This is a genomic window from Paenibacillus albicereus (assembly GCF_012676905.1).
In the GTDB taxonomy this organism is placed as follows: Bacteria; Bacillota; Bacilli; order Paenibacillales; family Paenibacillaceae; genus Paenibacillus_O; species Paenibacillus_O albicereus.
Window position 1 is genome coordinate 1,136,315 of the sequence record NZ_CP051428.1, and the last position, 57,015, is coordinate 1,193,329.

Here is a 57,015-nt window from a genome sequence, read left to right on the forward strand (position 1 = left end):
CATCCGGGATCCATTCGTACTTGACCGGCTGCTTGCGCCCCTGGCCGTCGACGAAGTAGAACGCATGGATGGAATGGTACGGCACGGAGGCGAAGCTCGCCGGCGGCTTCAGCTCGGAGAGGATCGTCAGCGCCTCGGCGGCGTGGGGGAACCGGCCGAGCAGGCCGCTGAGCCTGTCCTTGACGGAGACGCCTTCGCGGGCCATGTCCCGGGCGGCGAGCATCATTTCCAGGAACGACTCCGGCGTGCGGGCGACGAATACGGAGGCCGTCACCGCCACGATGACCGGCTTCACGCCGGCGGCATCGGGGCGTTGGAGCTGCACGGCCATTCCTTTGGCGGGGGACAGCAGGTCCTTCGTCGCCGGGTCGGAGGCGCTGCCTGAAAAGCGCACGAGAGCTTCGCTCGGCTCCCGCTGCAGATGCGCAGCGCCGGTCAGCCGGGCGGCTTCGCCGCTAGGCGTGAACACGCCGCGGGCGCAGATGCCGCGGGCATGCGCGCGGCGCTGGCCGGGGTGGGTGCCGGCCAGCTCCTCGATGGCGTCGACCGAGCGGGCGGGCAGCTCGGCGGGGGAGGGCATCGGTTCTTTCGGTGCGGTCATGGCGATTCTCCTTTGCGGACGGGATGGTCGGATCTCCTCCTTCTACCCGCTGCGCCGCATTGTCCAATCGCCTCGCCTTGTTTTACAGGCCGACGGCGCGGAACGCGTTGGTCAACCCGTAGCGGAGCTAAAGGCCGACGGCGCGGAATGCGTTCGTCACCGACGTCACATAGGAAGAGCTCGTGCCGTACAGGTCCTTCGCCGCTTGGATGGTGGCGTTCTTGGCGGAAGCGAACGTCGACGTCGACGTCAGGTAGTAGGCGACCGTGTTGTAGAAGATGTTCACGGCCGCGTCGCGGCCGATGCCGGCGACGGTCACGCCGTTGTGGGTGCCGCCTTGGGCGATCAGGTAGAACGCTTTGTTCGTGATGCCGCTGTTCGTATGGACGCCGCCGTTGTCGGCCGTGCCGGTGTAGCGGTTGGCGTAATGGTCCGGCTGGCCGTAGAGCGTCGGGTTGGACATCGAGCGCAGCGCGTCGCCGGCGACTCCCGGCGTGTAGATATCGTCGCCGATCAGCCAGTTTTTCCCCTGGATCGTATTGCCGAGCACGTCCGCATAGGATTCGTTGAGCGCGCCGGATTCATTCAGGTAGCGCAGGTTCGACGTATATTCGATGACGCCGTGCGACAGCTCGTGGCCGATGACGTCGAGATCGCCGGAGAGCGAAGTGAACGTCCTTCCGTCTCCATCGCCGAAGACGATCTGCGAGCCGTTCCAGAACGCATTGTTGTAGTTCGTGCTGTAGTGGACCGTGGAACGGATCGCCATGCCGTTGCCGTCGAGGCTGTTGCGTCCGAACTTGGTTTTGAAGAAGTCGTACACCTGGCCGGCATAGGCATGCGCATCGACCGCGGCGCGGTCTGACCAGACGTTGTCGCTGTCGGTCAGAATCGTGCCCGGCAGGGAGGTGCGGTTCGAGGCGGTGTACGTCGTGATGCCGTTGCCGCGTGTCGTATCCTTCAGCTGATAGGTGCTTCCCGACAGTGTCGTCTGGAACGTCTTCGTATCGCCGAGCACGCCGGTGCCCGTGCCGGTCGCATGCTGCAGCAGATCGTACTGCAGCACGATCTGGCCGTCGACGGCGTCGATCAGATAGCGGGTACGGAGCGCTTCGGGCTCCAGCACGTTGACTTCCGTCTCATAGACGAGATTGCTCGCGCCATTTTCGGCATAGACGAACAGCTGCGCGGAAGGCGCCTTTTCCGATGCTCCGAGACTGCCGATCCGCGAGGCGGCTTCTGCGGAAGCGACGGCGATTGCGTCGCTTGGGCTGAGCACTGGCTGGAGCGCCTTGGCGGCGAACTGCTCCTGCTTCTTGGACGGGAGGACGGCGCCGAGGAACGAGGTGACCTTGCCGGATTTGCTGTCGACGTGGATCGTCTGGTCGCCGCCGTAGACCGGGATTCCGTTCACGACTTGCTGGAGGCGGAAGTGCTCGACGCCGGAGGCGGCGTCGACCGTCTTGTCCTTGATTTGGAAGGCGGTCTTGAGCTCGGCAGTCGTCAGACCGAGCTTCGTCTGCTGGCTGCGGAGGAACGCCCATACTTTCTCCTCGGAGGTGCCGCCTGCGGCAGAGGCATTGGCATCGCCGCCGATGAATTGAGGCGTGAGCGAATCCTCGGGAATGACGCTCATCGTCGGAGCGGCGTTAACCAAAGAAACGGATGAAAGCAGCAAAATGCTCCCCAGCAGGGCTGAAACGGTTCTTTTCATAAAATAAATTCACTCCAATTCGGTTATAATGGTTGCTTGATTAAATAAATGGTTAAACGCATAAAAATGTAATTTATTATTTTCCTCCCTTCATTTATTCGGCAATAAATCTTGATAATAGCGATGTTGTGGCCGTGGGAATAAATCTATCATGGAGGAAAGAGTTCGTAAATACAGAAAATTCTAAAAAGTAACAATTGATTCTTTAGCCGTGAAATGCCGCTCCGACATAGAGGCATCTCATCTTTAAGTCCCGAGGAGGATGCGGAGAAATAGGCCGAAAGGTAGAATGAGGAAGAAATTGCTTTTTTCGGTTGAAGCGTTAAATCTATGGCTTTGGATGCTTGCCACGAGGCTGGAGGGCTCGAATACCGTCGATTCGTAGGGGAAAATCAATCAAAAAAGTTGATAATTTCTGTGGGAATAGAGGGAATTAATGCAGAAGAAGAGGGTTGCCGATGAAGGAGTGCGACCCGGAGGAAGGCAGCTTCGGCTCATCCGAGCTGCTGGCGGCGTGGTTCCGCAAGCCTGCCGGCTCGAGCTGACTCCTCCGGAACGATGCTCCTATCGCCGTCAAAAGCAAGGTCAAGCTCCAGCTTCTCCCGCTTCGGCCCACAGGTCCCCGTACCGAATCACGACGCCGTGCGGGTCCGTCTCCAGATCGGTAGCGAACGAGGAGCTGCGGTAGCGGTAGCTGCTGACCCCGATCCGCTCGTAGCTCTGCTCCAAAGGCTGCACCTCCAGCAAAGGAAGGCGAATCCATGCGGCGCGCACGGTCGCAGCTTGTCCCGGCTCCAGCCGCAGCCGGCGGATCGGCAGCGTGTTCGTCGCCGGCGTCAGCTCGAAGTCGACGTCGACGATGCCCGCGAGCTCCGGGAGCTCCCGTCCGCCGCTCCGCCAGCGCTGCTCCTTGTCTACCGACAGCTTCAGGCGGCGCGGCTCCCCTCCTGATTCCAGGAGCACCTCGACCTCGCGCGTATGCCAGCTCTCATCGCAGCGGACCGAGTACGTCGCGCTCAGCGCTCTGCCGTCGATGATGCCGGCGACCGTACCGTCCAGCCTGAATCCGCTGTCGGTCCGCGACAGCCGGAAGTGCTCCAGGCAAGGGAGGTCCCGCCTCCTCCAGACTCGCTCTTCCACCAGATCCAGATTGCTGTTGTTCCTCATCGTTTTCGTTGCCTCCTCCAGAGAATTGAAAAAGCGCCGGAAGCGAATGCTTCCGGCGCGGATAGGGAAAAATCTTACTTCTGCTCGCTGAGCATCTGGCGCAGAACGGTCTGCAGGATGCCGCCGTTGCGGTAGTAGTCGACCTCCACGAGGGAGTCCAGACGTACCGTAACCTGGAACTGGAAGCTGCTTCCGTCCTCGCGCGTCGCGGTGACGGTCACTTTGTCGCCTGGCTTCACGTCGTTCGTCAGACCCTCGATGTCGAACGTCTCGCGGCCGGTGATGCCGAGCGTCTTCCAGCCTTGGCCTTCCTGGAAGCAGAGCGGCAGGACGCCCATGCCGACGAGGTTCGCGCGGTGGATCCGCTCGAAGCTCTCGGTGATGACGGCTTTCACGCCGAGCAGGAACGTGCCCTTGGCGGCCCAGTCGCGGGAGCTGCCGGTGCCGTATTCCTTGCCGCCGATGACGATCAGATTCGTCTTGTCGGCTTGGTACTTCATCGAGCCTTCGTAGACGGACGTCACTTCATCGGTAGGCAGGTAGGTCGTGAAGCTGCCCTCGGTGCCCGGAGCGACCTGGTTGCGGATGCGGATGTTCGCGAACGTGCCGCGCACCATGACCTCGTGATGGCCGCGACGGGAGCCGTAGGAGTTGAAGTCCTTCTTCTCCACGCCGTGCTCGAGCAGGTACTTGCCGCCCGGATAGTCGGCGCGGATGCTGCCGGCCGGGGAGATGTGGTCCGTCGTCACGGAGTCGCCCATCAGCAGCAGCGTCTTGGCATGCTTGATGTCCGCGACGTCGCGGATGCCGTCGGCCAGGTTCTCGAAGAACGGCGGGTTGGCGATGTAGGTGGAGTCCTCATCCCATGCGTACAGCTCGCCTTCCGGCACCGGAATCTGGTTCCAGCGCTCGTTGTGCGTGTAGACGTTGTCGTACTTGTCGCGGAACATCTGCGGCGTGATCGCGGCGCTGGCGGCATTGGCGATTTCCTCGGAGGAAGGCCAGATGTCGCGCAGGTAGACCGGCTCGCCTTGCTGATCGTGGCCGATCGGCTCGTTCGCGAAGTCGATGTTGACCGTGCCGGCCAGGGCATAGGCGACGACGAGCGGCGGGGACGCCAGGTAGTTCGCCTTGATCTGGGCATGGATGCGGCCTTCGAAGTTCCGGTTGCCGGACAGGACGGCCGCGACGGTCATGTCGTTGTCGGCGATCGCCTGGCTGATCTCGTCAGGCAGCGGGCCGGAGTTGCCGATGCACGTCGCGCAGCCGTAGCCGGCCACGTAGAAGCCGAGCTTCTCCAGGTAAGGCAGCAGGCCGGACTTCGTCAGGTAGTCGGTGACGACGAGCGATCCCGGCGTCAGGGAGCTCTTGACGTATTCCGGCTTCACGAGTCCTTTTTCCACCGCTTTTTTAGCGACGAGGCCAGCGCCCAGCATGACGCTCGGGTTGGACGTGTTCGTGCAGCTCGTGATGGCGGCGAGAACGACCGCGCCCGTGCCCATCTGACTGACTTTGCCGTTGTTGTGCTTCACTTCGACGACTTCTTCGATCTTGACGTCGGAGAGGCCGTAGCCGCCCTTGTCGACCGGAGTGCGGACCGTGTTGCTCCATGCTTCCTTCATGGCGGTCAGCTCGATGCGGTCCTGCGGACGCTTCGGACCGGCCAGGGAAGGCACGATCGTGGACAGGTCGAGCTCGATGACGTCCGTGAACGACGGATCCGGCGTATCGTCGGTGCGGAACATGCCTTGCGCCTTGTAGTACGCTTCGACGAGCTCGATCTGCTCCTCGGTGCGGCCCGTCTGGCGGAGGAAGTTCAGCGTGATCGCGTCGACCGGGAAGAAGCCGACCGTAGCGCCGTATTCCGGAGCCATGTTGGCGACCGTCGCGCGGTCCGGCAGGCTGATGTTGGACAGGCCAGGGCCGAAGAACTCGACGAACTTGCCGACGACGCCGCGCTTGCGGAGAATTTCGGTGACGGTCAGCGCCAGGTCGGTCGCGGTCGCGCCTTCGGCGAGCATGCCCGTCAGCTTGAAGCCGATGACTTCAGGAGCGACGAAGTACAGCGGCTGGCCGAGCATGCCGGCTTCCGCCTCGATGCCGCCGACGCCCCAGCCGACGACGCCCAGGCCGTTGATCATCGTCGTGTGGGAGTCGGTGCCGACGAGGGAATCCGGGAAGACGACCGTCTCGCCGTCGATGACCTTGGTCGCGGCTACGGAAGCGAGGTACTCCAGGTTGACCTGGTGGACGATGCCCGTATCCGGCGGCACGGCGCGGAAGTTGTCGAACGCGGTCTGCGCCCAGCGGAAGAACTTGTAGCGCTCGGCGTTGCGCTCGAACTCGATGCGCTGGTTGATCTCAAGCGCGTCCGGCGAGCCGAACGCGTCGACCATGACGGAGTGGTCGATGACGAGGTCGACCGGCACGAGCGGGTTGATCTTCTTCGGATCTCCGCCGTTTTTCTTGACGGTCTCGCGCATGGCGGCCAGGTCGACGACGACCGGCACGCCGGTGAGATCCTGCAGCACGATGCGCGCAGGAATGAATGGAATCTCCTTGTCCTCGCGCTTCTCGGCCCAGTTCATGAGCTGCTTGACGTGGTCGGCGGTAATGCCGCGGCCGTCGAACTGGCGGATGGCGCCCTCGAGCAGGACTTTCATGGAGACAGGCAGCTTGGAGATGGATCCGTGTCCCTTTTCTTCCAGGCCTTCCAGGCGGTAGTACGTGTACGACTTGCCGCCGACTTCCAGCGTGGAACGGACAGAATACTGGTTCTGCAATGGCATCAGGCTTATGCTCCCCTCAGGCGGATTTGCAATTGTTGAAACGAAAGTGTGGGCTGCGGGAGCGTCGGGTGGCGACTCCGGGCAGGTGCGTGAAACGCGGCCGGCCGGGCATGACGAAGCGCCGGCGCATGAACCTGCCGGCAATACAGGCATCGGTCAGGCATGGTTTCACACAGTAAAACTTCATTTCAAAAACCGCTTTACCTTATTATAAACGGAACAAAGCGGATTCGTAAAGGGATGAAAGCTGAATCCAGACGGCTTTTCCATACGTATGAGAGCGTCATGGCCCGCTTAGTATTTGCAGTTGCAGGGCCGGATGATTATGATGTGGGGAACAGCAATACTTGGCATAACGGGAGGGAGCTTTTTGGACCAAATCCAGCAGGAGCGCCAGGAAGAAGCGCGCTTCAATCGATTCCGCACCTTTTTCATCAACAACAAGTTCGTCCTCTTTCTGCTCGTCCTGCTTCTGGTCAGCGTCAACGTCTATATCCTGGCGCATATCACGTTCGTCTTCGCGCCGCTGATCGTCCTCATGAAGACGGTCCTGCTGCCGCTGCTGCTGGCCGGCGTCGCCTATTATCTGCTCAATCCGCTCGTCGACTGGATGGAGAAGAGAGGCATGAAGCGGGGATGGATCATCGCGGCGCTCTATGTCGTCATCCTCGGCCTGCTGACGCTGCTGATAACGATCGTCGTGCCGGTCGTGCGGGAACAGGTCCAAGGGCTGATCGAAAACGTGCCCGCCTATACGAAATACGTGCAGGATACGTTCGCGAAATACCTCGGCAACGATACGTTGACGGAGCTCCAGAATGAGTTCAACTTCGACCCGCAGCAGATCGCGCGGGAGCTGTCCCAACGCGCCGGCGCGATCGTGCAGACGACGCTGACCAACATCGGCGGCTTCCTCGGCACCGTGACGGAGTTCGTGCTCGCGCTCGTGACGCTGCCGTTCATCCTGTTCTACATGCTCAAGGACGGCCGCAAGCTGCCGGAGTTCATTCTCAAGCTGCTGCCGACGGGACTGCGCCCCGAGACGAAGCGCGTGCTGAGCGAGTCCAACGATCAGATCAGCTCGTACATCCGCGGCCAGATCATCGTCAGCATCTGCATCGGCTGCCTGCTGTACATCGGCTATCTCATCATCGGACTCGAATACTCGCTCATCCTGGCGATCGTCGCCGCGTGCACGGCCGTCGTGCCGTACATCGGCCCGGCGATCGCCATTACGCCCGCGCTGGTCGTGGCGGCGTTCACCTCGCCGATCATGCTGCTCAAGATGATCGCCGTCTGGACGATCGTGCAGCTGATCGAGGGCAAGTTCATCTCGCCGCAAGTGATGGGCAAGACGCTGAAGATCCATCCGATCACGATCATCTTCGTCATCCTGACCTCGGGCAAGCTGTTCGGCATCCTCGGCATCATCCTCGCCGTACCCGGCTACGCCGTGCTCAAGGTATTCGTCACGCATCTGTTCAAATGGTTCATGGTCAACTCCAAGCTGTACGGCCCCGAGCCGGAATACAAGATTCTCGGCGTCAAGCGGGACTCGGACCTGCTCCCATGATGCCATGAAAAAAAGACGCTCAGCCGACTGGCGCTGAACGTCTTTTCATTTTCTCAGAGGCCGGAGACAGCGAGCCTGCTACTGCGCGGTAGGGCTGTGCATGCGGCTCAGGTGGCTGCGCAGCAGGTACGCTTTCCAGCGGGAGATCGGCACGCGCTTGGCTTCGGGTCCTTTGCTGCCGAAGTAGATCGTGTTGTCTGCGATGTCGCTGATGAGGGCGGTGTTGACGTAGCAGGCGGAGTTGACCGGGTAGAAGGGGCCGCTCCGCAGGCGTTCGATCTGGTCGGCAGACAGTTTCTTTTTTATGTTGTAGTTGCTGCCGTGGAAGCTGACGAGGCCCGAGCTGCCGAGCCTGTAGTACAGAATGTCCGTTTCGACATCAAAGTCCTCATACACGTTTCGGTCCTTTAATGGCACGTTCTCCATTCCGTTTCCCCCTTGCAAATCAAGAATGTTGATAACGCTTTCATATCATAGCATAGCATGGCGCTTTTGGGAAGCATGGTCGGGCTGCTTTCGCGGCCGCCGTAGCGCTCCCTCCTCCGGCTCTGGTATAATGGACTAATCCTTAATGAGATAAAAGAAAGCCGGTGAAGAATGAGCAGAGAGCTTTCCACGATCGAGACGTTCAATGAGGCCGCCGATCACATTCTCGATCTGCTGTCACGGCTTCTTTCGCTGAATACGTTGTTCATCGCCGTCAACGACGGACGGACGAACCATATCCTCCGGGCGTTCAACCGCACGGAGCCTCTCGTCGCGGCCGGCACGCAGCTGCCGCTCCCCGAAGCTTATTGCAGCCTTGTCCCCAACCGCCGCGGCGGAGCCGTCGTCATCCCTAGCACGCGCAGACATGCCTCCGCCTCCGCCATGGCGGTCACGGACGCGCTGGGCGACCGCTCGTTCGTCGGCGTGCCGATCCTGCTCGCCGACGGCACGCTGTACGGCACGCTCTGCGCGATGGACGACCCGGGCTATCCGGTCAGCGACTGGGAGCTGCGCACGCTGCATTCCATGTCCGTCTTCTTGTCCTATACGATCAACCTGGAGCGGGAGCATGAGCGCGAGCGGATTCGCAGCGAGAAGCTGCAGCAGCGCCGCAAGCAGGCCGAGCAGCGGCTGAAGCGGCTGCGGGAGCGGCATCGCAGCGCTCAGGCCAGGCTGACGCAGAGCTCCGACCTGCTGGCCATGCTCAGCCACGAGATTCGCAATTCGCTCAACGGCACGATCGGCATGACCGATCTCATGCAGCAGAGCGGCACGACCGAGGAGCAGGACTTCTATCTCCGCTTCATGGAGGACAGCAACCGCAACTTGCTGCAGCTGCTGGACAATATTCTGGACTACAGCAAGCTCAGCGACGGCGAGGTCAGCCTGGAAGTGTTTCCGATCGATCTGCTCTCGATCGTCGAGGACAGCGTCTTTCTGTTCGCCTCGCAGGCGCTGGCCAAGGGACTCGAGCTGCTGATCGAGGCCGAGGAGGAGCTGCCTCTCCTGTACGGAGATGCGGGCAAGATCCGCCAGGTGCTCCTCAACCTGCTCAGCAACGCGATCAAGTTCACGGAATCGGGCAGCATTACGGTGCATATCCGGTCGGAGCGCCTGGAGGAGCGGCCGGGCCATCTGCGCGTGTTCCTGTCCGTCGCCGATACCGGCAGCGGCATGACCGAGGAGGAGCTGGAGCAGCTGTTCCACAAATACAGCCGTCCGCATGAGGGCAAGCGCAGGCAGGAGGTCGGCGCGGGACTCGGCCTGTACATCTCCAGGCAGCTTGCGCAGCGGATGGACGGCAGCCTGACCGCGGACAGCATGCCGGGGAGAGGGAGCGTCTTCACGTTCGAGCTGGTGCTTCGGGCGGAGCCGACGCCGCTCGTCCAGCTCAACCATGCTCCCGTCGCCGGCAAGAGGGCGCTGCTGCTCGACGGCAGCGAGGATCTGCGGAAAAGCATCGGCAAGCAGCTGAGCAAATGGGGCGTGTTCGTCACCGGCTCCGCCGAGCCTCAGGACGCGCTCCGGCTGCTGGCCGAAGGCGAGCGCTTCGACGTGCTGCTGGCCGAAGAGAGCTTCTCATCGTCGCCGGCCATGAAGGAGCTGACGGCGCGGGCTTCGGCCAGCGGCCTGCCGCTCGTGCTGATGGCGCCGATCGGCGGAGCGAAGACGGCAGGAGCGGCAGCATCGGGGCTGGAGCCGAGGACGATGCTCATCAAGCCGGTCCGGCGTTTCTATTTGATTCATGCGCTCATTTCCGCCTTGGAGGAAGGCGCAGCCTCGCGCATGTCCTGAACCAAAAAGGCTTTCCCGCATCCGGCGTCTTCACGCCCGGATCGGGAAAGCCTTTTTTTAGTGAAAGCGCGGCAGCGGACGCCTCAGCCGGCGTTCCAGAGCCGGCGCACGTTGTCCATGCCGACCCGCGAGCCGAAGCGGCAGTCCTCCAGCCCCTCGAACTCGATGGAAATATAGCCGTCGTAGCCGGATGCCCGGATGAGGCGGATGACCTCGGGCATGTCGATGTCGCCTTGGCCGACAATGGCGCCGCGCAGGTAGTTGCCGGAGGCGGTCGGGAACCAGCCCTCCCCCGGAGGACGATGGGACGGGCGAAGGTAGAAGTCCTTCACGTGCACGACCGACGCGATCGGCAGGTTCTTCTTGACGGCCGAGACGGAGTCCTCGTCCGCGCACATGAAGTTGCCGACGTCGAGCGTCGTGCGGAAGTTCGGCCGGTCCACCGCCGAGACGAGCGCCTGCACGCGGTCGCTCGCCTGGATGAAGTAGCCGTGGTTCTCGACGCTTGTGGTGATGCCGGCGGAGAAGGCGTAGTCGGCGATCTCGCGGCAGGCATCCGCCAGGCGCGGCAGGGAGCGGCTGAAATTCTGGATCGAGCGGTCGTCGTCGCTCGCCACGTCATGCCGCATGAAGCGCGCGCCGAGCGCATGGGCGATGTCGACCTCGCGCTTCACGCGGTCGATCTCGGCACGCAGCGCGTCTCCATGAAGTCCCTGGAAGTTGGCTCCGATCGCATAGTTGGAGATGTCCAGGCCACGGAACGCCGCGCGGTCTACGATCTGTCGGACGAGCTCCGGATGCCCGGACAGCATGTAGCCGATCGGCACGATCTCGACATGCTCGCCGCCGTGCTCCGCGACGAAGTCGATGACGTCGAGCACGTTCATCTCGCCTTTTTGCAGCGCGCCGTACAGGCTGTAGGTGCTGAGTCCGATCTTCATGGGAACGTCACCTCGGCTCCCTTGGCGGCAGACTCGTAGATCGCGCTCAGAATCTTCATGACCTCGACGCCGTCCTCGATCGGGCTGATCGGAGCCTTGCCGGTCTTGACGCTCTCGACGAAATGGTCGATCTCGCTCCGGAACGCGAGGTCCATCTGCATCCCCTTGCTGTCGGTCTGCGGATAGGCGTTGAGGATCGCGTCGTGCTTTTCGGTCACCATCACGACCTCGGGATCGATCTCGAAGCCGCCCTTCGTGCCGTACAGCTTGACGATGCCCTCGTCCTTGGAGGCATGCAGCGAGAAGCTGACGTCGACGAGCAGCGAAGCGCCGTTGTCGAAGCGGATGAGCGCGTTCGCCATGTCCTCGACATCGTTGAGCTCGGCGTTGTAGTCGGCGGCCTTGTAGCGGGACAGGTACTTGACGCTGTCGCGGTTGCCGAGCTTGCTGTAGGTGTTGGCGCTGACGGAGCGCACCTTGGGCCGGCCCATCATGTACCAGCACAGGTCGATGACATGCACGCCGATGTCGATGACGGGACCGCCGCCGGAGCGGGAGCTGTCGGAGAACCAGCCGCCCGGATTGCCCATGCGGCGGATATACGAGGCCTTGGCGAAGTACAGCTCGCCGAACTCGCCTCCCTCGACGAACGAACGGAGCAGGAGCGCGTTCGGATCGTAGCGCCGCACGAAGCCGACCATCAGCGTCTTGCCCGACTTGCGGACGGCTTCCTGCACCGCATAGGCTTCCTCCACCTTGCGGGAAAGCGGCTTCTCGACGAGCACATGCTTGCCGGCCTCCAGCGCCGCGATGCTGATCTCCGCATGCGTGTTGTTCCAGGTGCAGATGCTGACCGCGTCGATGGAGGGATCGGCGAGCAGCTCCTTGTAGTCGGTGTAGACCTTCTCCGCGCCGAATTTGTCCGCAGCGGCCTGCGCGCGCTCGCGGTTCAGATCGCAGACGGCGGCCAGCTCGCAATCCGCGTTGGCCTTGTAGGATTTCAGGTGGAATTCGGAGATCGACCCCGCTCCGATGACGCCGATTCGAATGCTCATGCTTGCTTCACTCCTCGTTGGCTTGGTAACCTTGATCTACGAGAAAGTATAGCGGCGCGCGCGGGCGTTCGGCATGGGCGATCATGCGGACTATTAGGACAATTGTGCGGCGGCGCGAGAGCAACAGGAAGGAGCCGGTCTTAGAAATGGAACGTCCGCTGTCCCTGCTGGAGCCGATGAGCATGCCGGATCCCCGTTTTCCGGTCAAGCATGGCAAGATGAAGGCGGCCGGCAAGGGAGCCACCCTGTTCCCGGCCCATTGGCACAACCATATCGAGGTGCTCCGTTTCCGCTCCGGGCAGGCGAGGGTAGAGGTCAACCACGTGCCGTTCGACGCCGGTCCCGGCGACGTGATGGTGTTCAACAGCAACGACATCCATATGGGGCTGCTGAGCTCGGACGAGGTGGAGTACGACATCCTCATCGCCGATCTGGCGTTGCTCCAGAGCCAGTCTCCCGACGCGGCCGAGACGAAGTACATCACTCCGATGGCGCAGAACCGCATCCTATTCCGCAACCGGATCAGCGGGGACGAGGCGCTGGCCTCGATCCTGGACCGGCTGGCGGAGGAGTTCCGCGAGCGCCAGGCCGGCTTCGAGCTGTCGGTCAAGTCGCAGCTGTACGCGATGCTGACGCTGCTGCTGCGCGGCTACGTGGAGCTGCGGCTGAGCGAGCAGGAGTCGTCGGCCCGGCTCCGCAACCTCGCGCGGTTCGAGCCGATCTTCGACTATATCGAAGCGCATTATACGGAGGACATCACGGTGGAGGAGCTGGCTGCCCGAGCTTCCCTCAGCCGCTATCATTTCAGCCGGCTGTTCCGCCAGCTGACAGGCCGGACGGTGACGGACTACGTCAACCGGATCCGCATCAACAAGTCCGAGTACCTGCTGCGCAGCAGCGAAAAGACCATTGCGGAAATCGCGATGGCCGCCGGCTACAACGACTTGAGCTACTTCAGCCGCATCTTTCGGCGCTATCGGGGCTATGCCCCGTCGGAGGCGCGAAGCCGCGTCGCGGCGGAAGCGCCCGAGGATGCGGACCCGCTGGCCCGCTAGAGCGGGAGAGGATGCGGACGAGGTGCCGAAAAATTTATTTGATATACACGCCGCCGAACGGCAGCAGCTCGCGCAGCGTGCGGCGGATGAAGCCGCCTTTTTCCAGCAGCTCCGGCAGCGAGCGGTCGAACGAGCCGGTCTGGATGAGCGCCGAGCCGGTTCCCCGCAGCTCCCACTGCACGTTCATATGCTGCGAGGCGAGCGGGTTGCCGTAGACGGAGAGCCGGATGCTCGCGGACTCGGGAAAGGCGACGAGCGCGGAGGCGTCGATGAACAGCGGCTGCTCCTCGTCGAGGTCGATCCGGGCGAGGCCGCCTGCGGTCAGGATGCCGATGGTGCCGGGACCGCTGAAGCGCATTCGGGTCAGCTCTTTGGTGATCCAGGCGGTCTTGAGCTTCTGGATGCGGGGCTTGAGCGCCATGCCGTCGCTGTAGAACAGGACATGGCGAAAGTCGAACAGCAGGTCGCTGCCGGCAGGGACGTCTACGGCTTCCAGGCCGAACCCGGGCGGGAGGCCGAGCAGCAGCTCGCTTGGACCGCGCAGCAGGGAGCGGACCCACTTGCGCTTGCGGTAGATACCGCCTGCGTCCATGATGCGGTCCTCGCGGCCGCGAGCCGCGCCCCGGTAGGCGAGGATCGCTTTGGGATGCAGCGCATGGAGCGCTTCGCCGTCGTCGAGCTCGATCCGCACGTAGCCGTGGGGAGGCGGAACGGACGTCCTCACGAAGCGGTCCCGCCGCCGCTGCGGCTCTGCGCGCGATAGGCCCGGTAGCGCCAGATGCGGATCGCCGCGATGTAGCCGAGAAACGCCGAGGAGAGGGCGAGCACGGACCAGGCGATGCCTCTCTTGACGGCGGCGCTGCGCTCCTCGGCTTGCCGGAGCTTCGCCTCGAGCGCATCATTCTGCTGCTGCAGCCGGCCGTTCTGCTCTTGGTAGGCCTCGTTCTGCTCCATCAGCTCCTGCTGCCGCTGCTCGAGCTCGGCTTGCTTCTGCGAGTAGTCCTCCCGCAGCTTCCGCTGCTGCTCCTCCAGGCGCGCGACCGACTCCGTATATTGCCTCTGCAGCTCCTCGACCTTGGCCGGCGTGTCGTAGATGTCCTTGAGGCTGCTCCAGATGCCGGCATGGGCTTGCGGCAGCGGCGCCGCCGCCAGGACGATGACGGCCGCCGCCGCCGTCAGCGCCGCGCGTCGGCCCGTCCGTTTTTTGTCGACAACGATCTTCATCGTTCGCCTCTCCTCCTATTCCCCGGGAAATAACCTTCTCTGCAAGTATATCAATTGTGTACCCTTTCTGTAAGAGATTGCCGCAGCAAGTCGAATGGCGCCGCGGCAGGCGGGATCGCAAAATAAGGGCGAGCTTGGCCGCGGATGCGGGGGGAAGCCCGATCCCCGCCCGCTGAGATCGGCGGCTAGAGGAATTGTAGGGACGGGTAGATTATGGTATGGTCACAAAAAATAGACCCCGGCGCGGGGGAAAAGAGGCGACTCGTTTGGCAAACAATAGCGGCATTTTCTACATCGGGGCTTATGGCGAAGCGGCGGAACCGACGATTTACGGCTGCCGCCTGGACGAAGACAGCGGGCGGCTCGACGTATTCCAAAAGCTGGCCGGCATCGAGCAGGCTTCCTTTTTGGCGGTCCATCCGGGCGGGGGCGTCCTATACGCCTGCAGCGAGACGGGCGAGACGCGCGGCAAGCCGGGCGGCTCGGTGCATGAGCTTGCGGTCGACGCCGCCACCGGCGAGCTCGAAGCGCTCGGCCATCAGCTGACGCACGGCGAGCATCCTTGCTACGTCAGCATATCCCTGGAGGGAGCCTCGCTCTATGCGGCCAACTACAGCGGCGGCAACGCCGCGGTATTCCCGCTGACTTCAGCGGGACGGCTGGCAGAGCCGGCTTCGGCCGTGATCCAGGACGAAGGCGAGCTCGGACCGATGTCGAGCCGCCAGGACAAGGCGCATGCCCACAGCATCGGACCGATTCCGGGCACGCCCTTCGTTTATGTCGCCGATCTGGGCACGGACACGGTCTACATCCATCGCCGGTCGGTGGACGGACGCTCGCTGCTGCGGACATCGGCCTTCCGCGTCGAGCCGGGCTCCGGACCGCGCCACGTGGCGGCGCATGAAGACTCGCCCTACGTGTACATCATCGGCGAGCTCGACTCCTGCGTGACCGTGGCGCAGCTCGGCGAGGACGGCGGCCTGGAGCAGGTGCAGCGGGTGTCGGCGCTGCCGGACGGCTTCGACGGCGAGAGCTGGGCCGCGGACATCCACTTGTCGGCGGACGGCTGCTTCCTGTACGTGTCCAACCGCGGTCATGACAGCATCGCCGTGTTCGAGACGGATGAGCAGGACGGCACGCTGCGGCTCATCCAGCACGCTTCGACTGGAGGCAGCTACCCGCGCAACTTCGCGCTTTCGCCGGACGGAGGCTGGCTGCTTGCCGCCAATCAGAACAGCGGGAGCGTGAACGTGCTGCGCCGCGATCCGCAGACAGGCCGGCTCGAAGGGACGGATTCGGTCCTGAACGTGCCCGCTCCGGTCTGCATCCGCTTCTTGTAGCCCTTCCCTTTTTTCCAGTCCGAACCGAAAGGAAGTCCTGTCCATGTCCGCCTCGCAAACGGCCCGGATCGGCGCTGCCCGCACCGGAACCGTCTATGCGATCCTCATCGCCATCAGCGCGGTCCATATGCTCAACGACTCGATGCAGTCGGTCATTCCCGCGCTGTTCCCGATCTTTCAGGATACGCTTCAGATCAGCTATACCCAGATCGGCTGGCTGACCTTCACGCTGCAGATGACCTCCTCGGTCATGCAGCCCGTCGTCGGCCTGTTCTCCGATCGGAGGCCGTCCCCGTGGCTGCTTGTCGGCGGCATGGTCATGAGCATGATCGGCATCGCCGGGCTGGCCTACGCGCCGAGCTTCGGCTGGCTCGTGTTCTTCATCATGTTCGTCGGGCTCGGCTCGGCGGTGTTCCACCCGGAGGGCTCGCGAGTCGTGTACTTCGCGGCCGGCGGCCGCCGAGGCTTCTCCCAGTCGATCTACCAGGTCGGCGGCAACTTCGGCCAGTCGCTCGCGCCGCTCATGACGATCCTGATCTTCATCCCGCTCGGCCAGCAGGGAGCGATCTGGGGCACGCTGCTCGCCGTGGCCGGCATCATCGTCCTGCTCAAGGTCGTGCCGTGGTACAGCCGCCAGCTGGCGGAGCATGGCAAGCCGGTCAAGAGGGCGGCCGTGCCGCGCGGAGAGCTGACGGCCGACGCGCGCAAGCGCAAAAATCTCGTCGCGCTGGCGCTGGCGCTGCTCATCATGCTCGTCTTCGCGCGCTCGTGGTACGGGGCGGCGATCGGCACGTTCTACCAGTTCTACCTCATCCACGACTACGGCCTCACCAAGCAGGCGGCGCAGGTGCCGGTGTTCCTGTTCATGATCTTCGGCGTCGTCGGCACCTTCTTCGGGGGAATCGTCTCGGACAAGATCGGGGCGAAGCGCATGATGCTGCTGTCGCTGCTCGGCGCGGCTCCGTTCGCGCTGCTGCTGCCGCATCTGCCGCTGGCCGCGATGTATCCGGCGGCCGCTCTGCTCGGTCTCGTGCTGCAGTCCGGCTTCTCCGTCAGCGTCGTCTACGCGCAGGAGCTGCTGCCCGGCCGCGTCGGCATGGCCTCGGGCTTGATTACGGGCCTTGCTTTCGGCATGGGCGCGCTCGGCGCGGTCGTGCTCGGCCGGCTGGGCGACCTGTACGGCTTGCAGAGCATGATGTTCTGGACCAGCGTGCTGCCGCTCGCCGGCGTGCTCGCGCTGTTCATGCCCGGCGGCGGCAAGCCGCAGAAGGCGGGCTGAGCCGGGCGCTTTCGCGGCCCGCGGTATAGGGGCTGCGCCTTCCGACCGAAAGCCGTTCCTGCTGCAGGCTATGTTCGGCGCAACGGCAGTGCGGAGCTTATTTCGGAGCATGGCGCCGTTGTCATGGCGTGCCTGCTAGCGGCAGTCCGAATGGGCTGCCTGCAAGAGCAGCCATTATAGGGATGCTGGCGGCGGCGAGCGCGGCATGCCTTCCGCAGGGGCAAGTGCTGCTGATGCGGGTCATTTGCAATCCAGGGCAGAATTCTGCCTTGGATTCGCTGACTCTGGCCGAAAAATGGATATTCAAGGCACAAATGTGCCTTGGAGCCGCCGGTTCGATCCGAGAATTTGCAATCCAGGGCAGAATTCTGCCTTGGATTCGCTGACTCGGGCCGAAAAATGGAAATCCAAGGCACAAATGTGCCTTGGAGCCGCCGGTTCGATCCGAGAATTGGTATCCAGGGCAGAATTCTGCCCTGGATTCGCTGACTCGGGCCGAGAATTGAGGTCCTGGGCACAAATCTGCCATCCGACATGGATCCGCTCTCTTAAGCCCCCTAATTGGAATGGAGGGTACCCTAGGGAATCAGGTACACTTAATCCAAGAGGTGATGAGGACGATGAGACAACGGAATCAGGTCTTTGAAGAAGTCCGCAACAAGGTGGCTCAGGAGGCGCTGGCTGGGATCCGGACCGGCGTGCTTGCACGGAAGTATGATGTTTCTCCAAAGACCATCCGCAATTGGGTGCGGGAGTACCAGGAAAAGATGGGCGACGATGCCCTCCCGACGATCGACCAGCGGATCGACGACGCCAAGCGGCTGGCGGAGCTAGAAGCCAAATACGATCAGGCGCTGAAGGCATTAGGCGAGAAAGAGCTGGAAAACAAAATTCTGCAGGAACTTGTAAAAAAGACCCGCCCTGCCTCGATGAACGGCTTGCCGTCGCCGAATCATTCATCGAGCAGGGACACGCGGTAGCTCCTGTTCTTCGCACCTCCGGTGTCTCCAGCTCGACGTACTATAGCCGTCGGAGCCGGATCGATTCGGACCGGCCAGCTCCAGTCTCTGTCGGGCGTCCCTGCTCCTCCTTCACCCTCACCCGATCCGGAAAGCCAATCTGCAACGAGCAGGTCAAAGAATGGCTGCTCGAGCTTGTTTCCGGCGAAGAGCACGGCTACGGCTATTCCATGCTGACGGACTGCCTGCGCAGCCAATACAACCTTGTCATCAACAAGAAAAAGGCGTACCGGTTCTGCCAAGAGCTCGGCGTGCTTCATTCCCAACGAAAAAAGCAAGTGCAGCATCCCCGGCGGTTGGCGCGAAACCATACCATTACCGGATCCAACCAGCTGTGGCAGCTGGATATTAAATATGGCTACGTGGCTGGCTACGGCCAATTTTTCTTCCTTGCGGATATGATTGATGTGTTTGACCGTACGATTGTGGGCTACCATCTGGGCTCCAGCTGCAGCGCCAAGTCGGTGTGCAGCATGGTGAAGCGTGCGCTAGAACAGCGAATTGCCCCAGGCGCAGCCATGCCGATTATTCGTACGGACAATGGACCTCAATTCGTGAGCCGCGCCTTTGGAGAGCTTGCGCAGCAGGCAGGATTTGTCCACGAACGCATCCCGCCCAAGACGCCGAACATGAATGCGTACATAGAGTCCTTTCATGCCACGCTGGAGCATTGGGTGCTGCGCAAGGAACAGTTCGAGACATTCGATGAAGCCTTCCATGCGGTGGAGGAGTTTATGGATTTTTACAACAACCGCAAGATGCATGGGAGCCTGGCACGACGCTCCCCCGCAGACTTCATGGCGTGGGTCTCCGAGCAAAAACCGGATCTTACCCGATTCCAGCGTGCTGTCTGACCGAGCATGAAGGCCAAAAAAGAAGGTATACAGAGAGACACCCTGATGAAGGGGTCTAGTCTCCACAATTAGGGGGCTGAACCGCGCTCCTTCGGTTCGGGAAGCAAAAGGGTCTGTCCCCGGTCATCCGTGATGACCTTTGGGACAGACCCTTTTTGCTTTCGGCCCGAAAGCAAAAGGCCAGTCGGAACAACCGGCTGGCCTGAACAGCCAGGGCGGAGCTGCGCGCTTGGCCCTGTCCCTAGCGTCGAGCTTTTCCTTTACGAGACGCTCTTGCCGCGGCGGTCCCACGCCAGCATCAGGCAGGCGAGCAGCAGGCCGAGCAGCGAGAACGCCGCTGCCGCCCACGGAAGCACGCTGTAATCGTAGGCGCCCGAGGAGAGCTCGAAGCGGACGACGATCCAGCCGCCGAAAAAGGCGCCGAACGCGTTGCCGAAGTTGAGCACGGCGTGGTTGGACGTGGAAGCGAGCGCCGGCGCGTCCTTGGCAAGCGTCATGATGCGCACCTGCAGCGCCGGCATCGGGGCGAACGAAGCCGCGCCCCACAGGAAGACGACGGCGAGCGCCAGCGGCGGCGTCGTGTCGACGAGGCCGAGCAGGGCGAGCAGCAGCGCTTGCGCCAGGAACGAGCCGATGACGGTGGGGATGAGAGCGCGGTCCGCGAGCTTGCCGCCGAGCATGTTGCCGAGCGTCACGCCGCAGCCGAACAGCACGAGCACCCACGGGACGACGCCTTCGGACAAGCCCGTCACGTCGGTCAGCAGCGGCTTGATGTAGCTGAACAGCGCGAACAGGCTGCAGCAGCCCATCGCGCCGGTGAGCAGCGCGAGCCCGAGCTTCGGCTGCATCAGGGCACGGATCTGGCGGGCTGGGCTCGTGTCCTCTTCTTGTTTTACCGAAGGAATAAGTACGATCAGGCCGATCAAGGTGACGACGCCCATGACGGCGACGGCCACGAACGACATCCGCCAGCCGAGCTCCTGGCCGATGAACGTCCCGAACGGCACCCCGAGGATGTTGGCGATCGTCAGACCCGCCATCATGACCGATACAGCACCGGCCTTGCGCTGGGAGGAGACGAGGCTGGAGGCGTACACCGCTCCGATGCCGAAGAACGTGCCATGCGCCAGCGAGGTGAAGATTCGGGACGCGAGCAGGATGCCGTAGGTCGGGGCGAGCGCTGCGGCGGCGTTGCCGGCGATGAAGAGCACCATGAGCAGCGAGAGCAGCAGCTTTTTGGGAAAGCGGGCGGTTGCGAGCGCGAGCACGGGAGCGCCGATGCCGACGCCGAGAGCGTAGCCGGTGATGAGGTTGCCCGCCTTCGGCACGCTGACGCCGAGATCGGCCGCCACCTCGGGCAGCAGGCCCATGATGACGAATTCCGTCATGCCGATGGCGAAGGCTCCGGCGGTCAGGGAGTAAAGGGAGAGCGGAAAGCGATCCTTGCCGCCGCGAGGCAGCGACGCATCGGCTGGCTGAACAGGTTGCATTGGGAGAGGTCCTTCTTTCTGTACTTGAGTGTAGGAGAGGCATGCAGCTTGCTTTTTGATATCAGCTTCCGACAGTATAGCAGATTCCTTTCGGTTGAAAAGGGAGGAGCAGCATCCGGGGGAAAAGCAAGCGCTTGCCTCAAAGGCAGCGGCGTGCAGGGGAGTCGTCTATCGGCGCTCTGCCGAATGTCGGATGAAACGGGCAAGCGTAGGCGGGGCCAGAGGTTTATATTCGATGATAGTAACTGGTAAGCCAGGCGCGGCCTGAAACGTGGATCTGAGGAGTAAGCTGAGGCGGGGTCGGAGCTTTCGAACTGAATGGAACGGACTTAACATGTGCAGGGGACTTGAGTCTTCAAGGAAAGACCGATTAGGCAAGCATAGAGGGGTCTATTCACGCTCCGACGAAGCCTTTGGCTGGACGAGCTGCCGGAGCGTCTTTTCTAGGGAACGGACAAGGGGAGAGGGGAAGGCAGTTTGGGCAGGTAGGTCGGAGCGAGGCGGGAGGGAAATGCTAGGGTAGAAAAGGGAGGATGGATATGAAAAAGAAACCCAATTATTCAGTCGCACGCTGAAGGCAAATGGGGAGGGAGCGCACGAGTGAAGGACGAACGACGAATCAAATCGTTACAAGGCTAGAATGGCGGAGCCTGAAATTCTAACGATGCGTGGCGAGCTTAAACGGGACAAAGAAGGGGGAAAACGAGGAAATAGAGGCGATTGGCGGTTTTAAGCGTCTGACACGTCGTTAGCTTGCCCGAACGGTGGAAAAAGGTGCTTTAAGCGTTAGAGGAGTCGTTAGCATCGGCGTTGACGTCGGGCGACTCCATGAAGCGTCGAGCCGCCTGCGGCTCCAGCCCCGCACGGCCAGCGCCGCCTGCGGCTCCAGCCCCGCACGCCGAGCGTCGCCCTGCGCCGGGCGCTGAGACGGGTCCGCTGCACCGCTCTCCGCCAAAAAGCCGGGCCCGTCTAATCGAGGAGCGCCGGCTTTTCCGGATTGCGCAGAAAGTCGAACATGAGGGCGAGCTGGACGGGCGTATTGCGTCCGAGCGACAGCGGAGGAAGCTCGCTCTCGCCGAAGAAGGCGGCCTCGCTCGTCTCGACTCCGCCGCCCGCGTCGCCGCCCGTAATCTCGCACAGGATGAACAGCTTGTAGATGTGGCGCGCATCCGGAGGATGGCCCTGCTTGAGCCGGTCCAGCACGGCGAGCAGGCGGACCGCCCGCGTGTCGAAGCCGCTCTCCTCGCGGATTTCCTTGACGACGTTCTCCTTCGGGGAAAGGCCGATCTCGGCCCAGCCGCCTGGCAGGCACCAGAGGCCGTCGGATTTCTCGCGCACGAGCAGCAGCTTCCCCTCGCGGAAAACGACGCCCCTCACGTCGACCTTCGGCGTCGCGTGTCCCTCTTCGGACGCGAAGCTGAGGACGATGTCCGACTCTCCCGCGCCCGTATGCTCGCTCATGATCCTCACGCTCAGCGCCCTCAGCTGCTCGAAGCGCTCCACGTCATAGACGTCCTTGCCATAAGCAAGGCCGGTCTGCGCGATCGCCTGCATCTCCCTTGCCCACGCCAGCCATTTCGGCTCCACTCGCGGTCGCCTCCTTTTGTAGGTCCGGCGCAGCGCCGGACCTTTCTCTTGGCTTTATTCCCGTCGAGGCGAACAATTCCTGCCCTTATCAGAAAATCGGCGCACGAAACGACAATTGTCCATATGCGAGAGCGTTTTGCTCATGGACGCGGCTGCTTGGAAAGGCCGATAATGAGGAGAATGATCGGAGGTCCTTCTCTTCGACAGGAAGAAGGAGTGCCGAAAACCGCTGCGAAAGGAAGATGTCCGATGAAAGCCGCGATCCATTACGACGCCGCCCGCCGCCTGTTCCATCTGCAAGGAGGCGCGGTCAGCTACGTCATCGAACTCATAGAAGGAAGCTATCCCGCCCATGTCTACTGGGGCCCGAGGCTCGCAGGAGCCTCGCCGCAGCTCGCGACGGCGTTCCGGGGACGTCCTTCGTTCTCCCCGACGCTGCTCCGGGAGCGGCCGGAGCTGTCGCTGGACACGCTGCCGCAGGAATATCCGGCCCATGGCGCGGGCGACTTCCGCGCGCCGGCCTACGAGGCGCGGCTCGCCGACGGCACTTCCGTCACGGAAGCCGTCTACGAGAGCCACCGCATCCTGGCCGGCAAGCCCGAGCTCGCGGGCCTGCCGGCGGTATACGCCGAATCGGACGACGAGGCGCTCACGCTCGAGCTGACGCTGCGCGATGCGTACAGCGGGCTCGCCGTCATCCTTTCCTATACCGTGTTCGAAGAGCATGCCGCGATCGCCCGCTCGGTCCGCTTCGCGAACGGCGGCAGCGAGCCGCTGGAGCTGGAGGCGGCGCTGAGCGCAAGCGTCGACTTCAAGACGTCGGACTACGACTTCCTGCATCTGGACGGACGCTGGCCGATGGAGCGGGGCATCAGCCGCGCGCCGCTGCAGCCGGGCATCCAGTCGGTCGGCAGCCGCCGCGGGTCGAGCAGCCACAACCACAATCCGTTCATCGCGCTGCTCGGACGCCGGGCCGACGAGGAGCAAGGCGACGCCTACGGCTTCAGCCTCGTCTACAGCGGCAGCTTCCTGGCCCGCGTCGAGACGGAGCAGTACGGCATGGCGCGCGCGCAGCTCGGCATCCATCCGGACGGCTTCTCGTGGCATCTGGAGCCGGGAGCGGAATTCCAGACGCCGGAATGCGTGCTCGTCTACTCGGCCGACGGACTCGGCGGCATGTCGAGGACGTATCATCGGCTCTACCGGTCGCGCCTGTGCCGGGGACCGTTCCGGGACAAGGAGCGTCCGGTGCTCGTCAACAACTGGGAAGCGACGTACTTCGATTTCACCGCCGACAAGATCGCCGCGATCGCCCGCGAGGGCGGCAAGCTCGGCATCGAGCTTTTCGTGCTCGACGACGGCTGGTTCGGCCGGCGCGACCGCGACGACAGCTCCCTCGGCGACTGGAAGGTCGATCCGAACAAGCTGCCGGAGGGGATGAACGACCTGGCGGAGCGCGTGCGCGCGGAAGGGCTGCAGTTCGGCCTTTGGTTCGAGCCGGAGATGGTGTCGCCGGACAGCGACCTGTACCGCCAGCATCCGGACTGGTGCCTGCATGTGCCGGGACGCCGCCGCAGCGAGGGGCGTCAGCAGCTGATCCTCGACTTCTCCCGCGAGGAGGTCGCCGATGCGATCGCCGAGCAGATCGAAAGCGTGCTGTCCAGTGCGCCGATCACCTACGTCAAATGGGACATGAACCGCAACATGACGGAAATCGGCTCCGCCGCGCTGCCGCCGGAGCGTCAGCGCGAGACGGCGCATCGCTACATGCTCGGCCTCTACCGGGTGCTGGATCGCATCACGTCGAAGTTCCCGCATGTGCTGTTCGAAAGCTGCTCCGGCGGCGGCGGACGCTTCGACCCCGGCATGCTCTACTACATGCCGCAGACGTGGACGAGCGACAATACCGATGCCGTCAGCCGGCTGCGCATCCAGTACGGCACGAGCCTCGTCTATCCGATCAGCTCGATGGGCGCCCATGTCTCCGCTGCGCCGAACCATCAGGTCGGCCGCATGACGAGCCTCAAGATGCGCGGTGACGTCGCGATGAGCGGCAATTTCGGCTATGAGCTGGACCTGACCCGGTTCAGCGAGGAAGAAGCGGCGCTGGCTGCGGCGCAGGTCGCCTTTTACAAGGAAATTCGGAGCCTCGTCCAGTTCGGCGACCTGTACCGGCTGCTGAGCCCGTTCGAAGGAGAGGACGCCGCCTGGATGATCGTCTCGCCGGACCGCCGCGAAGCGATCGCGTTCCATTTCCGCGTGCTGGCTCAGCCGAATCCGCCGATCGGGTGGCTGAAGCTGCGCGGCCTCGACCCGGCCCTCGACTACGAGGTGGCCGAGATCGACCTGGCCGGCCCCGGCGCGGCCGAGCCGTTCCGCGCAGGCGGCGACGTGCTGCTGCATGCCGGCCTCGCGCTGCCAGACCTTCCGGGCGACTTCCAAAGCCGCGTCTGGCGGCTGCGCGCCTAGCCTGCTTCATTTCTTTTCACCCGTTTCATTTCTCCTCGCCCGTTTCATCTCTCCGCGCTGCGGGTAATGACCCGCATACAGGCGCGGGGAAGCGATGTTCCCCGAACCGGCAGTCATGCCGGGCTGGCAGCTCCATCGGCTGCCGGCCCGGCGGCTGTCGGTTTGTTTTTGGATGCGGCAGGAATCAGCCGTGCGGTGTGGAAGTATAATCCAGAATAGGTATCGATTTGTCGATTGTTATCGAGCTCAATGTCGATTGTCGTTGGCGCGGGGAGAAAAAGGTCGAATCGACCGTTGGGGAGGGAAACGATATGGTCATCCAAGTGGGAAGAGGCGGCATGGCTCACGTGCCGGATGCGGAAGCCGCAGCCGTGCCGGGTCTCGTGGCGGAACGGATGATGCGGGAGGCGCTGCCGTACGAGCTGTCGAGGCCGGCGACGAGGAAGCTGGCCGGCTTGGGCGCGCTGCTGCTCGGCGACCGGGAGGCGCAGAGCCATCCGCTGGCCTCGATGCAGGAGGCGCTCGGCCGCCTGCTCGGCGAAGACTTCGACGTGCAGGCGAGCGACAGCTACGGCTTGCTGGAGGAGGAGATGCCGGCGGACCAGTCGCTCATCGTCGCCTGCAGCGACCGCTGGGAGCGGCCGCTGTCCGATCGGCAGGCTGCCGGCCTGGCTCGTTTCGTCGAGCGCGGAGGCGGACTGGTGCTGCTCCATTGCGGCATCTCGCTCGCCTGCCATCCGCTGCTGGAGCATCTGGCGGGGGCGCGCTGCGAGGAGCATCCCGAAGGCTGCCGGCTCAGCTTCGAGCCGGTCGTCGGCAAGGCCGGCGTGCATCCGGCGGTCCAGGACCTCCAGCCGTTCGAGCTGACCGACGAGCCTTACCGGTATGCGTTCCGGCCGTCGATGGACCGCGAGGTCATCCTCGAATACGTGCTCGGCGGAGAGCGCCGTCCGGCAGCCTGGGCGCATCGGGCCGGCCGCGGCCGCGTCGTTGCCCTCATGCCGGGCCACGGCGGCTCCTCGCTCCGGCACCCGCAGCTGCAGCGGCTGATCCGCCGCAGCTCCCTATGGGCGGCCGGCCGCATTTAAGACGGCTGGATACGGCGTTTCCCCTCATGCAATAAAGCTCCACGGCTTGTTTAGCCGTCGGAGCTTTATTTTTTTTCCGCGCACGGATTTCTCTATCACGATAAGAACGTTCGGCGTCGATAGCTATACTACGGCAACCGACTATCCTACAGGAAAAAAGAGAGGGCATACTATGGCGTCAACATCTTCCAGCATCAATCCGCAGCACAAGTCTACTTTCGGCAGGCTGCTCCAGCGGCGGCCGAAGGGCGCGATGGAGCAAGCGAGCGCAGCCGCCGGTACCGCTTACACCGAGCTGCGCAAGCGGAACCAGACGGTGCTCGTCATCGTCAGCTTCAATATCCTCCTCATGTCCGCCATGATGATCGGCTTCGGCGCGTCGCTGTCGTTCGCCCTCAAGATGTCGCTTCCGACGCTCGTCGTCATGACGCTGCTCTGGACAGCCCACGCGACGCGCGTGCTGGAAAAAGCCATTCCGATCGCGGTGCTGATGCTTGTCGGCTATTTGGCGGCGACAGGCATCCAGGACAATCCGTCCGATCCGCTCAACGCGCTCACGGCCTTTTACTTGATGGCGATCGGCATCATGTACAACAGCCGGCTGTCCCTCGCCTACGGCACGCTGAGCGGCTTGTTCATCGTCCTCTATAAATATCTCGCCTTCCCCGAATCCGATCCGGACGGGCAGTACCATTTGATCTATTTCATCTTTTACTTCGTCCTGGCGGCCATTACGATGATCTGCCAGTCGGAGATCGGACGCGGAATTTTCCGCCGCGCTCTGGGGCTGCAGGAAGCGGCCCAGGAGCAGCTGCTCAAGGAGCAGGAGCGGGAGCGGATGACGCTGGCCACGGTCAAGACGCTGTCCGACAGCATGGGCCGCATCCGCGAGAACGGCCGCGAGAACGACGCCTCCTTCCAGGAGATGAACACGGCGTTCCAGGAGCTGACGTCCGGGGTGACGACCCAGGCCGAGACGATGGGCGAAATCTCTTCCCGGGTGAGCGAGTCGATGCAGCAGATGGAGCGCATGATGGGCACGCTCGGCTCGATGGTCGGCCAGATCGAGGAGGCGGGGGGCGCTTCCGCCGAGGGCGCGCGCGTCGTCGGCGAGCTTAGCCGCACGATCGAGGCGTTCCGGACCAGCATGGAGGAGCTGCAGGATCGGTTCGACGGGCTGAACGATACGATCCGGGGCATCCTGCCGTTCACGGCGTCCATTCAGGATATCGCCCGCCAGACGAACCTGCTATCGCTCAACGCGAGCATTGAGGCGGCGCGGGCCGGCGAGCATGGAGCGGGCTTCGGCGTCGTGGCCTCCGAGATCCGCAAGCTGGCGATGACGGCCGGCGATACCGCCGACCGGATGACCGGCAGCCTCGAGCAGGCCGCTCTCCGTACGGAGCAGTCCCGCCAGGCGATGCGGGAGAACGCGCTGCGCATGGAGGAGAGCCTCGGCCATGTCGAAGCGACCAGCTCCGCGTTCGGCGGCATCCGCCAGTCCGTCCAGTCGCTGCAGTCGGATGCGGCGCGGATCGGGGAAGAGATGGACGCGGTCAGCGCTTCGAGCGGCGATGTGGAGGAGCGGGTGAGCGACTTCGCCGCCGTCGTGCAGCAGTCGTCGGCGACGCTGGAGGAGCTGCTTGCGACGGTCGAGACGCTCGTGCGCCAGAACACCTTGCTGCAGTCGAGAATCGAAGAATCCGAGGCGGCGCTTCGCCAGCTGTCGGCCGCCGGCTGACCGTACGGGAAGGCAATGCCGATTCAACGAGAAAAAGGCCGTCCGCGATCGCGGACGGCCTTTTTTTGGTCGCAACGGCGCCGGCGGCAGCGCCTGCTGCGCTCAATACCCGTCGGTCCGATGCCCGGAACGGTCGGCCAGCTGCTGGCCTTCGCGCATCGACTCGTTGCCGAGGTGGCTCGCATCGACCGCTTCGGCGGACGCGAGCGCCTCGGCCACGCGCCTGCCGTAGTCGGCGTCGGCCTGCTTGAAGTGGCCGATCATCTTGTCGCGGACGACCGGCCGGCATACCTTGAGCGCGTCCACGAGGTTTTGGATGAGCTCATCCTGCTCCCACGGCTCGAACTTGCGGTACGTATCTCCCGCCTGGCTGAAGTCGTTGGGCCGATCGAGCTTCTCGCGGACGAGCCTCGCCTCGTACGCCGGCTCGTGCTCCGCGCCGGACGGGCGGGCCTCCGTCAGGCCGCCGAGGCTGGACGGCTCATAGTTGACATGCGGGTTCTGCCCCGGCGCGAGGTCGACCTTGTATTCCATCTGGCCGTCGCGCTGATTCGTGGCGACCGGAGCTTTCGGCGAGTTCACGGGCAGCTGCAAGTAGTTCGTGCCGACCCGGTAGCGCTGCGTGTCGGAGTAGGAGAAGGTGCGGCCCTGCAGCAGCTTGTCGTCGGAGAAGTCCAGCCCGTCGACGAGCACGCCCGTGCCGAACGCCGCCTGCTCGACCTCCGCGAAGTAGTTGTCCGGATTGCGGTTCAGCGTCATTTTGCCGACAGGCAGGAACGGGAACTTCTCCTTCACCCACAGCTTCGTCGGGTCGAGCGGATCGAAGTCGAGCTCGGGATGCTCGCCGTCCTCGAGAATCTGCACGCTCAGCTCCCACTCCGGATAGTCTCCGCGGTCGATCGCCTCGTACAGATCCTGGGTCGCGTGGCTCGTATTTTTCGCCTGGATCGCCTCGGCCTCGTCCTGCGTCAGGTTCTTGATGCCCTGCTTCAGAGGCTCCCAGTGGTACTTCACGAGATAGCCGGTGCCGTCCTTGTTGACCCACTTGTACGTGTTCACGCCCGAGCCCTGCATCTGCCGGTAGTTGGCCGGGATGCCCCACGGGGAGAACAGGAACGTGACCATATGCGTCGCTTCAGGCGAGTTCGAGAGGAAGTCGAACATGCGCTCCGGATCGTTCAGGTTCGTCACCGGATCGGGCCTGAACGAATGCACCATGTCGGGGAACTTGAGCGGATCGCGGATGAAGAAGATTTTCAGGTTGTTGCCGACGAGGTCCCAGTTGCCGTCCTCGGTGTAGAACTTGACGGCGAAGCCGCGCGGGTCGCGCAGCGTCTCCGGCGAGTGGCCGCCGTGCACGACGGTGGAGAAGCGGACGAATACCGGCGTCTGCTTGCCCTTCTCCTGGAACAGCTTGGCCCGCGTATACTTGGACACCGGCTCGCCGCCGACAGTGCCGTACGCTTCGAACACGCCGTAGGCGCCGGCTCCGCGCGCATGCACGACGCGCTCCGGCACGCGCTCGCGGTCAAAGTGAGAGGTTTTTTCGATGAAATGATAGTTCTCCAGCGTCGACGGCCCGCGGCTTCCGACCGTGCGGATGTTTTGGTTGTCCGTGATCGGGTGGCCCTGCCGGTTCGTCAGCGTCCGATCGGCCCCGCCTGCTTGCTTGTTCTCGTCCAAAATGTCTGCACCCTTTCTTCTCGAGGTTGCTTCCGGTTTATTTTGGCAAAGAAAGGTTAATTTATGCGGGCAGGATCCAAAATGGAGGGCTGGCTCGATTTGGTGTGGACAGGCCATCCGTTTTTCGATAAATTTGTATTCTGTATTTTGTATTTTAATCAACGCAACGGTCGGAGGATATCGAGATGGACAAAACACCAAAGGAAACGGCTTTGGGACAAAGCAAAAAAGCCGAGCGCTTCACCTCTTCAGGCTTCATCCTGGCGGCGATCGGCAGCTCGGTCGGACTAGGAAACATGTGGAAATTTCCGTACATTACAGGCTTGTACGGCGGAGCGGCGTTCTTCCTGCTGTTCGTCGTCTGCCTCATTATCGTCGGCCTGCCGGTGCTGCTTGCCGAGATGACGATCGGCCGGGGCGGGCGCGGCAACGCCGCAAGCTCCTTCTACAACCTCACCGGCAACAAGCAGTGGAAATGGTTCGGCTTCATGTCCGTCGTGACGGCGTTCCTCATCATCTCCTACTACGGCGTCGTCGCGGGCTGGACGCTCCAGTACACGATCGACTCCGTCGTCGGCTCCCTGGGCCAAGGCACGAACTTCGACCAGCACTTCGTCGACTTCGCGGCCGGCGGCTGGCCGGTGTTCTGGCAGCTCGTCGTCATGATCGTCTGCGGCGTCATCGTCGGCAAAGGCATCTCGGGCGGGATCGAGAAGTTCAACAAAATCCTCATTCCCGGCTTCCTGGCCATCCTGCTCGTGCTGATGGTCCGCGCGCTGACGCTGCCGGGAGCGGCCGCGGGCGTCGACTTCTTCCTGAAGCCCGACTTCTCCGTGCTGACCGGCGAATCGGCGCTGATCGCGCTCGGCCATGCGTTCTTCTCGCTGTCGCTCGGCATGGGCTGCATGCTCACCTACGGCTCCTACGTGCAAAAGGAGCAGTCGCTCGGCAAGGCGACGGTCGCGATCGGCGTCGGCGACCTCGGCTACGCGCTGATCGCGGGCCTCATCATCTTCCCGACGATCTTCTCCTACGGCATCGAGCCGCAAAAGGGCGTCGGCCTGGCCTTCATGGCGCTGCCGGCCTCGTTCTCCCAGATGCCGCTGGGCTCGCTGTTCGGCGGCCTGTTCTTCCTGCTGCTGGCGATCGCGGCGCTCACGTCCGCCGTCTCGATCCTCGAGGTGCCGGTCGCTTATGCGATGCATTATTGGAAATGGTCGCGCCGCAAGGCGGCCGCGATCATCGCCGCGCTCAGCTTCGCGCTGGGCGTGCCGGCCGGCCTGTCCGTCTCCGGTCCGCTCAGCGACTGGACGCCTTTCGGCAAGTCGATCTTCGACTGGTTCGACTTCATGACCGCCTACGTGCTCATGCCGCTCGGCGGCCTCGCCGTGACGCTGTTCACCGGCTATGCGTGGAAGCGCGCCGGCGAAGAGGCCGGCCTGACCGGCTTCTGGTACCGGGCCTGGATGTTCTGCCTGCGTTATGTCGCGCCGCTGCTCATCCTGGCCGTGCTTCTGTATTCGATCTTCGTCAAGCCGGTCTGATCCCGGTTCGACGAAAAAAGGGGCTTCGCCCCTGTCCGCTTGCGGACAGGGGCGAAGCCCCTTTTTGAACTCCTTAATCAGCCAAGCGGCAGCAGGAGAGACTCACGCCTCGCCGGCCTTGACGCGGGCGAGGAAGCCCTCCGCGGCCTGCCAAGCCGCGCCGCGCACGGCCGAGCCGTCGCCGAGCTCGGCGAACCGGACCCGGGCCTGGCGGCGGTGGAACGGCAGCGCGCGCGCCTGCACCTCGCGCTGCACGGCCGGCTCCAGCCAGCGGGCCGCCATGCTCAGGCGGCTGCCGATGAGCACGGCCTCGGGGTTGAACACGTTGATGATCGTAGCGATGCCGATGCCGAGGTAGGAGCCGATCTCCCCCCAGATGCGCAGCGCTTGCGGATGTCCCTGCGCGGCGAGCTGAGTCAGCTCCTCGAGGCTGCCGCAGCCGATCGCGGCCGCGGCCTCGAGCGCCGCCTGCTCGGAGGCGAAGCGCTCCCAGCAGCCGCGGTTGCCGCAGCGGCAGGCGGGGCCGTCGAACTGGATGGACAGGTGCCCGAGCTCGCCGGAGAAGCCGGAAGCGCCGCGGTACAGCTCGCCGTCCAGCACGAGGCCGGTGCCGATGCCCATGCCCGCGCTCACGTAGACGAGATGGCGGATGCCGGCGGCGGCTCCGAAGATGCGCTCGCCCTGGGCGCCGAGGTTGGCTTCGTTGTCGGCATGCACCGGCACGCCGAACCGCTCCTCCAGCCGGCGGGCGACCTCCGTCGGCTCCCAGTCCATATGCGGCGCGAGCAAGAGCGAGCCGGCGCCGTCGACGATGCCCGGCAGCCCGATGCCGATGCCGACGACGCCGTAGGGCTGGGGCGGCGATTCGGGCAGCAGCTCCTCGATGAAGGCGATCAGCTGCTCCATGACGCTTCGGCCGCCGGCAGGCTCCACCTTGCGCCGCCGCTCGGCGAGCACCTCGCCGCGCAGGTCGGCGCGTACGCCCATCAAGTAGGTGGCGCCGACGTCGACGCCGATCGCGCAGCCGGCCGACGCGCGGAACTCCAGCATGACGGGCTTGCGTCCGCCGCTCGAGGCGCCTTGGCCCGTCTCCGTGAGCAGGCCGCGGTCGATCAGGTCCTGCACGAGCGACGATACGGTCGCTTTGTTGAGGCCGGTGCCGGCCGAGATCGCGGCGCGCGACAGCGGCTCGCCCTTCAGGACGGCGTCAAGCGCGATGCCGGTATTGATGCGGCGGATGAGGGCGGGATCGCCGGTCGTCGTTGATTTCATCATGTTCTCCTTCGGATGGAGCGGCTGCAGCCGCTTTTCGTTCTGCTGACTACGATACCATGTCCAAGCCAGCATAACACAAAAAAGTTTGTTTGTTTAGTAGACAAACTAAGTTGAAGAGTGGTACTCTACGGGTAGAACTTTATATAAAAGCGTTTTCATACCATCCACCACTTTCAGGGAGGCTATCATTCATGGCATACTTCAACGGCATCAACCGCATTCAGTTCGAAGGCCGCGACACCGACAATCCGCTGGCGTTCCGCCACTACGATCCGAAGCAGGTCGTGCTCGGCAAGACGATGGAGGAGCATCTGCGCTTCGCCGCCGCCTACTGGCATACGTTCACGGCCGACGGCTCCGACCCGTTCGGCAAGGGCACGGCGGTGCGTCCATGGGACCGCTTCAGCGGCATGGACCTGGCCAAGGCCCGCGTCGAGGCGAACTTCGAGTTCCTCGAGAAGCTCGACCTGCCGTTCTTCTGCTTCCATGACCGCGACATCGCGCCGGAAGGCGATACGCTGCAAGAGACGAACCGCAACCTCGACGAGATCGTCGCCCTGCTCAAGGACGGCATGAAATCGAGCGGCCGCCGCCTGCTGTGGAATACCGCCAACATGTTCTCCAACCCGCGCTTCACGCACGGCGCCGGCACCGCTCCGAGCGCGGACGTGTTCGCCTACGCCGCCGCCCAGGTCAAGAAGGGGCTTGAGGTCGGCAAGGAGCTCGGCGCCGAGAACTACGTGTTCTGGGGCGGCCGCGAAGGCTACGAGACGCTGCTCAACACGGACATGGGCTTCGAGCTCGACAACCTGGCGCGCCTGTACCGGATGGCTATCGACTACGCCGGCGAGATCGGCTTCGACGCGCAGTTCCTGATCGAGCCCAAGCCGAAGGAGCCGTCCAAGCACCAGTACGATTTCGATGCCGCTACGACGCTGGCATTCCTGCAAAAATACGGCATGCAGGACCGCTTCAAGCTGAACCTCGAAGCGAACCATGCCACGCTCGCCGGCCATACGTTCGAGCACGAGATTCGCGTCGCCGCCATCAACGGGGCGCTCGGCTCGCTGGACGCTAACCAGGGCGACCTGCTGCTAGGCTGGGATACCGACGAATTCCCGACCGACCTGTACGCGACGACGCTCACGATGTACGAGGTGCTCAAGGCCGGCGGCCTCGGACGGGGCGGCGTCAACTTCGACGCCAAGGTGCGCCGGGGCTCCTACGAGCTGGATGACCTGTTCATCGCCCACATCGCCGGCATGGACAGCTTCGCGTGGGGCCTGAAGGCGGCCGCCAAGCTGATCGAGGACCGCGTCATCGACGGCATCGTCGAGGAGCGCTACGCGACGTTCAAGCAAGGCATCGGCGCCGACATCGTCAGCGGCAAGGCGACGCTCGCCTCGCTGGAGCAGTACGCGCTGCAGAACAACCCGATGAACAACCGCTCGGGCCGCCTGGAGCAGATCAAGGCGAAGCTCAACGAAGTGATCTACCGTGTCTGAGTTCGTCATCGGCATCGACCTCGGCACGAGCGCGGTCAAGGTCCTGCTGGTCGGCAGGGACGGCCGCATCGCCGCCGAGGCTTCGCGCGAATACCCGCTCTCGAGCCCGCGTCCGGGCTGGAGCGAGCAGCGGCCGGAGGATTGGGTGGAGGCGACGCTGGCGGCTCTCGGCGAGCTGTCGGCCGCTCCCGGCCTGCCGCAGGGCTGGACGGTGGAGGGCATGAGCTTTTCCGGGCAGATGCACGGCCTCGTGCTGCTCGGCGACGACCTGAAGCCGCTGCGGCCGGCCATCCTCTGGAATGACACGCGCACGACGGCGCAGTGCCGCGAGATCGAGCGCATCCTAGGGACGAGGCTGCACGACATTACCCGCAATCCGGCGCTCGAGGGCTTCACGCTGCCCAAGCTGCTGTGGGTGCGCGAGCAGGAGCCGGAGACGTTCGCCCAGGCGCGCGTCTTCGTCCTGCCGAAGGATTACGTCCGGCTGCGCCTGACCGGCGAGCTGCATATGGATCTTTCCGACGCCGCCGGCACGCTGCTGCTCGACGTGCCGAACCGGCGCTGGAGCTCCGAGGTGCTTCAGGCGCTCGATCTCGGCGCCGAGCTGTGCCCGCCGCTCGTCGAGTCGACCGGGCAGACGGGCACGCTGCTGCCGGAGCTGGCCGAGCGCACCGGGCTCTCGGGCCAGCTGCGCGTGTACGCCGGCGGCGCGGACAATGCGTGCGGCGCGATCGGCGCCGGCATCCTCCAGGAGGGCGAGGCGCTCTGCAGCATCGGCACGTCAGGGGTGCTGCTCTCGTACGAAGGCGAGCAGGATCGAGACTACGGCGGCCGGGTCCATTTCTTCAACCACGGCGCTCCGGGCGCGTTCTACTCGATGGGCGTCACGCTTGGCGCCGGCTACTCGATGAGCTGGTTCAAGCGCGTCATGGGCGGTGCGGACTACAGCGAGCTGCTGGACGGCGCGGGCGACGTGCCGCCGGGCTCCGGCGGCCTGCTGTTCGCGCCGTATCTGGCGGGAGAGCGCACGCCGTATGCGGATGCCGACATCCGCGGCAGCTTCATCGGGCTCGACGGCAGCCATCGCCGCGAGCATCTGGCGCGGGCCGTCATGGAGGGCATCACGTTCTCGCTGAACGATACGCTGACGATCTACCGCGAGGCGGGACGCGACATCCGCTCCATCGTCTCGATCGGCGGCGGCGCGAAAAATCCCGACTGGCTGCAGATCCAGGCCGACCTGTTCGGCCTGCCGGTGACGGCGCTCGAGAACGAGCAGGGACCGGGCCTCGGCGCGGCGATGCTGGCCGCGGCCGGCAGCGGCTGGTTCCCGGATCTGGCGTCCTGCGCGGCAGCCTTCGTGCGGCGAGGCCGCACGTACGAGCCGCGTCCGGAGGCGGCGGCCTCGTACCGCGAGCTGTATCCGCTGTACCGCCAAGTGTACGAGGCGACGCGCTCGCTCAGCGCCGGCCTCGGCCGGTTCCGCGCGGGGCTCGCCCAGGGCTGACCGAGGCATCGGGTCCTGGCGCCGGCGTGATGCGAAGCGGCGCGAGGCGAAGCGGTGCGTAGCGAGACGGCGCGAGGCGATGCGGTGCGTAGCGAGGCGGCGCGTGGCGAGACGGCGCGTAGCGATGTGGCGTGGGGCGAGGCAGCGCGTGACGATGCGGCGCGTGGCGAGACGGTGCGTAGCGAGACGGCGCATGGCGAGGCGGCGTGGGGCGAGACGGCGCGTAGCGAGGCGGCGTGGGGCGAGACGGCGCGTAGCGAGGCGGCGCGTGGCGAGACGGCGCATGGCGAGGCGGCGCGTGGCGAGACGGCGCGTAGCGAGGCGGCGCGTGGCGAGACGGCGACTAGCGAGGCGGCGCGAGGCGAGAAAGCGCCGCATGCCGCAGCGAGGCCACGACGAGTTACGCGGGCTCGGCCGCCAGCCTGCCTGCGCGGGCAGAGGCGGGAAGCTCTGCGGAGACACCCTTTCGGCACGCAACTCGGCGGGGCTGTCTTGAAAAAAAAGCGGGAAGAAGACGGATGGTTCCGTCAGCTTCCCGCTTTTTTGATGGGGCAAAGGATCGACTGGCTGCGGACGGTTCTGCTCGTCCTGTGCGGGCGGCGTCCGGCAGCGGCCTGTGCGGCCATCCGTCGTCCTGAAAGAAGCCGATCCGGCGTGGCAGTCAGAGACTTGAACGGGCTAACGAAACAGAGAAACGCTATTCCGCTCGAAATCGCCTTTTCTGACGCCTAACGAAACAGAGAAGCGCTATTCGGTCAAATGTGCACCAAAATGGCCCCCATGCCCGTCGATAGCGTTCGTGAGTTTCGTTACGATTCCAAAACGCTCTTTTTTGAGTCAATAGCGTCGTAGAGTTTCGTTAGAGTCCGAGCCACCCGCCGCGCCGGAGCACTTTCGCGAGCCGCAGCCTGATGCTCGTCCAATCGCCGCGTCTGCTAAGCGACAAGTGCCGCTGCTGGCTGTCCAATGGCCTCGTCCGCAAAGCGACAAGTGCCGCTGCTAGCTGTCCAAGCGCCGCGTCCGCCAAAAGACAAGTGCCGCTCGCTGGCTGCCCAACTGTGCTGCCAAGCGCCCCGACCCCCGTGTCCGCCAAGCGTCCCGCCCGTTCAGTCCCCCGTGTCCACCAAGCGCTCGTCCGTTCAGTCCCCCCGTGTCCACCAAGCGCTCGTCCGTTCAGTCCCCCCGTGTCCGCCAAGCGTCCTGCCCGTTCAGACCCCCGTGTCCACCAAGCGCTCGTCCGCCCCGTCGCGGCCGCCGCTCATAAACCGCCGCGCCGCTGGTTATCGTATGGAAGAGCCGGCAAAGACCGGTTCGATCCGTTTCGAGCAGAGGAGACTGAAGCCATGACCGACCGCCGCTTGCTGTTCCGATTCCACGACGCGGAGTCCGCCTCTGTCGCGGCCGCTACGCTGCTGGAGCTCGGCTATGACGCCGCCGCCCAAGGCGCGCAGGAAGTAGGATTGTCGCTGCGCGGCAGCGACCTGACGTCGGCGCTGGAGATCGCGTTCGCCCACGGGGGCGAGCTGGACGTTCCGGAAGAGGACGTGATTCCGATTCCGGCCCATATCGTCAACGAAGACTTCGTCGCATGGGAAGACGGCTTCGGCCAGACAACCGGTTCCGAAGCGTCCGGCCTGCGCAACCGCGACGAAGCGACCGAGGGCGAGCCGGCATTCCCGGAGCAGGCCGCTACGCTCAGCTACTTCTCGGGCGACGTGCACGGCTGATCCGAAGGGCATGATCGCAAGCCGAAACGGGTCGAGGGCGCGCATGGCAGCCTCGGCCCGTTCCTGGTTCCGCCCCGCGGCCTCGGCCCGTTCCTAGTACCGCCTCGCGGCTTCGAGTGGAATCCTACCGGCTCCCGAGCGACCCGGCGCGCTCCTCCAGCGCTTGGAGGGCGGCGCTCCTGCCGGCGTGGCGGCCGGTGGTGAACGCGGCCGTAATGTTGTAGCCGCCGGTGAAGCCGTGCAGGTCGAGCACCTCCCCGCAGAAATAAAGGCCGTGCACGAGCTTGGAGCCCATCGTCTTCGGATGGATCTCCTTCAAGTGGATGCCGCCGCCCGTGACGAACGCTTCCTCGATGGACAGCGTGCCGTTCACCCGGACGGGCAGCGCCTTGAGCAGCTTCGCGTAGTCCTGCAGCAGCGAGCGGTTCAGATTGTCGTACGTGACGGTCGGATCGAGTCCGGAGCGCTCCAGCGTAAACTCCGCCACCCGCTCCTGCATGAGCGGAGACAGCACGTTTTTGAACGCCTTGCGCGGCTCGGCCGCAGCAAGCGACAGCAGCTCCGCGCACAGCTCGTCGGCGGAGCGGTCGGGGTATAGATCGGCGGTGATCCGGACTTCCGGAGCACCGCTTTTTCTGCGCTCCTTGACGACGAACTGGCTGCATCTCAGCGCGGCCGGACCGGACAGGCCGAAGTGGGTGAAGATCATGTCGCCTTCCTGCTCCGTGAGCCGCTTGTCCTTGGCGCTCCATACCGTGAGGACGACGCCCCGCAGCGACAAGCCCTGCAGCCTGCGGTCGCGGATGAACGGCTCGGCTGACGTCAGCGGAACCTCGGTCGGATACAGCTCCGTCACCGAATGGCCCGCCGCTTCCGCCCAAGGATAAGCGTCGCCGGTCGAGCCGGTGTGGGGCACCGACTTGCCGCCGGTCGCCACGACGACCGCCGCCGCGAGCAGCTCCTGGCCGTCGCTCAGCCGGACGCCGCGGACGCGGCCGTCCGCCAGAAGCAGCCCGGCCGCCTTTTCGTTCGTCCGGACCTCGACTCCGCTCGACTTCACGGAGGCGATGAGCGCGTCGACGACCGTCTTGGCCTTGTCCGAGACGGGGAACATCCGCCCCCGGTCCTCCTCCTTGAGCCGGATGCCGAGCGCCTCGAAAAAGCCGATGATCTCCCGGCTGCCGAATTCCGAAAGGGCGCTGTGCAGAAACTTGCCGTTGCCCGGAATATAGCGGATCAGCTCCTGCGGCTCCTTGTTGTTGGTGACGTTGCAGCGTCCGCCGCCGGATATGGCCAGCTTGCGTCCGAGCTTGCTGCCCTTGTCGAGCAGGAGCACGCGAGCTCCTTCGCGGCCCGCCGCCGCGGCGGCCATGAGGCCGGACGGTCCCCCTCCGATGATGATGACGTCGAATCTATGCTGGCTTGCCATTCGCGACGCTTCTCTCCTTTTGCAGATATAGGCTACAATCAGTGTACCAAATGCGGAGCAAAAGCGAAAAGGAGCGGATGGCGATGCGGGAGCTGGCGCTGACGGCGAAGGACGGCACGCGGCTGCAGGGATGGACCCTGGAGCCGAGGAACGAAGGGGACGGCCGGCAGCCGGGCGGTCCGGCGGAAGACCGGGGCCGCGAGGGAGAAGCCTCGCAGCCTGGCGGTCCGGCGGAGGACCGAGGCCGCGAGAAAGAAGCCTCGCAGCCGGGCGGTCCGGCGAAAGACCGAGGCCGCGAGGAAGAAGCCTCGCAGCCGGGCGGTCCGGCGAAAGAGCGGGGCCGCCAGGGAGAAGCCTCGCAGCCGGACGGCATGGCGCGGCGCCAAGGCCCGCAGGGAGAAGCGCCGCAGAAGTCCGCCCAAGCGGAGGGGCAATTCCGCCACCAAGAGCCCTCCCGGCCGGACGGCCATGAACGAGCTCGAAGCCGCCCGGAGGCGGCATCGCCGCTGCGCGCCAAGCCGCGGGCGGCGGTCTGCCTCGTGCACGGCATGGGCGAGCATAGCGGCCGCTATGCGGAGCTCGCGCAGGCGCTGGCGGCGGAAGGCATCGCCGTGCTCGCCTACGACCAGCGAGGCCACGGCCGCTCGCCGGGCCCGCGCGGCCACGCGGACAGCATGGAGACCTTGACGGCCGACGCGGAGCGGGCCGTCCGCGAGGCCGTCCGCCTATGGCCGGAATCGCCGATTATCCTCTATGGGCACAGCATGGGCGGCGCGGTTGCGCTGGCGGCCGCTCTCGGCCGCGAGCTGCCGATCGCCGGCCTCATCCTGACGAGCCCGTGGCTGCGCCTCGCCTCGCCGCCGTCCAGCCTCGCCCGGGCGGCGGCGGCCTGGATCGGCCGCATCCGGCCGGCCTTCGCGCTGCCGAGCGGCATCAAGCAGCGGGACCTGTTCCGTCCGGGCGCCCATGCCGTCGCCGGCGGCGCGCTCGATCCGCTTTGCCACACCCGGATCACCGTCTCGACCTATCTGGCGGTGACGTCGTCCGCCGCCCAGTCGCTCGCGTCCGCCGGCTCCCTGGCCGTGCCGACGCTGCTGCTGCACGGCACGGAGGACCGCGTGACGTCGCTGCAGGCGAGCGAGGAGCTGGCGGCGGCGCTCGGCCCGCTCTGCTCGTTCCGGCGCTGGGAGCGGGGCTTCCACGAGCTGCATCACGACGAACGCAGAGAGGAGGTCATCGAGACGGTCCGGATGTGGATTTATGCAAACTCTTGATTGTCAAAAATCTCCTGCTGTGCTTTAATCGGAGGTATCCAAGACGGCTCGCAAAGGGGGGAACCTTCTGCGTCAATGGGGGAAAAATTAATTCTGCAGGCGTTCATCTCCTTGTTGCCCGTATTCCTCTATCAGCTGTGGATGTACCGCCTGAACCAGGGCCGCAGCTCGATTCCGTTTTTCTGCGCCGCCTACGGGGTTTCGCTGGCGGCGTGCTTCCTGCTTACCGAGACGACCCGGTTCGGCTTCGACCTGAACCTGCGGTACATCCCCTTCCTCATGGGATCTCTGTACGGAGGCGTGCCCGGTCTGGCCACGATGTCCGCGATCTACGCGGTCCTGCGCCTGCCTCAGCTCGACGACGGCTGGGAGACGTTCGGCTTCGTCATGTTCCTGGCGGCCGCGATCCCGGTGCTGCTGCTGACGATCCGGCCGTTCCAGCTTGCGCGGCTCAAGGAGAAGTTCAAGATCCTGTTCGTGCTGCTGACGCTCGGCGGAGCCTACCACGCGCTGCTCTACGTCCTCTACCTCAGAGAGTTCGAGCCGGAGCGCCTCGTCACCGCCACCGGCACGATCGCCCTTATCACGATCATCAGCTACGCCGCAGCCGCGCTTACCCTGTACACGATCCAGCAGGTCAACCAGCACCATCAGCTGCAGCATCAGCTGAGGCGGATGTCGTCCAACTATATGAACGAAGTCCACAAGCTCCAGCAGTTCATCGACCAGATGGCGATGGGCACGATGGGGACCGTCCTCGTGGACGCGGACGGCCGGATCTCGCATCTGAACGATGCCGCGATCCGGCTCAGCGGCCATTCGCTCAAGGGCCGCAGCAAGCTGGAGTTCTCCGGCATGCCGTACGAGCGGTTCTTCCGCAGCCAGGAGCAGCTCAAGCGGCAGTTCGACCAGGCGATCCGCGGCAGCATGTCTCCGCCTGCGATCCTCGCCGAAGGGGAGCGCTCCTACTTGACGACGGCGTTTCCGATCCGCAACCTGCAGGCCGGCATCGTGACGGGCGCCGCGATGGTCGTGCAGGACGTGACCGAGCTGAGCCAGCTGAAGGACGAGCTCGGACGGATGGAAAGGCTGAGCCTCGTCGGCCAGATGGCCGCGAGCATCACGCATGAGATCCGCAATCCGATGGCCGTCATCCGCGGCTTCGTGCAGCTGATGCGCGAACGGAGTCCGGACAGCCAGCAGGAGTATTTCCGCATCGTCATCGACGAGCTCGATCGCGCCAACGCCATCATCAACGACTTTCTCTCGCTTGCCCAGAACCGCGTCATCGCCAAGGAGCAAGGCTCGCTCCACGATATCGTGCACGAGCTGCTGCCGCTTCTATGGGCCGACGCCAACCTGCGCGGGCAGTCGATCGAGCTGAGCCTCGCCGACCAGATCCCGCCGCTCGAGCTGAGCAGCAAGGAGATCAAGCAGCTCATCCTCAACCTGGCTCGCAACGGCATGGAGGCGATGGGGGACAAAGGGGTGCTCCGGATCGCGACCCGCATGATCGGCTCGGCCGTGGAGCTGTCGGTGGAGGACGACGGAGACGGTATTCCTTCGGACAAGCTTGTCCGCCTGTTCGAGCCGTTCTATACGACCAAGGCTCGCGGCACCGGCCTCGGCCTGCCGCTCTGCCTCAGCATCGCGGAGCGCCACAACGGCCGCATCGACGTCGATTCGGAGCCGGGCCGCGGCACCGTGTTCAAGGTGGTCTTCGAGCGCCCGGAGCAGGAGGAGCTCCGCCTGCGAGAGCCGGATGCCGGCTAGGGGCCGCTTCCGGGCATAGTTCGCCGCCAGGGACGGCATACTAGCCCCATGGCGGCGCCAGCATGCGGCCGCGTCCATCCTTTACCGACAGGAGCTGAACGCATACGATGGCCAATCCGGGCAACGACGACTCCAAGGAGCAGAAGAAGCAGCAGCAAGAGGAGCGCAAGGGCACGGCCGCAGGCTCGCCGGGCTTCGACAAGAAGCTGGACGGTCCGAACCGTCCGTCGATCTGAAGTGGCGGGCGATCCGCGGCTGGATCCGTTCGAGATCGAGTTTCTTCCCCGCTTCCGCAGCGGCAGGGGACCGCGCGCGCCGTTCGTGAACCGGCATGGCGTCACGATCGGCGACCACGAGTACGCCTCGCCGGACTCGCCGCTGGAGCAGTGGTCGGAGGAGACGGATCCGGCCGTCATGGCCGGCGACGAATGGGTGCACCCGTACAAGGACATCGGGTTCCTGACCGCGCAGAACCGCGCCCTGTTCGAGCAGGGCGACGAGCCGGACCCCGGTCCGCTCCGCCATCCCGAGCATTCGGCCGAGAGCGGCGTGGAGCCGCCGCAGGAGCCTTGAGCGCGCCGAGCCGCCCCTTCCCGAGCGGGGAAGGGGCGGCTTTTTTCGCGGCTGCCCCGGCCGGGGGCCGCAGGCCGGAGCGGACGGCGTTTCCCTCGCGGCGGCAATCAGGTATAATAGCGGGGATAATGCCAATCCAATCCCCGAAAGGTGTGGGTTTAAATGTCGATGTCTTTTGAGAGATACATGTTCGATATGGTGCAGCCGATGAGGGACGAGCTGACTCGTCTGGGCATCCAGGAGCTGCGGACGCCGGAGGAAGTCGAGGAGAAGCTGCCGACGGCCAAGGGAACGGCGCTTGTCGTCGTCAATTCCGTCTGCGGCTGCGCCGCGGGGCAATGCCGTCCGGGCGTCGCGGATGCGCTCGCCCACGACATCACGCCGGATCACCTGTACACGGTGTTCGCCGGCCAGGACAAGGAAGCGACGGCCAAAGCCCGCGAATACTTCGCGCCGTACCCGCCTTCTTCTCCGTCCATCGCCCTCATGAAGGACGGCGAGCTCGTGCACTTCATCGAGCGCCATCAGATTGAAAACCGTTCCGCCGCAGACATTTCGGCCGAGCTGACGGGCGCGTTCGACCGTTACTGCCGCTAACCGTCCCGCCCGATTTTCCGAAGGAGGAATAGAGCCATGAGCTTGCAGCAGGACATCATCGCCGCGCTCGGCGTCAAGCCGAGCATCGATCCGGAGCAGGAAATCCGCCGCAGGGTGGACTTCCTCAAGGAATATGTCGTCGGCGCCGGCGCGTCGGGCCTGCTGATCGCGATCAGCGGCGGCATCGACAGCGCCGTCGCCGCCGGCTTGTGCAAGCGCGCGACGGACGAGCTGACGCAGGAGAAAGGCCGGGAGTACATGACGCTCGGCGTATTCCAGCCCTATGGCGAGCAGTCTGACATCGCGCACAGCTACGAGGTCGCCGAAGCGTTCGAGCTCAAGCACCGCGTCGAGACGAACATCGCGGAGGCGGTCGACGAGATCGCGCTCGAGGTCGAGCATGCCTTGAAGTCGATCGGCCTCTCCCGCCATGTGAACCGGGGCGTCAAGGGCAACATCAAGGCGCGCACGCGGATGGTGACCCAGTACGCGCTGGCCGGGGAGCTGAACCTGCTCGTCGTCGGCACCGACCACGCCTCCGAAGCGATCACCGGGTTCTACACCAAATGGGGCGACGGGGCGGTCGACATCACCCCGCTGAGCACGCTCAACAAGCATCAGGTGCGGCAGGTGGCCGCGGCGCTCGGCGTGCCGCAGAGCGTCCTCGACAAGGCTCCGACGGCGGGGCTCTGGGAAGGCCAGACCGACGAAGGCGAGCTCGGCATCAAGTACGATGACAACAGCGCTTACCTGGAGGGCCGCGAAATTCCAGAGGCCGCGCGCGAGCTGCTGGAAAAGCAGTATCTCAAGACGCAGCACAAGCGCTCCCCGATCCCGGGCATCTGAGGCGGCTCGTCCATGATCGCCGGCATCGGCCATGACTTGTGCGACATCAGCCGGGTGGAGCGGATGCTCGCGGGCGAAGCGGGCCCGCGCTTCCTTCGGCGCATCCTGACCGAGGAGGAGCTGGATCTTGCCTCGGCGCTCGGCGGACGCAGGCAAGCGGAGTTCGTCGCCGGCCGCTTCGCCGCCAAGGAGGCGGCCGTCAAGGCGCTCGGCTGCGGCATCGGCGCGAGCGCCGGCTTCCGCGACGTCGCGATTCTGCGCGGACCGTCCGGCAGGCCGATCTGCCGGCTCTCCGCCCGCTCCGCCGCCGTGCTCGGACTCCATGCCTCGGCGGCGCTGCATGTCAGCATTACCCACGAGCAGCAGCTCGCTTCCGCTTTCGTAGTTCTGGAGACCCAATGAACACGCACGATCCAACGACCCTGCACGCTTCGGCGCGCAGGGTTTTTTGACATCTAAAGGACCAAATTCAGACATTTAAATTAAAATTTATGTCATTCGACAGTTTTTTCAGCTTCAGCTTGGTAGTATTCTTTTAATCCGATGCGAAAAGGAGGAAGTCTGCTGCTGGCAACATGCGATCGACACCGATAGAGGAGGAAGCGATGAGGAGAATGGAAGCAGGAACCCGCGCGCGGCGCAAGCAAGGCAAGCCTTGGTGCACCGTCGACGACTTCGATGGAAAGCGCTGGCCGCTGGACAAGCAGGCGCGGGGAGAGCAGGCGGCGTGGAGGCCGCATGCCGAGCAGGCGGAAGCGATCCGTCTGCTTGCCGGAGAGATTCAGGAAATGACGCTCGTCAAGCCGCATCTGTTCCTCTATGCGGATGAGGCGGGCATCGTCCGCCATATCCAAGGCGAGGCGGAGCTGGCGCGCCGGCTGGGCGAAGCCGGCCTGCGCGCCGGGGTCAGCCTGGCGCGGGAGCAAGCGGGGCGCAATGCGGTCGCGCTGGCGCTGGCGACCGGCCGGCTGTCCGTCGTCGAAGGGCTGGAGCACGACAAGCCGGCCTTCGGGGGGCTGTCCTGGGTGTGCGCGCCGCTGCGGCGGGACGACCGGGGCTGCGGGTATGTGGCGCTCGGGAGCACGCCAGGCGGGGAGCTCGCGTTCCGCGTGCCGCTGCTGCAGCAGCTGGCCCGTGCCGTCGAGGGCCGGACGGAGCGGACGGCGTCCGCTCCGGATTCGGTTCAAAAACGGCTGGAGGAGCATCGGCTGACCTTTCGCGAGATGGAGGTCGCCGGCAGCTGGCTGGAGGGGCTGGCCGTCGCGGAGATCGCGGAGCGGCACGGCATCACCGAGCAGACGGTGCGGACGTTCATTAAAAAAATATATGCGAAGACCGGCGTGAGCCACAAAGGGGAGTTCTTCATCCGGTTTTTGAAGCGATAAGCGCTTGTCCCGCCTGATGCCGCGGGAATGCGGCTCGGGCAATACCCAATTTAGGGCATTTGACGAAGCGGCTGTTTTGACTATGATGGACGCAGTTTCCCCATCCTTTTACATCAGCAGGCAAGAGCCGCGCCGAAACGCGCGCAGGACGGCCGGAAGCGGCGGACATCCGCCTATCGGAAGGAGCTGGAATAGAGACATGTTCATGCTGGACGAAATCGTCGCTCATAAGCGCATCGAGCTGGAACGCAAGAAAAAAGAGGCGAGCGCCGCCCGGCTGCGGGACAAGCTGGCGCAGGCGAGGGCGCCGCGGGATTTCCGGGGGGCGCTGAAGGCGCCGGGCATCTCGCTGATCGCCGAGATCAAGCGCAAGTCGCCGTCGAAGGGGGAATTCCGCGCGGAGTTCAAGCCGGAGGAGCTGGCGCTGGCGTATGAGGCTGGCGGCGCCAGGGCGATCTCGGTGCTGGCGGACGAGGCGTTTTTCGGCAACGGGGCGTCGGTCGTGGAGCAGGTGGCCAATCTCGGCGGGCTGTCGCTGCCGGTCATGTACAAGGACTTCATCGTGGACGAGTACCAAATTCTCGAGGCCCGCGCGGTCGGCGCGGACGCGGCGCTCGTCATCGTGCGCTCGGTGCCGGACGACAAGCAGCTGGCCGAGCTGCTCGCGCTGGCGGGAGAGCTCGGCATGGGCGTCATCGCGGAATGCTTCACGCCGGCCGACGCCGAGCGGGCGCTCGGAGCGGGGGCGGGAATCATCGGCATCAACAACCGCGACCTGCAGACGTTCGAGGTGGACATCCGGCGGGCCGGCCAGATCCGGGCGCTGCTCGGAGGGGACATCGTCACGGTAAGCGAAAGCGGCATGCACTCCCGCTCTGATGCGCTGCAGGCGCAAAGCGAGGGATTCGACGCGATGCTCGTCGGCGAGGCGATCCTGAGCGCCGCCGACCCGGGCGCGGCGGTACGACGGTTCGTCGGACGAGAGGCGGAAGGAACGGCGGCCGGAGAGGCTGCGGCAGGAAAGGAAGGGGTGCCTGGATGAACGAGTTCTACGGTCCGTTCGGCGGGGCGTTCGTGGCGGAGACGCTGATCCGCAATCTGGAGGAGCTGAAGCGGGAGTATGCGGCCGTCCGCGGGGACGAGGCGTTCCTCGCGCAGGTCGACCGCCTGCTCAAGGAGTTCGTCGGCCGGCCGACGCCGATCACGCCGCTGGAGCGGCTGAGCGGAGAGCAGGGCGGAGCGAGCGTGTACCTCAAGCGCGAGGACCTGACCCATACGGGGGCGCACAAGATCAACAACGCGCTGGCGCAGGCGCTGCTGGCCAAGCGCATGGGCAAGAAGCGCATCGTCGCGGAGACGGGAGCGGGACAGCATGGCGTCGCCGTCGCGACCGCCTGCTGCAAGCTCGGCCTCGAGTGCGTCGTCTACATGGGCGCGGTCGACGCGGCCCGGCAGGCGCCGAACGTGCAGCGCATGAAGCTGCTCGGAGCCGACCTGCGGCTCGTCACGCTCGGACAGCAGACGCTCAAGGACGCGATCAGCGAAGCGATCCGCGACTGGATCGCGAACGTCGACACGACGCACTACCTGCTCGGGTCGGCGGTCGGTCCGCAGCCTTTTCCCGAGATCGTGCGCGATTTTCAGTCCGTCATCGGACGGGAAGCCCGCGAGCAGCTGCTGCGGGCGGAGGGTCGGCTGCCGGACGCGGTCGTCGCCTGCGTCGGCGGCGGCAGCAACGCGATCGGCATCTTCAGCGGCTTCCTGGACGATCCCGAGGTGCGCCTGATCGGCGTGCAGGCGGCGGGCGAGGGGCTGGAGTCGGGCAAGCACGCGGCTCCGCTCGTCCAAGGCACGCTCGGCATCATCCAGGGCAGTCTGACCTACATGCTGCAGGACGAGCACGGCGGCATCCGCGAGACGCACAGCATCGCGCCAGGCCTCGATTATCCGGGAGCCGGGCCGCAGCACAGCTACCTGAAGGACAGCGGACGCGTGGAGTACACGTCGGCGACCGACCGCGAGGCGCTGGAGGCGTTCCGCTACCTGTGCCGGACGGAGGGCATCCTGCCCGCGCTGGAGTCGTCCCATGCGGTGGCGCACGTGCTGAAGCTGGCGCCGGCGATGGAGCCGGGGCAGATCGTGCTGGTCAACCTGTCGGGACGAGGAGACAAGGATCTCAGCCAGGCCATCGAGGCGCTGGACAAGCTGGAGCTGGAGGGAGCGCGCGCATGAGCCGGATCGAAACGATGTTCAGCAGGCTGAAGGAGCGCGGCGAGAAGGCGCTCATCCCTTATCTGCCGTGCGGCTATCCCGAACGGGGCAGCACGCCGGGACTGATCCGCGCGATCGCGGATGCGGGCGCGGACATGATCGAGCTCGGCGTGCCGTACGCCGATCCGCTCGCCGACGGCCCCGCCATCCAGGAGGCGAGCCTGCAGGCCGTGCTTGGCGGCACGAGGCTGAGCGATTGCCTGGAGACGGTCGCCGGGCTGCGGCGCGAAGGGCTGGAGCTGCCGGTCGCGCTGATGGGCTACGCGAACTCCTTCCTCGCCTACGGCCTGGAGAAGCTGGCGCATGACGCGGCTCTGGCCGGCGTGGACGGCTTCATCATCCCCGATCTGCCGTCGACGATGGCCGGGCCGTGGGTCGACGTGTTCCGTCCGCAGGGGCTGGACCTGATCTTCTTCATCGCGCCGACGACGACGCCGGAGCGGGCGCAGGCGGTCGTCGAGCAGGGCAGCGGCTTCCTCTATTGCATCTCGGTCGCCGGCGTCACCGGCGAGCGGGAGCGGATGCCGGTGGAGCTGGAAGGCTTCCTGAACGAGGTCCGCCGCCGCACGGATCTGCCGCTCGCCGTCGGCTTCGGCATCTCCCATGCCGGCCACGTGGAGGAGGTCAGCGGCTACGCCGACGGCGCGATCGTCGGCAGCGCGCTCGTCAACCTGATCCGCCGCACGCCGGCGGACCGGGTCGTGGCCGAGGTCGGCCGGTTCATCGGCGAGCTCAAGCAGGCGACCGGCAAGGCTCAGCATGTCTGAGCCGCTGCGTTCGCTGCTCGTCGGCTTCGGCCGCGCGGGCCGCGAGCTGCATCTGCCCTGCCTGCGCAAGGCGGCGGCGCTGCCGTCGCTGCGCGGTCGGCTGCAAGGCCCGGTCGGCGTGCTCGATCCGGGACTGACGGGAGCGGAGGGGACTCCGCCGGACGCGGCGCTGCTGGCGGGATGGCCGGAGGCGGTGCGCGACTACCCGCCGGAGCGGACCGTCGTGCATGTGTGCACGCCGCCGGGCCAGCATGCCGAGGCGGCGGAGCAGGCGGCGCGGCACGGCTACTCCCGGCTGATCGTCGAGAAGCCGCTGGCCGGCACGCTGGAGGACGCGGATGCGATCCTCGCGCTGCAGCGGCGCTGCGGGCTGGACCTGCTCGTCGTCGCGAACTGGCTGTCCAGCTCGCTCTACAAGACGATCCGCGAGCGGATGGACGGCGGCCGCCTCGGGCGGCTGCGGCGGATCGAGGCGTGCCAGAACAAGGCCCGCCTCTCCCGCAGCCTGCGGCAGCCGGGCCACGACAGCGCGTTCGACGTCGAGCTGCCGCATCTGGCCGCGCTGGCGCTCGCGCTCGGCGGCGAGGAGGCGCAGGTGACAGGCGCGGCGGCCGAGGACATGGTCGTCGGCGAGCGGCAGCTGCCGCTGCTCGGACGGGCCGAGCTGACGCTGAAGCATGCTGCCGGAGCCGTTTCCCGCATCCGCTCCGATCTCATGAGCCCGGTGCGCGAGCGCAGGCTCGAGCTGGAATTCGACGACGCGGCCGTGACGGGCTATTTTCCGGCCAGCGGCGACGACAGCTACTCCTGGCTGGAGGTGCGGGGCAAGGACGGCCGGATCGTCGAGCGGCTGTGGCTGGAGGACGATCCGCTGACGGCCGTGATGGAGGAGTTCTATCTCCATTACGCCGGCATCGGACCGAGTCCGCTCAGCGGCGCCGCGTTCAACCGGGCGGTCATGAAGGTTCTGGAAGAAGCCAAGGCGATTCCCGCCCGCGAGCGGGCCGATCGCCACGCGGCCGCCGCCGGCGGCTGAGCAACGAACAAGAAGCATAGACGCCAGAGAGGGGCATCGATCATGAGCATTGCCTTTTATACCGGAGCGCGCTCCTTCGAGGAGGCGTGGCCCCGGCTGTCGGAGCGGCTGGACCGGGTCATCGGCTGCGGCCAGTTCACGAACGGACCGGAGGTCGAGCAGCTGGAGCGGGCGCTGGAGCGCTACACGGGAGCGCGCCACGCGGTCGCCGTCGGCAACGCGACCGACGCGCTCATCCTGCTGCTGCAGGCGGCCGGCATCGGCCCCGGCGATGAGGTGATCGTGCCGGGCTACTCGTTCTTCGCGACGGCGTCCTGCGTCGCCCACGCGGGCGCGACGCCGGTGTTCTGCGACATCGATCCGGCCACCTACGCGATCGATCCGGCCGGGATCGAGGCCAAGATCACCGAGCGCACGCGGGCGATCATGCCGGTCCATCTGTTCACGCAGATGGCGGACATGCCGGCGATCCTCGACATCGCGCGGCGCCATGGGCTGCAGGTGCTGGAGGACAGCGCCGAGGGCATCGGCATGTTCAGCGGCGGCGTGCACGCCGGGCTGCATGGACGAGGCGGCGTGCTGTCGTTCTTCCCGACGAAGACGCTCGGCGCGATCGGCGACGCCGGCATGATCCTGACGGACGACGACGCCCTGGCGGCCTCCGCCCGCCGGCTGCGCAGCCACGGCCAGGAGGCCGGCCAGCCGTACATCCATCATGAGATCGGCTGGAACAGCCGCATGGACGACGTGCAGGCGGCGGTCATCGCCGTGCGCCTGGAGTCGCTGGCGGCGAACATCGCCCGCCGCGCCCATCTGGCCGCGCTGTACGACCGCGAGCTGGCGGCCGTGCCGCAGGTGTCGACGCCGGTCATCAAGGAAAGCACGGAAGCGGCCAACGCCGTCTATTACGTCTATCTGATCGAAGCGGACGAGCGGGACGGACTCGTGGAGCATCTGACGGCGAGGGGCATCGGCACGGAGGTGTATTATCCGCTGCCGCTGCATCTGCAGCCGGTGTTCGCGGAGCTGGGCGGACGCCCGGGGCAGCTCCCCCATGCGGAGCGGGCGGCCGGACGCGCCGTCGGCCTGCCGATGTACCCCGATCTGACCGACGAGGAGGCGAGGCTCGTCTGCCGGACCATCCAGGACTTTTACGCGGAGGTGAAGTCATGATGAACGTGCCGTTCTTCAACTACAGCGCCCGGTTCGCGCCGGACAAGGACGTCATCAAGGAGCTGGTGTACCGCTCGGGAACGACGGACCAGTTCATCCTCAAGGAAGACGTGCGGCGGCTGGAGGAGGCGATCTGCGCCTATACCGGGGCGGCCCACGCGGTCGCGGCGGCGAACGGCACGTCGGCGCTCGTCCTGCTGCTGCGGACGATGGGCGCAGGGCCCGGCGTCGACGTGCTGACGCCGGCGTTCTCGTTCATCTCCACGGCGAGCGCGATCCGGCTGCTCGGGGCGAACCCGGTGTTCGTCGACGCCGATCCGCGCACCGGCATGATGGATCCGGCCGATCTGGAGCGGCGCATCACGCCGCAGAGCCGGATCGTCATCCCGACGCATCTGTTCTCCGTCATGGCCGACATGAAGGCGATCCGCGCCGTCGCCCGCGAGCACGGGCTGCTCGTGCTGGAGGACAGCGCGGTCGCGCTCGGCGCGTCCCAGGACGGCGTGCCGGCGGGGCGCCACGGCGACGCGGGACTGTACTCCTTTTTCCCGGCCAAGCCGCTCGGCGGCATCGGCGACGGCGCCGTCATCGTGACCGACGACGAGGAGCTCGCCCGCGGCTGCCGCATGCTGCGCAACCACGGGCAGGACGGCGTCACCCGCTTCCTCCATCATCAGCTCGGCTACAACAGCCGCATGGACGAGGTGCTGGCCGGCTATCTGCTGCACAAGCTCGGCCGCATCGACCGGCTGCTGGATCGCCGCCGCGATCTGGCGGCCCGCTATCACGAGGCGTTCGCCGGACTCGACGTGCGGCTCGCCGTAACGGTCGACGACCACGAGAGCCGCATGTACTATACCTATGTCGTGCAGGCCGAGCGGCGCGACGAGCTGCGCGCGGAGCTGGAGGAGGCCGGCGTGGAGACGCAGGTGTACTATCCGGCGGCGCTGCCGCTGCAGCCGGCGTTCGCGGACCTCGGCGCGCGTCCGGGCGACTATCCCGGAGCCGAGCGGTTCGCGAGCCGCTCGCTGGCGCTGCCGCTCTATCCCGAGATGCCGGACGGCGACGTCGATGAGGTCATCCGCGCGGTCGTGTCGTTCCTGGCCAAGGAGCCCCAGCATGCTTGAGCGGGGGGGCATCGCCCTGTCGGGCATCGGAGACGAGGCGTCGGCCTCGCTGGAGGAGCAGGCGCGGGTCCACGCGGAGCTCGGCTGGACGGAGCTGGAGCTGCGCTCGGCGGAGGGGGCCGCGTTCGCCGACTGGGACGACGCCCTGACCGGCAAGGCCCGGCGGCTGCTGCTGGGCGCGGGGCTGAAGGCGTCGATCGCCGACTCGCGCATCGGCAACTGGGAGCGGCCGATTACCTATCCGTTCGAGCGGGAGCTGGAGGAGCTGGAGCGCTGCGCCGAGCGGCTGCTGCGGCTCGGCGGTCGCGGCCTGCGGGTCATGTCCTGGCCGAACGACGGCTGGAGCGAGACCGACTGGGAACAAAGCGTGCTGGAGCGGATGGACCGGCTCGCCGAGCGGGCCGGCCGCTGCGGCGTCACGCTGCTGCATGAGAACTGCGCCGGCTGGGCCGGCAGCGACCCCGAGCGGGCGCTGCGGCTCGTCGGGACCGTGAACCGCCCGTCGCTGCGCCTGCTGATGGATACCGGCAACGGCATCGCCTACCGCTATTCGGCGCCGGACTACCTGCGCCGGGCGCTGCCTTACGTCGAGCATGTGCATGTCAAGGACGGGCGGCTGCAGGACGGCAAGGCGGTGTACACGCCGCCCGGGCGCGGCGACGCCGGCGTCGCCGAGTGCCTCGGCCTGCTGCTGGACGCCGGCTACGCAGGCCTGCTCGCGATCGAGCCGCATCTGCATGTCGTGCCGCATCTGGGCGAGCGCGGCGGCGGCGCGGGACAGCTGGAGGCATACGCGGCGTACGGCCGCGAGCTGGAGCGGCTGCTCGCCGAGGTCCGGGCGGACGCCCGCGCCGAAACGGCCGCCGCCGAAGCGGCCGCCGCCGGGGAGGCGGGAGCGTGAGCAAGGCGAGGCTGTTCACGGATGAGCATGCCGAGCTGCTGCTCGCGCTGCTGCGGCTCGACACCGTGTCGCCGCTCGAGTCCGACGCTCCCGGGCGGCTACCGGAGGCGCAGCGGGCGTACGCCGCGTTCGCGGCAAGGCGGACCGGGGCGGAGCAGGCGCTGCTCGAGCCGGCTCCGCCCGAGTCGCTGCGGCGGGAGGGCGTGCCGCTGAGCGTGCTGCGGCGGGCGGAGCGGACGGGCGAGCAGGCGTTCCTCGCCGCCCAGCCGAACCTGCTGCTGCGCATCGGCGGGCAGCGGCCGCGCGAAGAGACGATCCTGTTCAACTTCCACATGGATACGGTCGCGGACGGCGGGCAGGAGATCGGCTTCGACGGCATCCGCTTCTACGGCCGCGGCAGCGCCGACATGAAGGGCGCCGGAGTCGCGCTGCTGGCCGGCATCGAGGCGGCGCTCGCGGAGGCGCCGGAGCTGGCGGAGCACTGCTCGGTGCTCGTGCAGAGCGTCAGCGGCGAGGAGGGCGGCGCGATGGGCGTCTACGGCACGCGGGAGCTGGCCGAGCTCGGGCATGTCGGAGCGCTGAACGTGTTCGCCGAGCCGTCGGGCGGGGTCTGGTTCGACCGCTCGACGACGTCGATGACGGCGCGGCTCGAGATGTTCGGAGAGGACGCGACCGACGACGCCCCGCAAGCCGGGCACAACGCGACGCTGCTGCTCGGGCAGGTCGGCGGGGCTCTGCTGCGAGGCCTGTCGGAGCCGGCGCGCGAGCTCGGCGGCAAGGTGTGCCTGGCCGGCCTGCATACGGGCGGGATGCACAACAAGGTCTACGGCACCGGCTCGCTGCTGCTGAACGTCGCGTACCCGTCGGCCCATGCGGGCGAAAAGCTGCGCTTGCTGACGGAGCGGTGCGCGCGCGACGCGCTGCTGCGCTTCGCGGACGAGTGGGCGGACGTGCCGGAGGCGCGCCGCACGGCGCGCGACGCCTCGCGGCTCTGCCGGCTGAGCTGGGAGAAGAGCGGACTGCCGGTGCTGGACAACCGCCATCCGTCCTGGGAGCGGCTGCTGGCCGGCCTCGGCTGGGCGCGCAATCCGGACGACCGTCCGGAACGCGCCTTCACCTGCGACGCGATGTGGACGATGGCCAAGGGCTGCTATACGGTCGTTTACGGACCGGGCAGCCTGGAGGGGAACGGCGCGCATACGGCCCGCGAGAGCATGGAGCTTGCGGAGCTGGAGCGGTACGCCGGCCAGATCAAGGAGCTGCTGCTCGCGTTCGCCCGTACGGCGCGCAAGAAGCGGCAGCCGGAGAGGACGGGAAGCGCATGACAAGCGTTACAATCGTGCCTGCGCAGGAGCTGCGGCGGTTCGCGGAGGAGGCGTTCCGGGCCTGCGGGGCTCCGGAGGCGACGGCCCGGACGGCCGCCGAGGTGCTCTGCTACGCCGACGAGAACGGCTTCGACACGCATGGCGTCGCCAATCTCGAGCGCATCTACGTCGCGCGGATGCTGGACGGCCGCATCGACCCGCAGGCGGAGTTCGAGCTGACGGCGGAGACGGCCTCGATCGCGGCGCTGGACGCCCGCGGCGGGCTCGGCCTGGCGGTCGGAGCGCGGGCGATGGAGCTGGCGATCGACAAGGCGGCGCAGACCGGCATCGGCTGCGTCGCGGTGCGGCGGTCGTCGCATTTCGGCAGCGCGGGCTACTACACGCAGCAGGCGGTGCGCCGGGGCATGATCGGCATCGCGATGACGAACCTCGGCTCGCAGGCAATCGCCCGGCCTCCGGGCGGCTCGGCGGCGATGCTGGGCACGAACCCGATCGCCATGGGCGCGCCGGGAGAAGGACATCCGCCGTTCCAGCTCGACATGAGCACGACGGTCGTCGCCACCGGCAAGATCAAGGCGGCGCTGCGCCGGGGCGAGCCGATCCCGGAGGGCTGGCTCGTCGACGGCGAGGGACGGCCGGTCACCGATCCGGCCGCCTACGAGGAAGGATGGGGCCATCTGCAGATGCTCGGCGGCGATCTGTCGACCGGCGGCGCCAAGGGCTTCGGCCTCGCGCTCCTGGTGGACATCCTCTGCGGGGCGCTGTCCGGAGCGGAGATGGGGCCGCATGAGCGGCTGCTCTCGCCGGAGGGCCGGGCGGCCGGCGCGGAGGACGTAGGCGTCGGGCATTTCTTCCTGGCGATCGATCCGGCGCGCTTCCGCCCGGACGGAGGCTTCGAGCGCGACATGGGCGGCATGCTCGGTGCGCTGCTCGCTTGCCCGCCGGCTCGCGAGGGCGGCAGGGTCGTCTATCCGGGCTATCTGGAGGCGGCTCGGGCAAGGCGGGAGCAGGTGGAGCTGGACGAGACGCTCGCGGCGCAGCTGTTCGAGCTGGCCGGGCGGCTCGGACTGGCCCCGCTGCGCGAGCGGGCGGGGGCCGAACGCGCCTGACCGGAGGGCGGAGAAGCGGACAACACTCATAATCAACGGCTCGGCATATGAAGGAGGCAATCGGCAATGGCACGGAAAGTCGGATTGATCGGAATGGGCGTCATCTCTAAATTCTATGTGCACGCGATGAAGAATGAAGCGGGCCTGCCGCAGCTGGCGGCCGTCTGCGATCTCCATCCCGAGCGCATCGCCGCTTTTCAGGAGGAAGGGCTGCATGCCTATACGGACTACCGCGAGCTGCTGCGCCAGCAGAATCTCGACGCGGTCATCGTCAACGTCCCGAACGACAAGCATTACGAAATCTGCCGCGAGGCGATGCTGGCGGGCAAGCATGTGTGCTGCGAGAAGCCGATGACGCTGACGCTGCAGGAAGCCGCGGAGCTCGCCGCCTGGTCGCGCAGCACGGGCAAGACGATGTTCACCGCGTTCCACCGCCGCTACAACGTGCATTTCCAGCAGGCGCTGGAGCGCCTCTCGACCCGCGACCAGATCGCCTCGGTCGAGGCGTGCTACCTGGAGAAGATCGAGGAGCATGCCGGGGAGGACCGCTGGTACCTCGATCCGGCGCGCTGCGGCGGAGGCTGCATCGCCGACAACGGCCCGAACGTGTACGATACGCTCGCCTACTTCCTCGGCCGGCTGGACGTCGTCTCGGCGGACATCTCCTGGACCGGCAAGGCCGATACCGAGGCGCGCGTGGAGCTCGTGTCCGAGACGGGCGTTCCGGTAACGGTGCATCTGGACTGGGCATACCCTCACGGCGAGAAGAAGGAAGTGCTCATCCGGCTGAAGGACGGCACGGAGCTGCGCGTCGACATGCTGGCGGGCTTCGAGGCGTTCAAGTCGTCGCTGTTCCACGAGTACGCGGAAATCCTGCGCGACTTCGACGCCAAGATCGAGGCGGGCGGCTGCCACGGGGAGGACGGGCTGGACGCGGTGCGGCTCGTGCGCGACACGTACTTGGCGGAGACGGTCCGCTCGTGAAGCTCGCCGACAAGCGGGTCGTGCGCGGCCGCTTCGTGAAGCTGCTGCATCACAAGCGCACGGACCGCGGCATGCGGCTGATGGAGGAGCGCACCCGCTGCATCCGGCAGGGCGACATCCATGAGCTGGTCACGACGACGCAGGCGTCGGCTGTTGCCGGCGATGCGATCGATCGCGTCGGCTTCCTCGGCTTCGCCGAATTCGAGGCCGGCGGCGTCGTCCAGCGCGGGGATCGCGTCGTTGCCGGAGGACGGGTGCTCGGCGAGGTGCTCGGCTTCGACGAGTGTCATTTTCCGAACCATTACAACATCCTGATCGCAGCCGCGGAGCTGCTGGCGTCAGGCGATGTCGGGCTGGAGGTCGAGCAGGCGGTACGATTCGAGCCGGGAGAAGAGATCGGCGATTGAAGGAGGAGAACCCCATATGGAGCTGCTTTCGAAGCTGGAGAGCCGGCAGGCGCGGATCGGCGTCGTCGGCATGGGATATGTCGGGCTGCCGCTGGCGCTTGAGTTCGCCGGGGCGGGCTTCGCGGTGACGGGCATTGACCTGTCCGAGGACAAGGTCGCCCGCTTGAGGCGAGGAGAGTGCTACATTCCCGACGTCCAGGAAAAGATGACGGCGGCGGCGCTGGCCCGCTTCGAGGCGACGACGGACTTTGCCGCGATCGCCGGCCTCGACGCGGTCTGCATCTGCGTGCCGACGCCGCTGACGCGCAATCAGGAGCCCGATCTGAGCTGCATCACGTCGGCGGTCGAGCAGCTCGGCGCCTATCTGAAGCCGGGGGCGCTCGTCGTGCTCGAGAGCACGACGTATCCCGGCACGACGGACGAGCTCGTCGCCTCGGCGCTCGCGCCGGACGGGCGGCAGGCGGGCCGGGACTATTTCCTGTGCTACTCGCCCGAGCGGGTCGATCCCGGCAACAAGACGTACCGCATCCGCAACACGCCCAAAGTCGTCGGCGGCAGCACGCCGCGCTGCCTGGAGCTCGGCGTCAAGCTGTACGAGTCGATCGTCGAGCGCGTCGTGCCGGTCAGCTCGACGCGCGCGGCCGAGATGTCCAAGCTGCTTGAGAATACGTTCCGCAGCGTCAATATCGCCTTCATTAACGAGATCGCCCAGCTGTGCGACCGCATCGAGGTCAACGTCTGGGAGGTCATCCAGGCGGCGGCGACAAAGCCGTTCGGCTTCATGCCGTTCTACCCCGGTCCCGGCATCGGCGGCCACTGCATTCCGCTCGACCCGATGTATCTGTCGTGGAAGGCCAAGGGCGAGAACTTCTTCAGCCGCTTCATCGAGCTGTCGCAGGACCTCAACCGCAACATGCCGCGGTACGTCGTGCAGAAGACGGCCGATCTGCTCAACCGCTCCGGCAAGAGCGTCAAGAATTCGAGCATCCTGCTGCTCGGCATGGCCTACAAGCCGGATGTCGGCGACTGGCGCGAGTCGCCGAGCCTGGAAATCTACGATCTGCTGCATGAAAAAGGAGCGCGGCTCACCGTGCACGACCCGCACTGCGCCGGCGTGCGCACGGAGAAGGGGCATCGGCCGGAGCAGGCGGCGGAGCTCGACCCGCACCGTCTCGCCTCCTACGACTGCATCCTGCTGCTGACCGCGCACTCGGCGTTCGACCTGGGGGAGATCGCCCGCTCCGGCGTGCCCGTGCTCGACACGCGCAACGCCTTCGCCGGCTACGACGCCGCCTCCATCGTGAGGATCGGCGACGCCATGCCGGGACCGGACGAGCGCGAGCGCGCGCTCGCCATCGTCTGACTTCACGCATCCACCGCAGAAAGGGAGATCCTCATGTTCACAGCCATCCATGTCGCTGAACAAGTCCGGCGCGAGCTGGGCGAGGTCGAGGTGTACGGGCGCGAGATCGGCCTGGACGAAAGGGCGGCCGCCGCGCCGCCCGACACCGCCGCCTGGAACGAAATC

General features: G+C 65.6%; 48 protein-coding genes and 1 pseudogene (2 of these 49 only partly in view). 35 read left to right on the forward strand and 14 right to left on the reverse strand.

Annotation, left to right across the window (positions count from 1 at the left end):
• From HGI30_RS05045 to acnA, 4 genes are all read right to left on the reverse strand, one after another.
• On the reverse strand, positions 1-601 hold the 5' portion of the coding sequence (locus HGI30_RS05045) for a catalase (RefSeq protein WP_168906643.1). It extends 347 nt beyond the left edge of the window; only the first 601 of its 948 coding nucleotides appear in the window; its start codon is at positions 599-601; the stop codon falls past the left edge of the window.
• 127 nt (positions 602-728) lie between these two features.
• Positions 729-2,315, reverse strand: a complete 1,587-nt coding sequence (locus HGI30_RS05050) for a M4 family metallopeptidase (RefSeq protein ID WP_168906644.1) — start codon at positions 2,313-2,315, stop codon at positions 729-731.
• A gap of 585 nt (positions 2,316-2,900) precedes the next feature.
• On the reverse strand, positions 2,901-3,482 hold the full coding sequence (locus HGI30_RS05055; protein WP_168906645.1) for a putative glycolipid-binding domain-containing protein: 582 nt from the start codon (positions 3,480-3,482) through the stop codon (positions 2,901-2,903).
• Between the two features lie 74 nt (positions 3,483-3,556).
• Positions 3,557-6,271, reverse strand: coding sequence for an aconitate hydratase AcnA (gene acnA, locus HGI30_RS05060; protein WP_168906646.1), 2,715 nt, complete (start codon positions 6,269-6,271; stop codon positions 3,557-3,559).
• A 370-nt stretch (positions 6,272-6,641) separates the two neighbouring features.
• On the opposite strand from acnA, the gene HGI30_RS05065 reads away from it, so the two are divergent.
• Positions 6,642-7,844: an AI-2E family transporter gene (locus HGI30_RS05065; protein WP_328805244.1), complete on the forward strand. Its 1,203-nt coding sequence runs from the start codon at positions 6,642-6,644 to the stop codon at positions 7,842-7,844.
• 78 nt (positions 7,845-7,922) lie between these two features.
• On the opposite strand, the gene HGI30_RS05070 is transcribed toward HGI30_RS05065, so the two are convergent.
• Positions 7,923-8,270 carry a hypothetical protein gene (locus HGI30_RS05070; RefSeq protein WP_168906647.1) on the reverse strand — a complete coding sequence of 116 codons (348 nt, stop codon included), beginning with the start codon at positions 8,268-8,270 and terminating at the stop codon, positions 7,923-7,925.
• Positions 8,271-8,441: 171 nt separating this feature from the next.
• Here HGI30_RS05070 and HGI30_RS05075 point away from each other — a divergent pair, with 171 nt between their 5' ends.
• Entirely contained in the window at positions 8,442-10,127 is a 1,686-nt protein-coding gene (locus HGI30_RS05075) for an ATP-binding protein (RefSeq protein WP_168906648.1), read from the forward strand.
• An 83-nt stretch (positions 10,128-10,210) separates the two neighbouring features.
• Here the strand turns inward: HGI30_RS05075 and HGI30_RS05080 are convergent, their stop codons facing one another.
• Together HGI30_RS05080 and HGI30_RS05085 are read right to left on the reverse strand one after the other, a co-directional pair.
• Positions 10,211-11,068 (reverse strand): sugar phosphate isomerase/epimerase family protein, encoded by an 858-nt coding sequence (locus HGI30_RS05080; protein ID WP_168906649.1) that lies wholly within the window; start codon positions 11,066-11,068, stop codon positions 10,211-10,213.
• A complete protein-coding gene (locus HGI30_RS05085; RefSeq protein WP_168906650.1) occupies positions 11,065-12,123 on the reverse strand; it encodes a Gfo/Idh/MocA family protein in 1,059 nt (352 codons plus the stop codon). Before HGI30_RS05085 ends, HGI30_RS05080 begins: the two co-directional genes overlap by 4 nt.
• Before the next feature lie 146 nt (positions 12,124-12,269).
• On the opposite strand from HGI30_RS05085, the gene HGI30_RS05090 reads away from it, so the two are divergent.
• Positions 12,270-13,178: an AraC family transcriptional regulator gene (locus tag HGI30_RS05090; protein ID WP_168906651.1), complete on the forward strand. Its 909-nt coding sequence runs from the start codon at positions 12,270-12,272 to the stop codon at positions 13,176-13,178.
• Positions 13,179-13,212: 34 nt separating this feature from the next.
• Here the strand turns inward: HGI30_RS05090 and HGI30_RS05095 are convergent, their stop codons facing one another.
• Together HGI30_RS05095 and HGI30_RS05100 are read right to left on the reverse strand one after the other, a co-directional pair.
• A complete protein-coding gene (locus HGI30_RS05095) occupies positions 13,213-13,902 on the reverse strand; it encodes an AIM24 family protein (RefSeq protein ID WP_168906652.1) in 690 nt (229 codons plus the stop codon).
• On the reverse strand, positions 13,899-14,402 hold the full coding sequence (locus HGI30_RS05100; protein WP_168906653.1) for an SH3 domain-containing protein: 504 nt from the start codon (positions 14,400-14,402) through the stop codon (positions 13,899-13,901). Before HGI30_RS05100 ends, HGI30_RS05095 begins: the two co-directional genes overlap by 4 nt.
• Before the next feature lie 266 nt (positions 14,403-14,668).
• Here HGI30_RS05100 and HGI30_RS05105 point away from each other — a divergent pair, with 266 nt between their 5' ends.
• The 4 genes from HGI30_RS05105 (at position 14,669) to HGI30_RS05120 (ending at position 18,894) form a co-directional block, all read left to right on the forward strand.
• Positions 14,669-15,742, forward strand: coding sequence for a lactonase family protein (locus HGI30_RS05105; RefSeq protein WP_168906654.1), 1,074 nt, complete (start codon positions 14,669-14,671; stop codon positions 15,740-15,742).
• A 43-nt stretch (positions 15,743-15,785) separates the two neighbouring features.
• Positions 15,786-17,021, forward strand: a complete 1,236-nt coding sequence (locus tag HGI30_RS05110; RefSeq protein WP_168906655.1) for an MFS transporter — start codon at positions 15,786-15,788, stop codon at positions 17,019-17,021.
• 620 nt (positions 17,022-17,641) lie between these two features.
• Complete coding sequence (locus HGI30_RS05115) at positions 17,642-18,001, forward strand: transposase (protein ID WP_168906656.1); 360 nt, start codon at positions 17,642-17,644, stop codon at positions 17,999-18,001.
• Positions 17,980-18,894 carry an IS3 family transposase gene (locus HGI30_RS05120; RefSeq protein ID WP_235680407.1) on the forward strand — a complete coding sequence of 305 codons (915 nt, stop codon included), beginning with the start codon at positions 17,980-17,982 and terminating at the stop codon, positions 18,892-18,894. The genes HGI30_RS05115 and HGI30_RS05120 overlap by 22 nt, the downstream gene beginning before the upstream one ends.
• Positions 18,895-19,154: 260 nt before the next feature.
• Here the strand turns inward: HGI30_RS05120 and HGI30_RS05125 are convergent, their stop codons facing one another.
• Together HGI30_RS05125 and HGI30_RS05130 are read right to left on the reverse strand one after the other, a co-directional pair.
• Positions 19,155-20,384, reverse strand: a complete 1,230-nt coding sequence (locus HGI30_RS05125) for an MFS transporter (protein ID WP_168906657.1) — start codon at positions 20,382-20,384, stop codon at positions 19,155-19,157.
• 969 nt (positions 20,385-21,353) lie between these two features.
• Positions 21,354-21,971, reverse strand: coding sequence for an NUDIX hydrolase (locus HGI30_RS05130; protein ID WP_168906658.1), 618 nt, complete (start codon positions 21,969-21,971; stop codon positions 21,354-21,356).
• 249 nt (positions 21,972-22,220) lie between these two features.
• Here HGI30_RS05130 and HGI30_RS05135 point away from each other — a divergent pair, with 249 nt between their 5' ends.
• From HGI30_RS05135 to HGI30_RS05145, 3 genes are all read left to right on the forward strand, one after another.
• On the forward strand, positions 22,221-24,440 hold the full coding sequence (locus HGI30_RS05135; protein ID WP_168906659.1) for an alpha-galactosidase: 2,220 nt from the start codon (positions 22,221-22,223) through the stop codon (positions 24,438-24,440).
• Between the two features lie 311 nt (positions 24,441-24,751).
• Positions 24,752-25,528, forward strand: a complete 777-nt coding sequence (locus tag HGI30_RS05140; protein WP_168906660.1) for a ThuA domain-containing protein — start codon at positions 24,752-24,754, stop codon at positions 25,526-25,528.
• 172 nt (positions 25,529-25,700) lie between these two features.
• A complete protein-coding gene (locus tag HGI30_RS05145; protein ID WP_168906661.1) occupies positions 25,701-27,269 on the forward strand; it encodes a methyl-accepting chemotaxis protein in 1,569 nt (522 codons plus the stop codon).
• A gap of 102 nt (positions 27,270-27,371) precedes the next feature.
• Here HGI30_RS05145 and HGI30_RS05150 read toward each other — a convergent pair.
• Positions 27,372-28,919 (reverse strand): annotated as a pseudogene (locus tag HGI30_RS05150) (catalase); the annotation flags it as partial.
• A 218-nt stretch (positions 28,920-29,137) separates the two neighbouring features.
• Between HGI30_RS05150 and HGI30_RS05155 the strand changes: the two are divergent.
• Positions 29,138-30,496 (forward strand): sodium-dependent transporter, encoded by a 1,359-nt coding sequence (locus HGI30_RS05155; protein WP_168906663.1) that lies wholly within the window; start codon positions 29,138-29,140, stop codon positions 30,494-30,496.
• Between the two features lie 102 nt (positions 30,497-30,598).
• On the opposite strand, the gene HGI30_RS05160 is transcribed toward HGI30_RS05155, so the two are convergent.
• The gene (locus HGI30_RS05160; RefSeq protein WP_168906664.1) at positions 30,599-31,771 is read right to left on the reverse strand and encodes an ROK family transcriptional regulator; all 1,173 of its coding nucleotides are present in this window, start codon (positions 31,769-31,771) and stop codon (positions 30,599-30,601) included.
• A gap of 191 nt (positions 31,772-31,962) precedes the next feature.
• On the opposite strand from HGI30_RS05160, the gene xylA reads away from it, so the two are divergent.
• From xylA to HGI30_RS05175, 3 genes are all read left to right on the forward strand, one after another.
• A complete protein-coding gene (xylA, locus tag HGI30_RS05165) occupies positions 31,963-33,276 on the forward strand; it encodes a xylose isomerase (protein ID WP_168906665.1) in 1,314 nt (437 codons plus the stop codon).
• Entirely contained in the window at positions 33,269-34,783 is a 1,515-nt protein-coding gene (xylB, locus tag HGI30_RS05170; RefSeq protein ID WP_168906666.1) for a xylulokinase, read from the forward strand. Before xylA ends, xylB begins: the two co-directional genes overlap by 8 nt.
• Positions 34,784-36,126: 1,343 nt before the next feature.
• Positions 36,127-36,510, forward strand: a complete 384-nt coding sequence (locus HGI30_RS05175) for a hypothetical protein (protein WP_168906667.1) — start codon at positions 36,127-36,129, stop codon at positions 36,508-36,510.
• A 124-nt stretch (positions 36,511-36,634) separates the two neighbouring features.
• Here HGI30_RS05175 and HGI30_RS05180 read toward each other — a convergent pair whose 3' ends face one another.
• Positions 36,635-37,939 carry a BaiN/RdsA family NAD(P)/FAD-dependent oxidoreductase gene (locus HGI30_RS05180; protein ID WP_168906668.1) on the reverse strand — a complete coding sequence of 435 codons (1,305 nt, stop codon included), beginning with the start codon at positions 37,937-37,939 and terminating at the stop codon, positions 36,635-36,637.
• Positions 37,940-38,022: 83 nt separating this feature from the next.
• Between HGI30_RS05180 and HGI30_RS05185 the strand changes: the two genes are divergently transcribed.
• The 21 genes from HGI30_RS05185 to HGI30_RS05280 form a co-directional block, all read left to right on the forward strand.
• A complete protein-coding gene (locus HGI30_RS05185) occupies positions 38,023-39,213 on the forward strand; it encodes an alpha/beta hydrolase (protein WP_168906669.1) in 1,191 nt (396 codons plus the stop codon).
• A 75-nt stretch (positions 39,214-39,288) separates the two neighbouring features.
• On the forward strand, positions 39,289-40,986 hold the full coding sequence (locus tag HGI30_RS05190) for a two-component system sensor histidine kinase NtrB (protein WP_168906670.1): 1,698 nt from the start codon (positions 39,289-39,291) through the stop codon (positions 40,984-40,986).
• A gap of 107 nt (positions 40,987-41,093) precedes the next feature.
• The gene (locus tag HGI30_RS23440) at positions 41,094-41,222 is read left to right on the forward strand and encodes a hypothetical protein (RefSeq protein ID WP_268957826.1); all 129 of its coding nucleotides are present in this window, start codon (positions 41,094-41,096) and stop codon (positions 41,220-41,222) included.
• 1 nt (position 41,223) lies between these two features.
• Positions 41,224-41,559 carry a DUF3905 domain-containing protein gene (locus HGI30_RS23180; RefSeq protein ID WP_168906671.1) on the forward strand — a complete coding sequence of 112 codons (336 nt, stop codon included), beginning with the start codon at positions 41,224-41,226 and terminating at the stop codon, positions 41,557-41,559.
• A 162-nt stretch (positions 41,560-41,721) separates the two neighbouring features.
• The gene (locus tag HGI30_RS05200; protein ID WP_168906672.1) at positions 41,722-42,156 is read left to right on the forward strand and encodes a BrxA/BrxB family bacilliredoxin; all 435 of its coding nucleotides are present in this window, start codon (positions 41,722-41,724) and stop codon (positions 42,154-42,156) included.
• 36 nt (positions 42,157-42,192) lie between these two features.
• Positions 42,193-43,002, forward strand: a complete 810-nt coding sequence (nadE, locus tag HGI30_RS05205) for an NAD(+) synthase (RefSeq protein ID WP_168906673.1) — start codon at positions 42,193-42,195, stop codon at positions 43,000-43,002.
• 12 nt (positions 43,003-43,014) lie between these two features.
• Complete coding sequence (acpS, locus tag HGI30_RS05210; protein WP_168906674.1) at positions 43,015-43,404, forward strand: holo-ACP synthase; 390 nt, start codon at positions 43,015-43,017, stop codon at positions 43,402-43,404.
• 203 nt (positions 43,405-43,607) lie between these two features.
• Positions 43,608-44,387: a helix-turn-helix transcriptional regulator gene (locus HGI30_RS05215; RefSeq protein ID WP_168906675.1), complete on the forward strand. Its 780-nt coding sequence runs from the start codon at positions 43,608-43,610 to the stop codon at positions 44,385-44,387.
• Positions 44,388-44,586: 199 nt separating this feature from the next.
• A complete protein-coding gene (gene trpC, locus HGI30_RS05220; protein ID WP_168906676.1) occupies positions 44,587-45,429 on the forward strand; it encodes an indole-3-glycerol phosphate synthase TrpC in 843 nt (280 codons plus the stop codon).
• Positions 45,426-46,619, forward strand: coding sequence for a tryptophan synthase subunit beta (gene trpB, locus HGI30_RS05225; protein ID WP_168906677.1), 1,194 nt, complete (start codon positions 45,426-45,428; stop codon positions 46,617-46,619). Before trpC ends, trpB begins: the two co-directional genes overlap by 4 nt.
• The gene (gene trpA, locus HGI30_RS05230) at positions 46,616-47,425 is read left to right on the forward strand and encodes a tryptophan synthase subunit alpha (protein WP_168906678.1); all 810 of its coding nucleotides are present in this window, start codon (positions 46,616-46,618) and stop codon (positions 47,423-47,425) included. The genes trpB and trpA overlap by 4 nt, the downstream gene beginning before the upstream one ends.
• Positions 47,418-48,461, forward strand: coding sequence for a Gfo/Idh/MocA family oxidoreductase (locus HGI30_RS05235; protein WP_168906679.1), 1,044 nt, complete (start codon positions 47,418-47,420; stop codon positions 48,459-48,461). Before trpA ends, HGI30_RS05235 begins: the two co-directional genes overlap by 8 nt.
• 42 nt (positions 48,462-48,503) lie before the next feature.
• Positions 48,504-49,634 carry a DegT/DnrJ/EryC1/StrS family aminotransferase gene (locus HGI30_RS05240; RefSeq protein WP_168906680.1) on the forward strand — a complete coding sequence of 377 codons (1,131 nt, stop codon included), beginning with the start codon at positions 48,504-48,506 and terminating at the stop codon, positions 49,632-49,634.
• Positions 49,631-50,761 (forward strand): DegT/DnrJ/EryC1/StrS family aminotransferase, encoded by a 1,131-nt coding sequence (locus HGI30_RS05245; RefSeq protein WP_235680329.1) that lies wholly within the window; start codon positions 49,631-49,633, stop codon positions 50,759-50,761. Before HGI30_RS05240 ends, HGI30_RS05245 begins: the two co-directional genes overlap by 4 nt.
• Positions 50,754-51,662: a sugar phosphate isomerase/epimerase family protein gene (locus HGI30_RS05250; protein WP_168906681.1), complete on the forward strand. Its 909-nt coding sequence runs from the start codon at positions 50,754-50,756 to the stop codon at positions 51,660-51,662. Before HGI30_RS05245 ends, HGI30_RS05250 begins: the two co-directional genes overlap by 8 nt.
• The gene (locus tag HGI30_RS05255) at positions 51,659-52,987 is read left to right on the forward strand and encodes a M20/M25/M40 family metallo-hydrolase (RefSeq protein ID WP_168906682.1); all 1,329 of its coding nucleotides are present in this window, start codon (positions 51,659-51,661) and stop codon (positions 52,985-52,987) included. Before HGI30_RS05250 ends, HGI30_RS05255 begins: the two co-directional genes overlap by 4 nt.
• Complete coding sequence (locus tag HGI30_RS05260; RefSeq protein WP_168906683.1) at positions 52,984-54,096, forward strand: Ldh family oxidoreductase; 1,113 nt, start codon at positions 52,984-52,986, stop codon at positions 54,094-54,096. Before HGI30_RS05255 ends, HGI30_RS05260 begins: the two co-directional genes overlap by 4 nt.
• A gap of 66 nt (positions 54,097-54,162) precedes the next feature.
• Complete coding sequence (locus tag HGI30_RS05265) at positions 54,163-55,080, forward strand: Gfo/Idh/MocA family protein (protein ID WP_168906684.1); 918 nt, start codon at positions 54,163-54,165, stop codon at positions 55,078-55,080.
• A complete protein-coding gene (locus HGI30_RS05270) occupies positions 55,077-55,487 on the forward strand; it encodes a DUF6917 domain-containing protein (protein WP_168906685.1) in 411 nt (136 codons plus the stop codon). Before HGI30_RS05265 ends, HGI30_RS05270 begins: the two co-directional genes overlap by 4 nt.
• A 16-nt stretch (positions 55,488-55,503) precedes the next feature.
• A complete protein-coding gene (locus tag HGI30_RS05275; protein ID WP_168906686.1) occupies positions 55,504-56,850 on the forward strand; it encodes a nucleotide sugar dehydrogenase in 1,347 nt (448 codons plus the stop codon).
• A 33-nt stretch (positions 56,851-56,883) separates the two neighbouring features.
• Positions 56,884-57,015, forward strand: partial view of a B3/B4 domain-containing protein gene (locus HGI30_RS05280; protein ID WP_168906687.1) — the beginning only. The gene runs 540 nt beyond the window's last position; only the first 132 of its 672 coding nucleotides appear in the window; its start codon is at positions 56,884-56,886; the stop codon falls past the right edge of the window.

What these genes read in the sequence shown, in the direction of transcription:
- trpC (WP_168906676.1), top strand. Translation starts at nt 44,587, where the DNA reads ATGTTCATGCTGGACGAAATCGTCGCTCATAAGCGCATCGAGCTGGAA.
- HGI30_RS05160 (WP_168906664.1), bottom strand. Translation starts at nt 31,771, where the DNA reads ATGATGAAATCAACGACGACCGGCGATCCCGCCCTCATCCGCCGCATC.
- HGI30_RS05180 (WP_168906668.1), bottom strand. Translation starts at nt 37,939, where the DNA reads ATGGCAAGCCAGCATAGATTCGACGTCATCATCATCGGAGGGGGACCG.
- HGI30_RS05200 (WP_168906672.1), top strand. Translation starts at nt 41,722, where the DNA reads ATGTCGATGTCTTTTGAGAGATACATGTTCGATATGGTGCAGCCGATG.
- HGI30_RS23440 (WP_268957826.1), top strand. Translation starts at nt 41,094, where the DNA reads ATGGCCAATCCGGGCAACGACGACTCCAAGGAGCAGAAGAAGCAGCAG.
- HGI30_RS05070 (WP_168906647.1), bottom strand. Translation starts at nt 8,270, where the DNA reads ATGGAGAACGTGCCATTAAAGGACCGAAACGTGTATGAGGACTTTGAT.
- HGI30_RS05135 (WP_168906659.1), top strand. Translation starts at nt 22,221, where the DNA reads ATGAAAGCCGCGATCCATTACGACGCCGCCCGCCGCCTGTTCCATCTG.
- HGI30_RS05085 (WP_168906650.1), bottom strand. Translation starts at nt 12,123, where the DNA reads ATGAGCATTCGAATCGGCGTCATCGGAGCGGGGTCGATCTCCGAATTC.
- HGI30_RS05265 (WP_168906684.1), top strand. Translation starts at nt 54,163, where the DNA reads ATGGCACGGAAAGTCGGATTGATCGGAATGGGCGTCATCTCTAAATTC.
- HGI30_RS05155 (WP_168906663.1), top strand. Translation starts at nt 29,138, where the DNA reads ATGGACAAAACACCAAAGGAAACGGCTTTGGGACAAAGCAAAAAAGCC.
- HGI30_RS05050 (WP_168906644.1), bottom strand. Translation starts at nt 2,315, where the DNA reads ATGAAAAGAACCGTTTCAGCCCTGCTGGGGAGCATTTTGCTGCTTTCA.
- HGI30_RS05250 (WP_168906681.1), top strand. Translation starts at nt 50,754, where the DNA reads ATGCTTGAGCGGGGGGGCATCGCCCTGTCGGGCATCGGAGACGAGGCG.
- HGI30_RS05215 (WP_168906675.1), top strand. Translation starts at nt 43,608, where the DNA reads ATGAGGAGAATGGAAGCAGGAACCCGCGCGCGGCGCAAGCAAGGCAAG.
- trpB (WP_168906677.1), top strand. Translation starts at nt 45,426, where the DNA reads ATGAACGAGTTCTACGGTCCGTTCGGCGGGGCGTTCGTGGCGGAGACG.
- HGI30_RS05080 (WP_168906649.1), bottom strand. Translation starts at nt 11,068, where the DNA reads ATGAAGATCGGACTCAGCACCTACAGCCTGTACGGCGCGCTGCAAAAA.
- acpS (WP_168906674.1), top strand. Translation starts at nt 43,015, where the DNA reads ATGATCGCCGGCATCGGCCATGACTTGTGCGACATCAGCCGGGTGGAG.
- HGI30_RS05140 (WP_168906660.1), top strand. Translation starts at nt 24,752, where the DNA reads ATGGTCATCCAAGTGGGAAGAGGCGGCATGGCTCACGTGCCGGATGCG.
- HGI30_RS05275 (WP_168906686.1), top strand. Translation starts at nt 55,504, where the DNA reads ATGGAGCTGCTTTCGAAGCTGGAGAGCCGGCAGGCGCGGATCGGCGTC.
- HGI30_RS05110 (WP_168906655.1), top strand. Translation starts at nt 15,786, where the DNA reads ATGTCCGCCTCGCAAACGGCCCGGATCGGCGCTGCCCGCACCGGAACC.
- HGI30_RS05235 (WP_168906679.1), top strand. Translation starts at nt 47,418, where the DNA reads ATGTCTGAGCCGCTGCGTTCGCTGCTCGTCGGCTTCGGCCGCGCGGGC.
- HGI30_RS05090 (WP_168906651.1), top strand. Translation starts at nt 12,270, where the DNA reads ATGGAACGTCCGCTGTCCCTGCTGGAGCCGATGAGCATGCCGGATCCC.
- HGI30_RS05190 (WP_168906670.1), top strand. Translation starts at nt 39,289, where the DNA reads ATGGGGGAAAAATTAATTCTGCAGGCGTTCATCTCCTTGTTGCCCGTA.
- HGI30_RS05055 (WP_168906645.1), bottom strand. Translation starts at nt 3,482, where the DNA reads ATGAGGAACAACAGCAATCTGGATCTGGTGGAAGAGCGAGTCTGGAGG.
- nadE (WP_168906673.1), top strand. Translation starts at nt 42,193, where the DNA reads ATGAGCTTGCAGCAGGACATCATCGCCGCGCTCGGCGTCAAGCCGAGC.
- HGI30_RS05260 (WP_168906683.1), top strand. Translation starts at nt 52,984, where the DNA reads ATGACAAGCGTTACAATCGTGCCTGCGCAGGAGCTGCGGCGGTTCGCG.
- HGI30_RS05145 (WP_168906661.1), top strand. Translation starts at nt 25,701, where the DNA reads ATGGCGTCAACATCTTCCAGCATCAATCCGCAGCACAAGTCTACTTTC.
- HGI30_RS05125 (WP_168906657.1), bottom strand. Translation starts at nt 20,384, where the DNA reads ATGCAACCTGTTCAGCCAGCCGATGCGTCGCTGCCTCGCGGCGGCAAG.
- xylA (WP_168906665.1), top strand. Translation starts at nt 31,963, where the DNA reads ATGGCATACTTCAACGGCATCAACCGCATTCAGTTCGAAGGCCGCGAC.
- HGI30_RS05245 (WP_235680329.1), top strand. Translation starts at nt 49,631, where the DNA reads ATGATGAACGTGCCGTTCTTCAACTACAGCGCCCGGTTCGCGCCGGAC.
- HGI30_RS05115 (WP_168906656.1), top strand. Translation starts at nt 17,642, where the DNA reads ATGAGACAACGGAATCAGGTCTTTGAAGAAGTCCGCAACAAGGTGGCT.
- HGI30_RS05100 (WP_168906653.1), bottom strand. Translation starts at nt 14,402, where the DNA reads ATGAAGATCGTTGTCGACAAAAAACGGACGGGCCGACGCGCGGCGCTG.
- acnA (WP_168906646.1), bottom strand. Translation starts at nt 6,271, where the DNA reads ATGCCATTGCAGAACCAGTATTCTGTCCGTTCCACGCTGGAAGTCGGC.
- HGI30_RS05175 (WP_168906667.1), top strand. Translation starts at nt 36,127, where the DNA reads ATGACCGACCGCCGCTTGCTGTTCCGATTCCACGACGCGGAGTCCGCC.
- HGI30_RS05075 (WP_168906648.1), top strand. Translation starts at nt 8,442, where the DNA reads ATGAGCAGAGAGCTTTCCACGATCGAGACGTTCAATGAGGCCGCCGAT.
- HGI30_RS05240 (WP_168906680.1), top strand. Translation starts at nt 48,504, where the DNA reads ATGAGCATTGCCTTTTATACCGGAGCGCGCTCCTTCGAGGAGGCGTGG.
- trpA (WP_168906678.1), top strand. Translation starts at nt 46,616, where the DNA reads ATGAGCCGGATCGAAACGATGTTCAGCAGGCTGAAGGAGCGCGGCGAG.
- HGI30_RS05185 (WP_168906669.1), top strand. Translation starts at nt 38,023, where the DNA reads ATGCGGGAGCTGGCGCTGACGGCGAAGGACGGCACGCGGCTGCAGGGA.